Raw genomic sequence first — 57671 nt, forward strand, 5'->3', positions numbered from 1 at the left:
AGGAGGTGCCTGCGTGAAGCCGGAACCGTCAGCAAAGCAGGACGCGCAGACCATGCCCATCACGGCCGTCCCCGCCCCGATCCCCTTTACTCACCCCTGGGAGTACGAGCTCCGCTTCCCCCGCGACCCGCGCGGTCCCGGGATCGCCCGAGCGACTCTGCGTACGATCCTCGCCGCGCACGGCCTCGATGAACTCACCGATCGCGCCGTGCTGTTGGCCTGTGAACTGGCGACCAACTCCATCCGCTACACACCCGGCCCCGCATCCGTCCGGCTGCGCTGGGAGCACCCCGTACTGCGCGTCAGCGTCACGGACCCCAGCCCCGTCTTCCCCGTCCAACTGGCGCCGCCCGGACCCGAGGCCGATGGAGGACGCGGGCTCTTGATCCTCGACCTGGTCGCCGACCACTGGGGCGGCTGCTGTCTGGACGAGACGCTTTTCGGTGAGGGAGGCAAGGTCATCTGGTTCGAGCTGCGCCTCGACCCAGGCCCGCCGACACCGGCCACGGCCACGCTGGTGGCCTGAGCTCCGGGCCAGTATCGCGACCGGCGGAGGCGTCTCCTTCCCCTGGTACACCTAGCGCCGGGTGAGGGGAGTCCGGGGTCTGGGATGTCCCCGGCCAAGCTGGCTCAATGTGCCTACGTTTTGGCGTCGTTGCTGCTGTGAATCCCTTCCTGGTCTCGATCTAGAATGGCCCTCGGCATATCGGCTGTACGGGGGAGGGGCGCTGTGGCGCGCGGGGGAAACGGAGCAGCGGCGTCGCCGGACACGGGGACGTCGTTCGACAGTTTGTACGCGGTGAATCCGCAGCAGGCGTTGGCGATCGAGGCCCAGAAGATGAGGACCTTCAAGAAGAGGGTCGACGATTTGCTGATCGCACTCGACGGGTCGGAGGCCGCTCCCGGCAGGATGGGTGAGGACCGTGTGTCACGCGGCCAGCTGGGGTCCGCGGACTTCGGTGAGGCGCAGTTCTTGTTCGACTCGTACACGATCGTGCATGACGAGCTGGAGAAGCTGTCGAAGGCGCTGGGCGCGCAGATCGAGGGCATGGGCCTGGCGATGCATTCCTCCCAGGTTGGCTACGAGAACGTCGACCAGGACATCCGCGACCGCATGAAGGCGGTCAACGCCGAGGTGGAGTCGTACTACGACCGGGAGCGCGATCCGTTCGTCGGTCAGGGGCCGGCGAAGAAGAAGCAGGACAAGGAAGCCGGCTTCTGATGGGGGAGAAGAAGCCGCAGCTTCAGCACACGGACTTCGAGTCGATGTCGCATCAGCAGCTCGTCGCGCTGATCGCGTCGGCCAGCCCCGCAGGCGCGTCGAACCTGTCGGCGAAGCTGGCCCAAGCCTCCTCGGCGATCACGAAGATCGGCGAGGACCTGAAGGAGTACGTGACGGGCCTGCCCTGGCACGGCGAGGGCGGCGACGCGTTCCGCGAGTGGGGCGGGCAGACGGCGAGCGCGACGCTGCGCCTGGGGGAGTACAGCAAGGGCGCGTCGCGCTGGATGGAGCTGGTCGCGGAGGCGATCACCGAGGCGAAGGCGGCGATGCCACCGGTCTCGGAGACGACGCGGGCGCAGGCGGACCTGCGCAAGGCGGAGTCGGCGTACGGGGTCGCCACGGACCCGGCCAACCGCAACGACCCGGACGCCCGCGGCGCGGCGCAGTCGGCGCAGTCCGACGCGGCGGCGGCACAGGGCCGGATCGACGCAGCGCGATTCGAGGCGGCGCAGCGGCTGCGGAAGCTGGCGCAGACGTACGAGTTCAGCGCACAGCAGGTGAACGCGGCGACGCCACCGACGTTTCCGCCGCCGGCGAAGTACCTGGGGGACGGGTGGCGCTACACAAATTCACACAAATCGGTTCCGGGTGAGGGCGCGGCAGCGACAGCAAGGCCGGTGACTGGTGCGGAATCCCCGACTGCCTCCATCAGCGCTGCACGCCCAGAAGCAGCGGCCGGTGCGCCGCAGCTCGGCCTCAGCGCATCCCCGGCGCAGCCCCCGCGGATAGAGCCGCCAACCCGTATGGAAATCGACAGCGCTCCGGTACTGCCGACGCCGCCGTCGTCTCCGGCCGCGCCCCCGGTCGGTCCGCCGCCGAGCGGCACCCCTGATCCGCGGGGCATGCCGCCCGTGCCGGTTCCTCCTGTGTTCGGCAAGGGTCAGGTCAAGCCTTCTCTTCCGTCTGTGCCTTCCGTGACGGGTCGGCCGGGCCAGGGTGGCGTACGGCCACCGGTCCTGCCCAGCCAGGGGCTGCCGGATTCGGGTAGTCCCGGGCGTCTGCCGCGTGACAGCGGCATCGTCGGCGGACGACCGGTCCCGCCGAGCACGACAGGCCCTGCGCGTGGGATCCCGCGTGGTCTGGTCGTCGGCGGGGAGGGGACGCCGACTGCCCGCGGCCCGGTGGGCCACCAGCCTGCGATGGGGACAGGGAACGGCACTCCACGACCGGGTGCGCCTGCTGGTCGCCGTTACGCCTCCGAGGCTGGCGGCATCGTCGGGGGCAACCCCCAGCAGGCCAGCCGACCGGGGGCGCGCCCCATCACACCGGGTGGTTCTGGGTCTGTGTCCGGGGCCACTCCCCGACAGGGCGTCCTGGGGGCTGCTGCGGGACGGGGAGGAGCGGCAGCCCCGCCCCCGGGCTCGACCGCGTCGGCGGGGCGACGTGACGAGCAGGGTGGTGGCCGGCCCGACTACCTCACCGAGGACGAGGAGACCTGGAGGCAGAACGGACGCCGTATCGTGCCCCCGGTCGTCGAGTGACCATGCACCGAATCCGTAAGAGGTACGAGATGCACGCCTGCAGCAGGCAACCAGCCAGGCTCCGCTACGCCCTGACGGCCGCCATGGGCCTGATCCTGGCGGGCATTGCGACGGTCCCCGCACACGCCGAAACCGTCCGGGACCAGCAATGGCATCTGGACGCGATGCACGCCGAGGAGATGTGGAAGACCAGCATCGGGGAAGGCATCACGGTCGCCGTGATCGACTCGGGCGTCGACAAGAGTGTGGCAGACCTCCGTGGCCAGATCCTGGACGGCGTCGACTACTCCGGTCTTAAGGGTGATGAACACACGGACCAACAGGGGCACGGCACTGGCATGGCTGCGTTGATCGCAGCGACGGGAGCGCGTGGCAAATCCGGCGGATCCTACGGGTTGGCACCTGGAGTCAAGATTCTTCCCATCAAGATGCCGTATGCGGATCCGTGGGCGGTGCGGTCCAAGAGTCGGGCGAAGAAGTACGCGGCGGACATGGCCCAAGCCATCCGTTTCGCAGCTGACTCCGACGCGAAGGTCATCAACATCTCCATGGGCGGCCCGGATGCGGACTATCCGGAGCTGAACGCCGCCGTGAAGCACGCTCTGGCCAAGGGCAAGTTGATCTTTGCGGCGGTCGGGAACAGCGGTGACATCAGTAACGAGAAGGAGTACCCGGCTGCGACCCCGGGTGTCGTCGGCGTAGCCGGCGTGGACAAGAACGCCAAGCCGGTCAAGGACTCGCAGTGGGGCTCGCAAGTCGACATCGCCGCCCCCGGCAAGGACATGGTCAGCGCCTGCGCAGGCGGGACGCAGCTCTGTGACGGAACCGGCACAAGCGCAGCCTCCGCCCTCGCCTCCGCCTCCGCCGCCCTCCTCTGGTCGCAGCACCCCGACTGGACCAACAACCAGGTCCTGCGCGTCCTGTTGCAGACCGCCAGCGGCAACGAGAAGGGCCTCAGCCGCGACGACGTCATCGGCTACGGCGTCGCCCGCCCCCGGATCGCCCTGAAGAATCCGGGCAACCCGGGCCCCGCGGACAAGTACCCGCTTCCCGACTTCACGTACGAGGGCGCCAAGGCCCCGTCCCCGGAGTCCCCCAAGGCCTCGGACGCCGCCGCCCGGCCGTCGACTGCGCCGGTCGCCTCGGACGACGACAGCAGCGCGACTCCGCTCTGGATCGCCGCCGGCATCGGTGCGGCTGTCGTCCTCGGCGCGACGGTCGCGATCCCGGTGATCCGCAACCGCCGCCGCACAGCACCACCGACACCGGCCGCCGCCGCGCCAGACCCGTACGGAGTGGGGCAGCCCTACGACGTGCAGCCGCCACTCCCGCCGAACACCGCACCACACAACCGGAACAGGTCGAACGGGGGCACATGATGGCTTGGGACGAGTGGGAACAGATCAAGACCGAGGCTACTGAGCGGCAGCCGGCACAGATGCAACTGAATCGAGTTGATCAAGGCCCTGGAGCCTCGGGCGGTGCTGCTGATCTGGTGGTGAACAAAGACGACCTCGGAGCAGTCGGGGACGAAGCCTACGTGCTCTACGGTCGGCTCTCTCGGGACGGTGATCATGCCCGTCCTTCAACCTTCAATGCAGCGATCGCCCTGACGAACGGCGGCTTCACCAGCGGGTCGGAGCTGCTGAAGGTGCACGATCGCTGGAACAAGCAGCTGCGGACGCTCCTGGACGCCTGCGCTCGGATCTCCAACCACCTCGACTACACCAAGTCCACCCACGCCAAGAACGATGCAGACATCGCCGGCAATCTGCTCTCTGTGTCGAAGATCAACGAATACTTCAAGTAGTCCGTGGGGGAAACGCCATGCTGACGTTCGACGAAGTCGTCAACGCGCCTGTCGGCAAGCTGAAGGAGGCTGCGGACGACTGGTCGGAAATGGTGACCAAGTTGGAGAAGCTCGCCGACGAAGCCCGGCAGGGCATGAAGGCGAAATCCGACAAGGCTCAATGGCAGGGCGCCAACTCCGACGTCACCAGGCCCTTCATCGCAAAGACAGCCAAGGAGTTCGACGACGCCGCCGCACAGGCCAAGGGCATCAAACTGCTGCTCGAGGACGCGCACACCTCGTTCAAGACAGCCAAGGACGCATTAGTCAGAATCAGGGACGAGGAGGGGCCCGCCGCGGGCATCCATGTGGACGCCAACGGCAAGGTCACACCTCGGCATGATGTGGAGAAGGACGAGGCGGCTCGCCACGACACGGATCGTGCCCTGCACCAGGAAGCCGTGCGAAAGCAGAAGGAAGCCGTCGCCTCCTGGCAGAAGAAGATTGATCAGATCGTCGATGACTGTTCCGACGCCGACGAATCACTGAAGCGCGCCCTCGCGGCAAACGTGACGGATGACCACAACTTCACCGCACCCAAGTACAAGAGCCTCGATCAGGAAGAGGCCGCCCATGCTGCCGCTCTTGCGGCCAAGGGGCGTGATATCACGCAGACCGAGCTCCAGGCGCTCAATGAACTGCTGCACGACAACAGCAAGTCACCGGAGTTCTCGAAGAACTTCTACGAGAAGCTCGGACCGGAGAAGTCGTTGGCCTTCTTCGGGCAGCTCTCCACGGACACCTACGAGTACGGAAAGCTCGACAAGGAGCGCCTGAAGGACGTCCAGGCACTGCAGAAGAATCTCGGCCTCACCCTTGCCACCGCCTCCCACGACAAGACCTTCACCGCCGAGTGGGGTCCGGAACTGCGCAAGCTCGGCACCGAGCGCATCCCGCTGGCCAAGCACGACTACAACGGCCCCTTCGGCTACCAACTGCTCGGCGGCATCATGCGGTACGGGAACTACGACGCGAAGTTCCTCAATCCGATCGCCGAGCACGTGGCGCAGCTGCACGCCAAGGACCCGTACATGTTCGCCGAGAACAAGATGGTGAACGGCCCCTTCAAGAACCCCTTCAACCCGTCCGGCGTCAACGGATCCGGTTACGATCCGACTGTCGCGATGCTGGAGGCTCTTGGGCACAGTCCGGACGCGGCCAAGCACTTCTTCACGGACCCGCCGACGGCCTACAACGAGGACGGGACGGTCAACAGGGGTGCTACTGCCGAACTGGGGAAGGATAAGAACGGGAATGCCTTCACGAATTATCTCGACTTCTTCACGGACAAGGACTGGAAGTCCTTCCGAGACGTTGACACTCTTGCCCCGGATGAGCTAAAGGGTTCCGTCAATGACCTGCCGGACGCCCTCGGACATGCCCTTGAGGCAGGCGCCCTCGGATACGCGTGGGACGATCCGAACCCGACGCCGGTCCGTGACGCAGAGACTGCTGAGGTCATGAATCAGGTGGTCCGGAAGTACGCGAACGACGGCGGCCTGCTGAAGCAACACGAGACCCTCGCCGACAGCGTAGGCAACATGACTGCAGGCTATGTGAACGACATTAACTGGGCGCTTGACAAAGGTGAATCGGGGAGCGTCTTCGCGCCGACCACGAACGCGGAGAGTCACCTCAGCCTGGACAGAGGAACGGCCCGGAGTCTGCTCAGTGTGCTCGGTCAGCACCCCGACGCGTACGCCACCGTCTCCAAGGCCAACGAGATTTATACGACCAGTGTGCTCGAAGCGCAGGTCGACGCGAACGAGAAGATCGACACCGGCCGAGCCCGATCCGCGGTGCACACCGGAGCAGAACTGCAGGGCATGCTCGACAAGTCCCGCGCCGATCAGGTCGAGGCGACCAATCTGAAGACGCACGAGGAATACCAGAAGGAGGTGCAGAAGCGCGCCGGCTGGGTCCAGTTTGGTGCCACGACCGCCCTGGCCGCAGGTGTCGCCTTCCTCCCGGCGACCGCCGCCGTCGGGGCCGCGGCCGTGCTCATCCCGCTGGCCACGGACACGGCGAGCGGTGCGGTCGAGCAGGTCATCGGCCAGGTCGTTGGAGACGTCTCGGACAAGTCGATCGACGAGCACAAGAACAAGATGGAGGACCTCACCCGGGAGGAAAAGACCAGGGTGTACACCGGCGGCGAGGGGATGGCGGAGGGCCCGATGACGAGGTTCCTCCAATACCACGGGATCGACTTCAACAGCAATTTCGGTCAGGACTTGAAAGAATCCATGCGCGTGGGCTACGGCACCGGCAACGACCGCGAGGACCAGCAGGGCGCAGACCCCGAGACAGGCTGACACGCCGCGGGTGAAGAGGAGAAGGTACGTGAGATCCGCAGGGATGAGCAGGGCCATTGCTGTCGGCGTGGCACTGCTGCTGGGGGCCGCGACTGCTGCCTGTGGAGGCGAGGAGCCCGACGATCCGCCGCCCTACGTGGTTGCGTCCGACGTGTGTGACGGCGTGTTCCAGGAGAAGAGGGCCTCCCAAGCAGTCGAGCGCATCCTTGGCCCCGGACCGTACGGGAGCGCTGGCCGTGATGCCGTCAAGCGGGTTGCTGATGCCCTTCGGGACGGATTTGCATCCGGTCGTTCCTGGAGCAGTGCCACCGAGCTGTGCCCGCTTGCGCCGAAGCGGTCGCGGACCCTGGACCAAGGGTCGCTTGCGTTCTCCATCTATGACCCTTCCGATGTGGGGACTGGAAAGCTGCCCGCGGGTGCCAGGTTCTACGCGATGGGTGAAGAGGCTACTGCGGGCCCCCGAATGGCGGAGATCTACTTCACCTGCGTGAACCCCGACCTGGAGGGATCGGCAGACAACCCTCTCAGGATCCAGGGGCGCCTCAGTCTCGGTTCCGCCCTCGAGAAGGACTCCAAAGAGCACCGGGAGACCGGCCTGACCGTTGTCCATGCCGCGTCCCTCGCCGTGGCCGAGGAGCTGAAGTGTGAGGACAACGGAGGGCTGCCTCAGAAGCCGGTGCTGACCGAAGCTCCGTAATCGCACTCATGCCGACGAGCGGTCCCGCCGAAGGCGGACCATGGCCCGTCCGTCGTGTACGCCCACTCCGGCGTATTTCCGTGGTCCTGCGGGACAGGTGATGGCCGCCCCTCCGCGTCACCCCGCAAAGAAGTCGATCAGCGTCGGCGCCAGCACGTGCGGCGCCACCTCGTGCCTCTGGCCCGTCAGGGTCCGGTGCCGGCCGCGGGGGAGCGCCGCCGCGACCGCGCGTGCCGCCTCCCGCATCCCGGCGGGGCTCGCCCCGCCGTCGACGACCAGCACGCGCTCGGTCACCGCCGCCAGCCTCGCCGCCGGAACGCTGCCGTCCCCCATCACCTCGTGGTCGTACGCGAGCGTGGGCGCCAGCGCCTCCATGTCGGCCCAGACCGGCAGCTGCCGCAGCCCCCACAGCGCCTCGGGCGGCATCCCCACGGCGCCCAGGAACTCCGCCAGCGCATCGCCCGGGCGGCCCTCGGCCAGCAGGGCGCGCATCCGGGCCTCGTAGCTCCGGCGCGCCTCCCGCAGCTCGGGGTCCGTCTCGAACGGCGGCTCGTAGACCGACAGCATCGCGATCGGCAGCCCGTCGGACGCCGCCCGCAGCGCCAGTGCGGCGCCCGAGGACGTGCCGTGGACCAGGGCGCACCCGCCCGCCTGCGCGATCACAGCGGCGAGGTCCTCGGCCTCCCGCTCCACCGCGTACGGAGCGGTGTCACCGCTGCTTCCCCGGCCGCGCCGGTCGTAGGTGAACACGGTGAAGCGCTCCGCGAGCAGCTCCGCGAGCGGCGCGTCCGACGCGGCGGTGCACAGCGCCCCGCCGACCAGGACCAACGCCGGTCCCTCGCCACGCTGTTCGTAGACGATGCGCGTACCGTCCGCCGATTCGGTCCTGTTGAGCGTCCTGCTCGAGTTCTCCATGAGAGGGCAGACGGGGCCGCCTGGCACAACTCATCGGTGGCGGCGTAGAAACTTCCGGAGACCTTCCGGGCGCCCGTACGGTTGTCCCATGAACATCTGCGTCTTCCTCTCCGCCGCCGAGCTCGACGAGCGCTACACCCGCCCCGCGCGCGAGTTCGCCGAACTCATCGGCAAGGGCGGCCACACCCTGGTGTGGGGCGGCTCCGACGTCGGGCTGATGAAGGTCGTCGCGGACGGGGTCGAGGAGGCGGGCGGCCGGCTGGTCGGCGTGTCGGTGGAGTTCCTGCAGGCCAAGGCGCGGGCCACGGCCGACGAGATGGTCATCGCCAAGGACCTCGCCGAGCGCAAGGCGCTGCTTCTGGCCAAGTCCGACGCGGTCGTCGTCATGGTCGGCGGCACCGGGACGCTGGACGAGGCAACCGAGATCCTGGAGCTCAAGAAGCACGGCCACCACACGAAGCCCGTGGTCCTGCTGAACGCGGCCGGTTTCTACGACGGGCTGAAGGAGCAGTTCCAGCGGATGGATGACGAGGGCTTCCTGCCGCTTCCCCTGACCGACCTGGTGTTCTTCGCCGAGGACGGAGTGGCCGCCATGGCCTACCTGGAGGAGAGCCTCGGCGTCCGCTAGTGCGAGCATGGCGGACATGGCTACACATCTGATCACCGGCGCGGGATCCGGCATCGGCGCGGCGGTCGCCCGCAGGCTGCACGAGCGGGGCGACCAGCTCGTCCTCCTGGCACGGGACGCGGGCCGCGCCAAGGAGTTCGCGGCGCGCTACCCCGGCGCCCGCACCCTCGTCGCCGACCTGGCCGAGCCCGACCGCATCTCCTGGGCGCTCGGCCACCAGACCCTGCCCGACCGCATCGACTCGCTGCTGCACAGCGCCGGCATCGTCGACCTCGGCCCGGTCGGCGAGCTGACCCCCAAGACGTGGCGCCACCAGCTGAACGTCAACCTGATAGCGCCCGCCGAGCTGACCCGCCTCTTCCTGCCCCAGTTGCGTGTGGCCCGGGGCCATGTCGTCTTCGTCAACTCCGGCGCCGGACTGAACGCCCACGCCGAATGGGGCGCCTACGCGGCCTCCAAGCACGGCCTCAAGGCGCTGGCCGACTCGCTGCGGCACGAGGAGCACGCGGCCGGGGTGCGGGTGACCTCGGTGTACCCGGGCCGCACCGCGAGCCCGATGCAGGCCAAGGTCCACGCCCAGGAGGGCAAGGAGTACGACCCGGAGCGCTGGATCGACCCCGAGTCGGTCGCCACGACGATCCTCACGGCCCTCGACCTGCCGCGCGACGCCGAGATCAACGACCTGACCGTGCGGCCGGGCCGCTGAGGGGACCGGGCCCGCGCCGGAGCCGCACGGGCCACGTACGCTTCCCGCGTGAGCGAGAAACAGGACTTCACGTGGGGAGCGGCGACCGGCATCGGGTCCATGCCCGGCTCGGACGCCCGCGAGAGCGCGCGGACCGTGACCGGGTCCTTCGAGGACTTCCCGCACCTCGCCGAGCTGCCCGCCCGCGGGCCCGGCGCCGACATGATCGGACGGACCATCGGGCTGCTCGTCGAGATGTACGCCCATGTCGAGCCCAGCGGCTGGCGGGTCAGCGACCGCCCCGGCCGCGACACCCGCCGCGCGCACTCCTGGCTGGGCGAGGACCTGGACGCGCTGGAGGAGTTCACGCAGGGGTACGAAGGCCCGCTCAAGGTGCAGGCGGTCGGCCCCTGGACGCTCGCCGCGTCCCTCGAACTCCGCGGCGGCGAGGCGGCGCTGGGCGACCCCGGCGCCTGCCGGGACCTCACCGCGTCGCTCGCCGAGGGACTGCGCGGCCACCTGGCCGACGTCCGCCGCAGGGTGCCCGGCGCGCAGGTCGTGCTCCAGCTCGACGAGCCGTCCCTGACGGCCGTGCTGCGCGGGCGGATCCGCACGGCGAGCGGCTACCGCACCCACCGCGCCGTGGACCGCCAGGTCGTCGAGAGCGCGCTGCGCGACGTGGTCGCGGTCACGGACGGTCCGGTGGTTGTGCACTCGTGTGCCCCCGAGGTGCCGTTCGCGCTGCTGCGCCGCGCCGGGGCGCACGGGATCTCGTTCGATTTCGGCCTGCTCACCGAGCGTGAGGAGGAGGCGATCGGCGAGACCGTCGAAGGCGGTACCAAGCTCTTCGCGGGCGTCGTGCCCTCCACCGACACCGCATCGGCCGGATTGTCGGTGGGCGCCGATATCGTCAAGGGTGTACGGACACTGTGGCGCAGGCTGGGGCTGAATCCGGGGAGTCTCTCCGAGTCGGTCGTGATCACCCCCTCCTGCGGCCTCGCAGGCGCGTCCCCCGCCTACGCACGGGCGGCGCTCGCCCACTGCGTCCGGGCCGCGAGATCACTCGCGGACAACCCTGAGTAGCGGGTGCACGGCAGACGGAAGGACGAAACGGTGGCTGGCGAACAGCAGACGGCACTGCCCGCCGACGTGCGGGAGCAGCATGCCCAACTCGCCGAGCAGATCGAGGAGCACCGCTTCCGGTACTACGTGAAGGACGCCCCGATCGTCTCCGACGCCGAGTTCGACAGGCTCATGCGCGCGCTGGAGGCGATCGAGGAGGAGTACCCGGCACTGCGCACCCCCGAGTCGCCGACCCAGAAGGTCTCCGGGGACTACGAGACCGAGCTCACCAAGGTCGAGCACCGCGAGCGCATGCTCTCCCTGGACAACGCCTTCGACGACGCCGGGCTGGCCGCCTGGGCCGAGCGCGTCGCCCGCGACGTCGGCGCGCCCGGCTACCACTTCCTGTGCGAGCTCAAGGTCGACGGCCTCGCGGTCAACCTCACGTACGAGAAGGGCCGCCTCACCCGCGCGGCGACCCGGGGCGACGGCCGCATCGGCGAGGACATCACACCGAACGTGCGCACCATCGCCGAGATCCCTGAGCGGCTGCGCGGCGACCGCATCCCCGACCTCGTGGAGATCCGCGGCGAGGTCTACTTCCCGATGGAGAAGTTCCAGGAGCTCAACGAGCGCCGTGTGGCGGCGGGCGAGCAGCCGTACGCCAACCCGCGCAACTCCGCCTCGGGTTCGCTGCGCCAGAAGGACCCCAGGGTCACCGCCAAGCTGCCGCTCCACATGGTGGTGCACGGCATCGGGGCCCGCGAGGGCTTCGACATCGACCGGCTGTCCGAGGCGTACGGTCTGCTGCGCGAATGGGGACTGCCCGTCGCCCGGCACAACAAGGTCGTGGGCTCCCTCGACGAGGTGCGGGAGTTCATCGCCTACTTCGGCGAGCACCGCCACTCCGTGGAGCACGAGATCGACGGCGTCGTGGTCAAGCTCGACGAGATCCGGCTCCAGGGCAGGCTCGGCTCGACCGCACGCGCCCCGCGCTGGGCCATCGCCTGGAAGTACGCGCCGGAGGAGGTCAACACCAAGCTGGTCAACATCCGCGTGGGCGTGGGCCGCACCGGCCGGGTCACGCCGTACGCGCAGGTGGAGCCGGTCACGGTCGCCGGCTCCGAGGTCGAGTTCGCGACCCTGCACAACCAGGACGTGGTCAAGGCCAAGGGCGTCCTCATCGGCGACACCGTGGTGCTGCGCAAGGCGGGCGATGTCATCCCGGAGATCCTCGGGCCCGTCGTGGACCTGCGGGACGGCACCGAGCGCGAGTTCGTCATGCCGGCCGAGTGCCCCGAGTGCGGGACGCCGCTGCGGGCGATGAAGGAGGGCGACGTCGACATCCGCTGTCCCAACGCCCGTTCCTGCCCGGCCCAGTTGCGCGAGCGCCTCTTCTACCTCGCCGGCCGCGAGTGCCTGGACATCGAGGCCTTCGGCAAGGTGGCCGCCGCCGCGCTGACGCGTCCGCTGGAGCCTGCCGACCCGCCGCTGAAGGACGAGGGCGACCTGTTCGACCTCACGGTGGAGCAACTGCTGCCCATCAAGGCGTACGTCCTCGACCAGGACAGCGGACTGCCCAAGCGCGATCCGAAGACGGGAGAGGACAAGGTCGTCACCGTCTTCGCGACCAAGGAGGGCGGCCCGAGGAAGAACGCCCTCGCGATGCTGGAGAACATCGAGGCCGCCAAGCGGCGCCCGTTCGCCCGCTTCCTCAACGGGCTGTCCATCCGCCATGTCGGTCCGGTCGCCGCCGCCGCCCTGGCCCGCGAGTTCCCGTCCATCGAGCGGATCGAGCAGGCCACCGAGGCCGAGCTCGCGGCGACCGAGGGAGTGGGACCGATCATCGCCGCCTCCCTCAAGGAGTGGTTCGCGGAGGACTGGCACCGCGAGATCCTGCGCAAGTGGCGTGCGGCGGGCGTCCCGCTGGAGGCGGAGACGACCGGCGAGGACGAAGGCCCGCGCCCACTGGAGGGGTTGACTGTCGTCGTCACCGGCACTCTGGAGCACCACACGAGGGATGGCGCAAAAGAGGCGCTCCAGAGCCTCGGTGCGAAAGTGGCCGGTTCCGTTTCCAAGAAGACCAGCTTCGTGGTGGTCGGTGACAACCCCGGGTCGAAGTACGACAAGGCCGTGCAGTTGAAGGTGCCCGTGCTGGACGAAGCGGGCTTCGCGGTCCTGCTGGAGCAGGGCCCGGATGCGGCCCGTGAGGCCGCTGTGACCGAAGAGGCATGACACGCAGGGAAATGGGCGGTTCATCCCGGGGGCGCACGGGGAGCCCGGAAGGGCGCGCGGGGCCGGAAAGCGACGCGTGGAGCGCCGGTGGAACGGCCAGTACAGGTCACCCGTTCAGCGCATACCAGATGGTTAAGGATGGTCAGGTCGCATTCGGGCAAGAGCTGTAGAGCGCTGCCCGTCCGAGCCTCCTGCGGCCTACTGTTGAGATGTGCGCCTGTCGTGCACGGCTGCGTGGTGGGATTTCAGTCGTGGTGGCATGACAACGGGAGCCATCGCCCGGCCCCGTCCTGTTCGATCAGGCCCGGCAGGATCGACGGGGCAGGACCGCATCGGCACCGCCGGCTGTGAGAGGGACGGGAATGAAACCGACCGAGAGCGCCGCCCCGGCCCCACGGCCGCGTGCATTCGCGGCCCTGGTGGGCCGGACCCCCGGGCTGCCCGCGGCCGTCGTCGCGGGCGCCGCACTCGTGCTCGTGACCGGAGTCGTCACCACCGTACGCGAAGGACACGCCCTGTTCCCCGGTTCCACCGAGGGCTGGTCCCTCGCGCTGCTCACCGGGATCATCGTCGGCCATCTCGTCGCACTCGGCCGCGAACGCTGGTGGGGCGGCACCGGCTCGGGCGCCGCACTCACCCTGGCCGTCCTGCTGCTGTTCGGCTGGGTGCCCGCCGGGCTCGTCAGCCTCTCGGTCGTCGCCCTCGTCGGTGCCGCGTGCCGGGGCAGATGGCGCCAGGGCCTGTTGCACGGCGCCGTCGACATCCTGGGGATCGGTGCCGCGGCGCTCGCGCTCGCCGCCTTCGGAGTCGTTCCCAGCGTCGAGAAGCCGTGGGATCCGCTGCGCTGGGAAGTCGAGGCGGCGCCCGAGGTCATGCTCGCCGCCACCGCGTATCTGGCCGTCACCCGGCTCCTGTTGTGGTACGTCCTCGCCCCGCAGGGCGGCGGACTGCCCACCGTCGCCCGCACCGCCCTGCTCCGGCAGGGCCTGGTCGCCCTCGCCCTCGTCGGCATCGCCCCGCTCATCAGCGTCGTGACCGTGGCCATGCCCGTGCTCCTGCCGCTGTTCGCCGTACCGCTGATCGCGCTGGACTCCACCCTGTGGATCGCCAGGGCCCGGGCCGAGGAGCAACTGCGGGACCCGCTCACCGGGCTGCCCAACCGTCAGTGGCTGCTGGAGCGCACCTGGTCCGCGCTGGAGGACGCCGAGAGCTCCGGCGCGCGCTCCGCCCTCGTCCTCATCGACCTCGACCGCTTCCGGGCGGTCAACGACACCCTCGGCCATCTCGCGGGCGACAGGCTGTTGCTCCAGATCGCCGAGAGGCTGCGGCTCGCGCTGCCGCGCGGGGCCGAGGCGGCGCGGCTCGGCGGCGACGAGTTCGCCGTCCTGCTGCCCACGGCCGACTCCACGACCAGCGCGCAGCGCGTCGCCCGTCACCTCGTCGCCGAGCTGTCCTCTCCGCTCGACCTGGACGGGCTCACCCTCGTGCTGGAGGCGAGCGCCGGACTCGCCGTCTTCCCCGACCACGCCCTCGACGCCGAGGGACTGCTGCGCCGCGCGGACGTCGCGATGTACCAGGCGAAGCGGGACCGCACGGGCGTAGAGGTGTACGAGTCGAAGCGCGACAGCAACACTCCCGACCGGCTCGGCCTCCTCGGCGATCTGCGCCGGGCGCTGGACGCGGGCGAGGTCGAGCTGCACTACCAGCCCAAGGTCCGTTTCGACGGGCACGTCTCGGGGCTGGAGGCCCTGGTGCGCTGGGTGCATCCGGAGCGGGGGCGGGTCCCGCCGGACGAGTTCATCGCCATCGCCGAGTCCTCCGGCCTGATGCCCCACCTGACGGAGTACGTCCTGGAGACGGCCCTCGCGCAGGTCGCGCAGTGGCGGGCGCAGGGGCTCACGGTCCCGGTCGCCGTCAACGTCTCCCCCCGCGACGTCCACACCCCCGGCTTCGCCGGCGCGGTCGCCGCGCGGCTCGCGCGGCACGGGGTCCCGCCGGGGGCGCTCCAGCTGGAGATTACGGAGCACGTGCTCCTGGAGGACCCGCAGCGGGCCGCCGACACGCTGGCCGGGCTCGCCGACCACGGCGTGAAGATGTCCCTCGACGACTTCGGCACGGGCTACTCCTCGCTGGTGCACCTGCGCCGGCTCCCGGTCAGCGAGCTGAAGATCGACCGGTCCTTCGTGGCGCGGCTCGCCGTGGACACCGAGGACGCGGAGATCGTCCGGTGCACCGTGGACCTCGCCCACTCGCTCGGCCTGCTCGTCGTCGCGGAGGGCGTCGAGGACGACGAGACGTGGGAGCGGCTGCGGGACCTGGGCTGCGACGCGGTGCAGGGGTGGCTGGTGGCGGCGGCGATGCCGCCCCAGGAGACGACGGCGTGGCTGCTGGCCAGGGGGGAGCGGGGCTGGCACCGCCCGGCGCTCCCGGCGGGCGAACGCCCCCCGTCGCCGAACGGCGCGAACCGCACACCGGGCCACGCGGTCCCGTAGGCCGGGACCGCACGACGTGGCGGTCTCGCGCCCCCGGAGGCCGGCCCGGCAGGGTGCCGCTCCGTGGGCTCAGGTGCGCCGGCGGGCGCGGGGCGGGAAGACCGGGGCCGGGTCGCGCGGCGTGGCCCGGACGGCCGGCCCCTGCCCCGCACCTCGGGCGCGCGCGTCGGCGGCGGCGTGATGCGGACCCGGGAGCCGGGACCGGCCCCTGGAGGCAAACCGTTTCACGGTCACCCCGCCCCGCCCCATAGGATTGGGCCAAAACCATCACACTCACCCCTGAGGATCGCTGCATGCCTGGCATCACGCGCGAGGAGGTCGCCCACCTCGCCCGGCTGGCGCGTCTCGAGCTGAAGGACGAAGAGCTCGATCACTTCGCCGGACAGCTCGACGACATCATCGGCGCGGTCGCCCGCGTCTCCGAGGTCGCCGACCAAGACGTACCCCCGACCTCCCACCCGCTGCCGCTGACCAACGTCATGCGCGCGGACGAGGTCCGTCCGTCGCTCACCCCCGAGCAGGCGCTCTCCGGCGCCCCGGCCCAGGAGCAGCAGCGTTTCAAGGTGCCGCAGATCCTGGGGGAGGACTAATCACATGACGGACATCATTAGGCTCACCGCCGCCGAGACCGCCGAGAAGATCGCCGCGGGCGAGCTCACGGCCGTCGAGGTCACCGAGGCCCACCTGGCCCGTATCGACGCCGTCGACGAGAAGGTCAACGCCTTCCTGTACGTCGACCGCGAGGGCGCCCTCGCGCAGGCCCGCGCCGTCGACGAGAAGCGGGCGAGGGGCGAGAAGCTCGGCCCGCTCGCCGGCGTGCCGCTCGCGCTCAAGGACATCTTCACCACCGAGGGCATCCCGACCACCGTCGGGTCCAAGATCCTCGAGGGCTGGATCCCGCCGTACGACGCGACCCTGACCAAGAAGCTCAAGGCCGCCGACGTCGTCATCCTCGGCAAGACCAACATGGACGAGTTCGCCATGGGGTCCTCGACCGAGAACAGCGCGTACGGCCCGACGGGCAACCCCTGGGACCTGACCCGTATCCCGGGCGGCTCCGGGGGCGGTTCGGCCGCCGCGCTGGCCGCCTTCCAGGCCCCGCTCGCCATCGGCACGGACACCGGCGGATCGATCCGTCAGCCCGCCGCCGTCACCGCGACCGTCGGCGTCAAGCCGACCTACGGCGGCGTTTCCCGCTACGGGATGGTGGCCTTCTCCTCGTCCCTCGACCAGGGCGGCCCCTGTGCCCGTACGGTCCTGGACGCGGCCCTGCTGCACGAGGTCATCGCCGGTCACGACCCGCTCGACTCGACGTCCATCGACGCCCCGGTCCCGCCGGTCGTCGAGGCCGCCCGCAACGGCTCCGTCCAGGGCATGCGCGTCGGCATCGTCAAGCAGTTCCGCGGCGAGGGCTACCAGGCCGGTGTCGTGCAGCGCTTCGACGAGTCCGTCGAGCTGCTGAAGGAGCTCGGGGCCGAGATCGTCGAGCTGGACTGCCCGTCCTTCGACCTGGCACTCGCCGCGTACTACCTGATCGCGCCGTCCGAGTGCTCCTCGAACCTCGCCCGCTTCGACGCGATGCGCTACGGCCTGCGCGTCGGCGACGACGGCACGAAGTCCGCGGAGGACGTCACCGCGCTCACCCGCGAGGCCGGCTTCGGCCCCGAGGTCAAGCGCCGCATCATGCTCGGCACGTACGCGCTCAGCTCCGGCTACTACGACGCGTACTACGGCTCCGCGCAGAAGGTCCGCACGCTCATCACGCGCGACTTCGAGAAGGCGTTCGAGAACGTCGACGTCATCGTCTCCCCGACGACGCCGACCACGGCCTTCCCGATCGGCGAGCGCGCCGACGACCCGATGGCGATGTACCTCGCGGACCTGTGCACCATTCCGACCAACCTGGCCGGCAATGCGGCGATGTCCCTGCCGTGCGGTCTCGCGCCCGAGGACGGCCTGCCCGTCGGCCTGCAGATCATCGCCCCCGCCATGAAGGACGACCGGCTGTACAAGGTCGGTGCCGCCGTCGAGGCAGCCTTCGTGGAACGCTGGGGTCACCCGCTGCTCGAGGAGGCTCCGTCGCTATGAGTGCCATGGCAAAGAAGGCCAAGAACTTCAAGAAGTCCAAGACCGGGCTGTACGTGTCGCTGGGCACCACCGCCTTCGGTGCGATCAGCGTCGCCAAGCAGGCCAAGCTGGCCCGCGAGGACGGTGACCTCCTGCGGCTCGTCGACGCCGCCGTGTCCGCCGCCGCCATCGTCACCGGTCTGGCCATCCTCTACCGCGAGCTGAAGCGGCTCGGCGACGACGACGTTCTGCTGGGCTGAGAGGGAAAGTTTCATCGTGACCGTCACTGAACTGGTGTCGTACGAGGACGCCCTCGCGTCCTACGACCCCGTCATGGGCCTGGAGGTCCATGTCGAGCTCGGCACCAAGACCAAGATGTTCTGCGGGTGCTCCACGGAGCTGGGCGCCGAGCCCAACTCGCAGACCTGCCCTACCTGCCTCGGCATGCCCGGCTCCCTCCCGGTCGTCAACGCGACCGCCGTCGAGTCGGCCGTCAAGATCGGTCTCGCGCTGAACTGCGAGATCGCCGAGTGGTGCCGCTTCGCCCGGAAGAACTACTTCTATCCGGACATGCCGAAGAACTTCCAGACCTCCCAGTACGACGAGCCGATCGCCTTCAACGGCTACCTGGACGTCCAGCTGGAGGACGGCGAGGTCTTCCGCGTCGAGATCGAGCGCGCGCACATGGAGGAGGACACCGGCAAGTCGACGCACGTCGGCGGCGCCACGGGCCGTATCCACGGCGCGTCCCACTCCCTGCTCGACTACAACCGCGCCGGCATCCCGCTGATCGAGATCGTCACCAAGCCGATCGTCGGCGCCGGTGAGCGCGCCCCCGAGGTCGCCAAGGCGTACGTCGCCGAGCTGCGCGAGCTCATCAGGGCGCTGGACGTCTCCGAGGCCCGCATGGAGATGGGCCAGATGCGGTGCGACGTGAACCTCTCGCTGATGCCGAAGGGTTCGTCCGCGTTCGGTACGCGCTCCGAGACGAAGAACGTCAACTCGCTGCGCAGCGTCGAGCGTGCGGCCCGGTACGAGATCCAGCGGCACGCCGCGGTGCTCTCGTCCGGCGGCACGATCGTCCAGGAGACCCGCCACTTCCACGAGGACGACGGCTCCACCACGTCGGGCCGTGTGAAGGAGGAGGCGGAGGACTACCGCTACTTCCCCGAGCCGGACCTCGTGCCGGTGGCCCCGGCCCGCGAGTGGGTCGAGGAACTGCGTGCCGGGCTCCCCGAGCTGCCGCGCGTGCGCCGCAACCGGCTGCGCGAGGAGTGGGGCATCTCCGAGCACGACATGCAGTCCATCCTCAACGCGGGCGCTGTCGACCTGATCGTCGCCACGACCGACGCGGGGGCCGACGCGGCGGCGGCGCGCAAGTGGTGGATGGGCGAGCTGGCGCGCAACGCCAACGAGCAGGGTGTGGACCTGTCCTCCCTCCCCATCACGCCGGCGCAGGTCGCCCGCGTGACGGCGCTCGTCGCGGCCGGTGACCTCAACGACAAGCTGGCCCGCCAGGTCATCGAGGGCGTCCTCGCCGGCGAGGGTGACCCGGACCAGGTCGTCGAGAAGCGCGGTCTGAAGGTCGTCTCGGACGAGGGCGCGCTCGGCGCGGCCGTCGACGAGGCGATCGCGGGCAACGCGGCGATCGCGGACAAGATCCGCGGCGGCAAGGTCGCGGCGGTGGGCGCGCTGGTGGGCGCGGTCATGAAGACGACCCGCGGCCAGGCGGACGCGGCGCGCGTCAAGGAGCTGATCCTGGAGAAGCTGGGCGTCGAGGGCTGACGCCCCCGTCCGGTCGGAGGGCGGCACGCACGACGTGCCGCCCTCCCGCACGTCCGGAGCCAACCCGCGGCATGGGCCCGGCCGTTGGGCCGGGTCCGGTGGCGAGCCACCTGCGCCCCGGTGGTCGTGGCACCGCCCTGGGGCGATGTCCTCCAGCGCCGGGCGGGCTGGGACATAGGTCCTCGGTCGGGCTGTGGACCCGGCCCGGGAAGTGCAGCGCCCCGCCGGGGCACCGGCCACGCCGGCGTGGGGGGGAGGGCGGCCCGTCCGGCCCGCGGCCCGTCCGGCGGCCCCAAGGGCCTTGGCCGTGGTCACGGGACGGGCGCGGACCGCGCGCCCCCGTGGGAGCCGTGCCGCACGGGTGAGCGGCCGGGCCGGGCCGTGACCCGTTGATTGCGCGCCGCGTTGCTCATGGCATGACCACCGCACACCGCGTACTCGCCGCCCTCGCCCTCGCCACCGGCGCCTCCGCGTTCGCCGCACCCGCCGCGAGCGCCGCTCCCCTCGACGGCCCGACGACCCTCTCGGTGATGGACGAACTCGACGCTCTCTCCACCGACTCGGTCGCACCCGAGCACCGCCAGGAGCTGCCCGCCCCCTCCGAGCAGCTCACCGGGCTCAACCGCCTCGCCGGCGTGCCGAACGACCTCCAGCCGCTGACGGGCCGGCTCGACCCGGGCACCGGTCTTCTCGGCGCCTGAGGGCAGCGGGGCGTCAGTGACGTATGCCGAGGCCGGGCAGCCACATCTCGCCCCGGTCCTTGCAACTGACGTCCCGGGCCCGCAGCTCCTCCGGCTCCGTCGTGCCGCGGGCCCGCAGCTCGGCCACCACCAAGTGGGCGAGCGCGGCCGCGTGTTCCCGCTCCGGCTCGGTGAACTCCGTCTGCCACCAGCCCCGGTCGCGTGACTGCCAGCCGCGGGCCAGCATCAGCCGGGCCCGCTCCTCGTCGTCCTCCCCGTCGCGGTCGTCGACCGACGCGTACAGCCCGTCCTCGATGCTGTACGACACGAGGATCCTGCGGCCGCGGTCGGCGGAACTGGTCACGCAGAAGCTGGCCCAGTCGGTGCCCACCTGCACGGGCAGCTGCTCCACCCATGCCGCGAGGAGCAGTTCGAGCCCGGTCCGGACGTGCTCCAGGGTCGGGGCTATCCGGCCTCCGGGCCGCGCGAGGGGGCGCTCGCCCGGGCCGCTGCGGTCCAACTGCCATACGTACGGCAGCAAGTCGGGCCCGTGCGGCTCGTCGCCCGACCAGGCCCCGCCCCACTCGAAGGCGCGGTGTTCCTCGTCCTCCAGGGCCTCCGTCTCGTGGACCGACAGCCCCACCTGGCGGTGGTCACCCGCCAGGAGCACCAGCCGGTGGCTGTCCCGCCAGCGGACGCTGGGCCCCTGTGACGACCCGCCGTAGAGCGTCGGCTGGCCTATCCGGGCCGTGATCGCCTCGTACACCCCGTGGAACGCCTCCCGGCGCTCGGCGAGCAGGGCGCCGGGGCCGTGCACGAGCACCGGGACGGGGGCGCGGCCCAGATGAGGGCCGGGCGCGTCGTGGAGCATGCGGGCGAACTCCGCCGCGTCCGCGGGCGTCAGTGCCGTCTGATCGATCCCCCTGTAGTCCATGTCGGCCATGGTGCCAGGGCCCACCGACAATTCCGGCGGTCTTGCCGACCGAGGCCGATTTTTGCCGCAGGCCGGTCCCCGGGCACCCGGGCGGTTCCTCCCGGACCGGATCCCGCCGGCCGGATCCCGCTTGGACTCCCGGCGCGGCTTCTTGGACGTTCACCACGGGGTCGTCACCAGGCCTTCTCCTCGACATCCCCTCTCACTACCGTCCCGGCCGTAACCATTCAATGGATCGCAGCAGAACCATTGGTCGTCGACGAAGAGGTCGGGCATGTCACCGGAAATCTCACGCAGAAGGATGCTCGCGCTCGGGGGAGGAGCCGTCGGCGCCGCCGCCGTCGGCTCGTTGCTGCCGCCGTCCCTCCAGGCCGCACTGGCCGCCGAACCGCCCACGGGCGGCCTGCGCGCTGTGAAGCACGTGGTGATCCTGATGCAGGAGAACCGTTCCTTCGACCACTACTTCGGCACCCTGCGCGGCGTTCGCGGCTTCGGCGACCGCAACGCCGTCCGACTGCCCTCCGGCAAGCCGGTCTTCGAGCAGCCGGGACCGATGGGCACGGTCCTGCCCTTCCCCGTCCGCGACGCGGCCGAGGCCCAGAAGAAGGACCTCCAGTACATCGGCGACCTCGACCACTCGTGGACCGGCGGCGCGAAGGCCTGGCGGAGCGGCTGGATGGACGGCTGGATCACGGCCAAGACCGCGGCCACCATGGCGTACTACGACCGCCGCGACCTGCCGCTGCACTACGAACTCGCGGACACGTTCACCATCTGCGACGCCTACCACTCCTCCACCCACACCTCGACGAGCCCCAACCGCAACCACCTGTGGAGCGGCTGGACCGGTTACGAGGCCGACGGCCGCCGCGCCGTGACGAACGCCGCGTACGCCGAGGGCACCCACCCCGGCTACCCGTGGCCGACGTACGCGGAACGGCTGGAGAAGGCGGGCCGCACCTGGAAGACGTACACGGAGTGGGAGAACTTCACCGACAACAACATCGAGTTCTTCACCACGTTCAAGAAGATCGCGCGCAAGGCGCTGGCGAAGGCCGGTGACTTCACGTACATGGAGGCCTTCTACGCGAAGGTGCGCGGGACCGCGGACGCCGCCGAGCGCGAACGGCTGCTCGCGGCGCTCGAGGAGGGCGTCAAGACCCTCACCGACGCCGAGCGCTCCCTCTTCGAGCGCGGCCTGCGCCGGGTGGAGACGGGCCGGCTCGCCGACGCCTTCCGGGCCGACGTCGCCGCGGGCACGCTGCCCGAGGTCTCCTACCTCGTGCCGTCCGCCGTCGACTCCGAGCACCCCGGCTCGTCCTCGCCGATCGCCTCCGCGTCGCTCGTCTACAAGGTGCTCGACGCGCTCGCCTCGCACCCCGAGGTGTGGCGGCACACCGTCCTCCTGATCAACTACGACGAGAACGACGGCTTCTTCGACCATGTCCCGCCGCCCGTGCCGCCGGCCGGCACCACCGAGGAGCGCTGGCAGGGGCTGCCCACGGGTCTCGGCATCCGGGTGCCGATGCTCGTCGTCTCGCCCTGGTCGGTCGGCGGCTACGTCTGCTCCGAGGTCTTCGACCACACGTCGGTGATCAGGCTGCTGGAGAAGTGGACCGGCATCGAGGAGCCCAACATCACACGCTGGCGGCGCACGGTCACCGGCGACCTCACCTCGGCGTTCGACTTCGGGCGCGGCAGGCCGCAGCCGGAGGTCGAGCAGCCGGGACCGGTCCCGCCCTTCACGGGGCGCTGGCGTCCGGTGCCGCCGGCGGAGCAGCACATGCCGGTCCAGGAGCCCGGCACCCGCCCGGCGCGCCCGCTGCCCTACCAGCCCGACGCGCACGGGACGACGGACGGCAGGACGGTCACGGTGGCGCTGCGCAACACCGGGCGCGCGAGCGCGCACTTCGCGCTCTACCCGTACGCCGGCGAGTTCGACGTCCCGCAGCACGCGGATGTGAAGGGGGAGGCGCAGTGGAGCGTGCCGCTCACCGGTGACCACTACCGCTTCACCGTGACCGGTCCCAACGGCTTCCGCCGGGAGTTCGCCGGGCGGGCCCGGGGAGCCGCCGAGGTCACCTCGCACATCGACCACCACGACCGCGATGTGCACCTCACGCTCCGCAACCGCGGCAGCGAGCCCGTCACCTTCACCGTCCGCCCGCTCGGCTACGTCGACGAGGCCGACCTGCGCACGTGGACCCGCAGCGTCACGGTCAAGGCGGGCCGCAGCCGCACGGTGGTGCACTCCGCCGCCGACGCGCACGGCTGGTACGACATCGAGGTGACCGCAGACGGCGACGAGGGCTTTTGCCGCAGGCTGATGGGTCACATCGAGAACGGGCGCGCCAGCGTCTCCGGCTGACCCACTGCGGCCTCGGGCCGCCCATCGCGCGGTACGCGCACGCGGTGCGCGGAGGCGGGAAGGAAAGATCATCCCGCTTCCGCGCACCTGTGTGAGCTCCTGCTGCTCGCCTTCCGCTCCCTCGGCATTCCGCTCAAGGCCGCCGCGATGAACGTCGCCGCCGTCGCCTCCGCCTTCGGTGTCGTCGTCGCGATCTTCCAATGGGGTCGGGGCAGCGAACTGCTCGGCGGGGCGAACCGGTGGCTGCCCCGCTGGATGGACCGCCGGCTGCCCCGCATCAGCATGGAAAAGCCGGAGTGCCGCGACGCCGCGCGTGCGAAGATCCCCGTGCAGCACGCGGGCGATCAAGGCGAGCTCGTGCCCCAACTCCCGGAGGAGCACAGTGTTCGCGGTAAGCCTGGGCGATGACGGAGCCGAACTGCGCCCCCTGGAGCCGTGGCAGGCCGAGGAGTTCTTCGCGCACATAGAGCGGGGCCGCGAGTTCATCGGCCGGTACGTCGGACTGCCCGACGCCGCCGAGGACCTGGCGTCCGCCCGCGCGTTCCTCCAGTCCTACGCGGACAAGGCGGCGGCCGACGCCGGGCGCATCTACGGCATCTGGCTGGACGGCACCCTCGTCGGCGGCGTGCTCTTTCGCACCTTCGACCCGGCCATGGGCAGTTGCGAGGCGGGCTGCTGGCTGGAGCCGTCGGCGGCGGGCCGCGGGCTCGTCACCCGCGCGGTGCGGGTGATCATCGACTGGGCGGTCGAGCAGCGCGGCATGCACCGCGTCGAATGGCAGGTCTCCTCCGCCAACAAGCCCAGCATCGCCGTCGCCCAGCGGCTGGGGATGACGTACGAGGGCGCGCTGCGCGAGAGTTACGCCTACCGCGGCACCCGGCACGACATGGAGAGCTGGTCGATCCTGGCGCCGGAATGGCGTGAGCGGCGGGCTTCCGCCGCGTAGCGGCCGAGCGACCTTCCGGCGGGCCTCGTGAGGGCGGTCCGCCCCGTACCCGCGCCACGCCGTGTGACCACCCCGCCCTGCGTCGCGCCACGCCGTGTGATGCCGAGCCCCCGTGGCGCCGCAAAAGCGCTGGCCGCCGCAGACGGCCGACTGCTCCAATGCGCGCATGGATCACACAGCCGTGCTCGCGCTCTTCGACCGCCAGATGCGCTGCCGTACCACCCCGCCCGGTGCCGCCGGGCCCCTGACCGAACGCTCCGGCCGCGTCGTCCGGCAGGTCGGTGCCGACGGCGACTGGAGCGGCGTCCTCTGGTCGGACCTGACGGCGGACACGGCGGACGCCGACATCGCGGAACAGGTGCGGTACTTCACCGGGCGCGGCCTCGCCTTCGAATGGAAGCTCTACAGCCACGACGCACCGCGCGACCTCGCCGGCCGGCTCCTCGCGGCCGGTTTCAGGCCCGAGCCCGAGGAGACCGTGCTCGTCGCCGAGACGTCAGGGCTGCCCGCCGTCCCCGAACTGCCGGACGGCGTACGGCTGGAGGCGGTCACCGGACCCGCGGGCGTCGAGCTGACGATGCGGGTCCACGACAGGGCGTTCGGCACGGACGGCACCCGGCTGCGGCAGCAGCTCCTCGCCCAGCTCGCCCAGACACCGGACACGGTCCTCATGACCGTCGCGATGGCGGGCGACCTGCCGGTCTGCGCGGCCCGGATCGAGTTCACGCCCGGCACCGACTTCGCCGGTCTGTGGGGCGGCGGGACCCGCCCCGAGTGGCGCGGCCGCGGCATCTACCGCGCCCTGGTCGCCCACCGGGCCGCGGCCGCGGCGCGCCGGGGCGTCCGGTACCTGCAGGTCGACGCGTCCGACCACAGCCGCCCCATCCTCGAACGTCTCGGCTTCGCCGCCCTGGCGACGACGACGCCGTACGTGTACGAGCCGTAGGCCCCGGCCGCTGAGGGGTGCTCGGCGGCCGGGCCCGGGGGCATCTCGGACACGCCCGCCGTGCCGCCGCTCACGTCGAGGGCAACGGCAGAAGCCGTGAACCACCCACTCCGGCCGGGGGTGAAGCACGGCCATGGCGCACCGCCTGCGGTTGTTCACTGGTCTTCCGGACGAGACGGCGCCTCGTCGGCAGGGGACGGCGGTCCCTGCGGAACCCGGATCGTGACGCGCCCCGACGCCAGGTCTATGGGGCCGCTGCCCGGGTCGCTGTCCCCGACGTCGGCCCGGGTCAGCGCCAGGCGCTGCCGCTCCTCGTCGGCATGTCTGCGGCCCGGGGCGAAGAACTCGTCGAAGGTGTGGAACACGGACCGGCCGCCTCCTATCCCACCTCCAGTCGGAGGATCCTGTCGTCACCCGGCTCGGGTGTGCCCCGGGTGTCCGTCTCGCTGGTGACGAGCCAGACCTGGTCCCCGCCCGCCGACAGCACGGTGCGCAGACGGCCGTACTCCTCCTCGAGGAACGGCTGGGGCTCGGCGGAAGGTTCCGCGCCGGACAGGGGGATCCGCCACAGCCGCTCGCCCCGCAGACCGGCCATCCAGATAGACCCCTCGGCATAGGCGATACCGCTCGGCGAGGCGTCCGCCGTCCGCCACTGCGCCACCGGGTCGACGAATCCCGCCTTGCCCGCCTTGCCCTCCGCCGCGGGCCAGCCGTAGTTCTTCCCCGGCTCGACCAGATTGAGCTCGTCCCAGGTGTTCTGCCCGAACTCGGCCGCCCACAGCCGCTTCTCGGAGTCCCAGGCGAGGCCCTGCACATTGCGGTGCCCGTACGAGTAGACCACCGAGTCGGCCTCCGGATTGCCGTGGACCGGCTGACCGTCCGGGGTCATCCGCAGGATCTTGCCGCCCAGCGACTCCTTGTCCTGCGCGAGACCCGTCTCACCCGTCTCGCCCGTGCCCGCGTAGAGCATCTTGTCCGGGCCGAAGGCGATCCGCCCGCCGTTGTGGATGACCCCCTTGGGGATGCCGCGGAGCACCGTGTCCGGCGCGCCCAGCTGCTGGCCGGGGGGCTTTTGCTCGTCGTACAGCATGCGGGCGATGCGGTTGTCGGACGCGGTGGTGAAGTAGGCGTAGACCTGCTGGTCCGAGGCGAACGACGGGGAGACCGCGAGGCCCAGCAGACCGCCCTCCCCACCGGGGGCGACGCCCGGCACGGAACCGATCTCGGTCTGCTTGCCCCCGTCCGCCGACACGCGGGTGATCGTGCCCTCGTCGCGCGAGGCCACCAGCAGATCCCCGCCGGGCAGGGCCGCCACGCCCCAAGGGGACTGCAGCCCTTCCGTCAGCGTCGAGACCACCTTCACCGAACCCTTCGCCGGAGGTCCGGAGGGGGCGGGAGAGGCGCTGGGCGAGCCGCCGGTGGGGGAGCCGGTCCGGTCCGACGACGGCCCGGCACTGCCCGCCGGATGCCTCCCGTCGCCGGAGGAGCACCCGGCCGTGAGAAAGAGCACGGCGGCGGCCACGACGGCCGTCAATGCAGGACGGTGCACGGTGGTGATCCCTTCGACGGCTGCTTGCGCTGCCCGGCGAGCCGGGTGAACTGCCTGACTACTGTTCTTACACCGCGGCCCGCCCGAAGGTTCCCGATCTTCGCCAGAACGTTCGCCGGAACGTTCGCGCGACCCGCCACGGAAGCGGCCGTGCATCCCCGGACGCCGCCGCCCCGCCCGGCGCCCGCGGACGCCGCCTCCCGCATCCCGTCCTCAGTCCCAGGACCCCTGCGCCGGCGGGAGCGACGCGATCTCGGTGAGGTCCCGCGGCGTCAGCTCCAGATCCGCGGCGCCCGCGTTCTCCACCGCCCACTCGGGCCGCTTCGTCCCCGGCAGCGGCACCACGTGCCGCCCCTGCCCGAGCACCCATGCCAGCGCCACCCGCGCCGGCGTCGTCCCCGGCCCGTGCCGCTCCGCGATCCGCCGCAGTCCCGCAACCACCGGCTGGTTGGCGGCCATCATCTCCGCCGTGAACCGCGGATGGCGCGCCCGCACGTCATCCGCCTCGAAGCCCTGCCCGGGCGTCAGCGTCCCCGTGAGGAACCCGTTCCCCAGCGGCATCGCCGCAAGGAACCCGATCCCGCGCGCCTCGCACCACGGCAGCAGCCGCTCCAGCGCCTCCGGCGACCACACCGAGAGCTCCGCCTCCACCGCACTCACCGGGAACACCTGTTGGACCCGCTCCAGCTGCCGGATCGTTTGCGCATGCACGTCCGCGCCGGAGCGCCGTCCGGCGCGCGCTCCGACGGCACACAGCCCGAGCGCCCGCACCTTGCCCGCCGACACCAGCTCGGCCATCGCGCCCCAGGTCTCCTCGACGGGCACCTCGGGGTCGGCCCGGTGCAGTTGGTAGAGGTCGATCACATCGGTCTGCAGGCGGCGCAGCGACGCGTCGCAGGCGCGTTTCACGTACCCGGGGCGGCCGTTGGCGACGATGTGCTGGTCCCCGACGAGGAGCCCCGCCTTGGTCGACACGAAGGCCTCCGCACGCCGCTCCTTCAGCGCCCTGCCGATCAGCAGTTCGTTGGTGAACGGGCCGTACATGTCGGCGGTGTCGAGCAGGGTCGAACCGGCGTCCAGCGCGGCGTGGACGGCGCGCAGCGAGCGCTCCCCGCGTTGCTCGGAACTCGTGTAGGCCCAGCTCATCGGCATGCAGCCGAGCCCGACGGCGCCCACTTCGAGGGCCGCCGCACCGATTGTCCTGCGCTCCAACTCCCCGTACCTTCCCGTTGGGCCCCCTGGCCGTCGTCAAAACTAACCAATGGCCCGCGGAGCCCTTCGCATAGCCTCCTGACCATGACTGCTGATGTGTGGCTGCCCATCCCGGCCGACGAGATCGACGGCCTGCCCGCGGAGTCGGGCCTGTCCTACCGATTCTGGGACGGCGAAGCGGACTTCCCGGCCGACCCCGCCGACTGCGTGTACTACGTCGTCCCGTACATGAAGGGCATGGAGGTCGCCATACGGCCCCTGCCCGCGATGCGGTCCGTGCGTGTCGTGCAGACCCTCTCCGCCGGTATCGACCATGTGGAGCCGGGCCTTCCGTTGCTGCCCGAGGGCGTACGCCTGTGCAACGCCCGGGGCGTGCACGAGGCGTCGACCGCCGAGCTGACGCTCGCGCTGATCCTCGCCTCGCTCCGCGGCATCCCCGGCTTCGTACGCGGGCAGGATGCCGAGGAGTGGCGGGCCGGCTTCTATCCGGCGCTCGCCGACAAGTCGGTGCTCATCGTCGGTTACGGCTCCATCGGCGCGGCCATCGAGGACCGGCTCGCGCCCTTCGAATGCGCGCGGGTGGCGCGCGTCGCGCGCTCCGCCCGGGCAACGGAGCGCGGGGAAGTGCGCGCACTCGCCGATCTAGCGGAACTGCTGCCCGACGCGGACGTCGTGATCGTCTCCACGCCGCTCACGGAGCGGACGAAGGGCCTGGTGGGGGCCGACTTCCTGGCCCGGATGAAGGACGGCGCGCTGCTGGTGAACGTCGCGCGCGGCCCCGTCGTCGACACAAAGGCCCTGCTCGCGGAGGTGGAGAGCGGGCGGCTCACCGCGGCACTCGATGTCACCGACCCCGAGCCGCTGCCCGCGGGCCATCCGCTGTGGCACGCGCCGGGCGTACTGATCAGTCCCCATGTCGGCGGCTCGACCTCGGCGTTCATGCCCCGTGCCAAGAGGCTGCTCGCCGATCAGCTCACCCGGTTCGCCGCCGGGGAGCCTCTGCGCAACGTAGTGAAGACGACCGGCGCCTGAGGGTTGCCAGTCGGGATCATAATCACGCTTTGAAGTCACTCGAATGCGTGGCGTGCCCTCATCATCGCAGGTCGTCACGGAGAGTAGAGGGACTATGTCCCTGAGTGACGATATTGGTGTATCGTCCCGACCTGGGGGCTGCACCGGACGCGGGGAGCGGTGCTGTGGCGCGAGCTGACTGCCGATCAGACCTGAGGGGGGCAACGGGCGATGCAGGGCCGATGGACCGACCATCCGACGCGGCAGGGCCGCCGACGGCGACTGCTGTGCGCTGCGGTGCGCAGGACCGACCGGGCGCCGCGCATGCCGATGTGCCGGCCGCGGTCGGCACATCCACCGCTCACCCACCCGGCGCGGCCGCAGCCGCCGACCACGCACCCGAGGGCGGTCCGGTGAGCGCGCCCGGGGCGATGATGGCCCGGGGCCCCGTCCCGGCCGGCGCCGCCGCGCTGCTTCCGCAACTGACCCTGGCCGCCGTCTGCGCCGCCTACGGCGTCGGCGCGGCCCTGGGCTGGGGATCGCGCCATGTGGCGTTGATCATGGGCGACTTCGGGCTCAGCGCCGCCGCGCTCGTCGCCGCCGTCTCGTGCCTGGTCTACGCGCGCACACCCGAGTGCCGCTTCCGGTCCGCCTGGCTGCTCTTCTCGATCTCGTCCCTCATGGCGTCGGCGGGGAACGGCGTATGGGGCTGGTACGAGGTGGTGCTCGGGCGCGAGGTGCCGAGCCCCTCCCTCGCCGACCTGTTCTTCCTCTGCTTCGCGCCCCCGGCCATCGTCGGACTCCTGGTGCTCGCCAAGCGCCCGGCGACCAGGGCCGGATGGGTGTGCCTCGTACTCGACGCGTGGCTGATCGGCGGCTCGCTGCTCACCCTGTCGTGGAGCCTCGCCCTCGCCCACACCGCGCACGCCCAGGGCGAGAGCGTGGCCCCGGCCGCACTGGCCCTCGCGTACCCGCTGCTGGACATCGTGCTGGTCAGCATGGTGCTCGCGCTCCATTTCCGGCGTTCGCCGGCCAGCCGGTCCGCCGTCAACACGGCGATCGCCGGCCTCGCGCTGACCGTGCTGTGCGACGCGCTGTTCACCTCGCCGCTGCTGCGGGAGAGCTACCGGTCGGGCCAACTGCTCGACGCGGGCTGGTTCGCCGGCTCGCTCCTGCTGGCGTACGCGCCCTGGGGCGCACGCCGCTCCACCGAGACAGGGGGGCCGCCGCGCGGACCCCGGCAGACCGGCAGACCCCTCGCGAGTTCGCTGACCGCCCTCACGCCGTACCTCGCCGCGGCGGTGTGCACGCTCGGGATCCTGTACAGCGTCACCGAGGACCGCCGGGTCGACCGCGTCGTCGTGATCACCGGCTGCACGGTCGTGCTCGCTCTCGTCGTACGCCAGGGGATCATGCTCCTGGACAACATCGCGCTCACCCACGAACTGGCCCAGAAGGAGAACCACTTCCGTTCCCTGGTCCAGGGCTCCAGCGACGTCATCATGATCGCCGCTCCCACCGGCGTCCTGCGCTACGTCTCGCCCGCGGCCACCAAGGTCTACGGGCGCGACGCCGCGGAGCTCGTCGGCTCCGAGCTGGCCTCGCTGATCCACCCCGACGACCTCGGCCGCGTGGTCCACGAGCTGCGCCGGTTCCTCGCCGTCGCGCCCGCCGACGAGCCGACGACCCGCATCGAGTGCCGCTTCCGGTCGGGCGCGGGTGCCTGGCTCAACGTGGAGTCCACGGTCAGCCGCCACCAGGGCGGCCTGATCCTCAACAGCCGTGACGTCACGGAGCGGGTCCGCCTGCAGGCCCAGCTCCAGCACAACGCCGAACACGACCCGCTGACCGATCTGCCCAACCGCGCCCTTTTCACCGAGCGGGTCCGCCGCGCCCTCAGCGGGCGCAGGGCAGGCGATCCGGGTACGGCCGTGCTCTTCATCGATCTCGACGGTTTCAAGGGCGTCAACGACCGTCTCGGCCACCAGGCGGGCGACGAGCTGCTGATCCAGGCGGCCCGGAGGCTGGCCGATTCCGTACGGGCGGGGGACACGGCCGCCCGGCTCGGCGGCGACGAGTTCGCGGCCCTCATCATCGGCGACGGCACCCACGACGGGACCGCACGCGAGCTCCAGGTCCACGAGATCGCCGACCGGCTGCGGCTCATGCTCTCCCAGCCGTACCGCGTCGACGGCACCGAGGTTCGGGTGGCCGCCTCCATCGGGGTGGCCTTCGCCGAGCCGGCCATGAGCCCCACCGACCTCATGCGCAACGCCGACCTCGCCATGTACCGGGCCAAGGCCGCCGGGAAGAACCGCGTCGAGCTGTACGCGCCCCAGATGCAGGCCGACGTGGTGCGCCGGACCGAGCTGGCCGCCCGCCTGCACAGCGCGCTGCACGACGGGGAGTTCGCCCTCCTGCACCAGCCCGTGGTGAGCCTGACCACCGGCCGGATCGCCGCCGTGTCCGCGCAGGCCCGATGGCGGTCCGCGCAGGGCATCCTGTTCACCCCGGCCGAATTCCTGCGGGTCGCCGACGACGGCCACCGCAGCGCCGAGCTCGGCCGCTGGCTCCTCGAAGAGGCCGTGGAACAGGCGGCCGAGCGGGGCAGGCTCGGGCATCCCACCCCGGTCTCCGTACGGCTGTCGGCCCGGCTCCTGCTGGACAGGTCCCTGCCGCTCGGCTCGATCGAGGCGCTGCTCACCCGCCACCAGCTGCCGTCCGGAGCGCTGATCATCGAGCTCGCGGACAGCGACCCGCGGATCTCGTTCGACGAGCTGGAGCAGCGGCTGGTCGCCCTGCGCAGACTCGGCGTACGGATCGCCCTGGACGGATTCGGCAGCGGCTACGCGGCCATCAACGCCCTGCGCCGGCTGCCTGTCGACGTGCTCAAGCTCGACCGGGGCCTGGTCGAGGGCGTCGTCGAGTCCGCGCGTCTGCACAAGATCACCAGCGGGCTGCTCCACATCGCCCGCGATCTCGGCATGCAGTCCGTGGCGGACGGCGTCGACGTACCGGAGCAGGTTCTCGCGCTGCGGGCCATGGGCTGCACGCACGGCCAGGGAATGGCCTTCTCGGGACCGCTGGACGAGTACCGGCTGCGTCGTGCCCTGGTCAGGGAGGAGTACCCGGTCCCGACGGGGATGGCTCTGCCGGTGCTGACCGGTGGAATTCCGCCGGCGCGAAATGGCTCAAATGCTGAGACGCGCGTCCCACCCACTTGACAGTGATGGCGCGGCGGGGAGAGGGTCAGTGCCATGCGCACCCGAATTCTCGTACTTGGAAAGCGCGTCGGCTGAGCAGAGCCGCACCGATCAGGCTCTGCGGACACCTCCCGACGCGCTCCCCTCGCTTGCCTCACGGCACGAGGGGTTTTTTGTTGCACCGGCACGTACAAAACCCTCGCAAAAACCCTCAGCATCGAGAAGAGAAGCCGATGACCGAGCAGGCCACCGGGGCCCACCATCCTCAGCCGCGGGCCCGTAGCGGCGGACAGCCCTCCGCCACCGTCGAACACGTCACGGGTGCGCAGTCCCTCATCCGCTCTCTCGAGGAAGTAGGGGCCGAGACGGTCTTCGGCATTCCGGGCGGCGCCATCCTCCCGGCGTACGACCCGATGATGGACTCCTCCAAGGTCCGTCACGTCCTGGTCCGCCACGAGCAGGGCGCCGGTCACGCGGCCACCGGATACGCGCAGGCCACCGGCAAGGTCGGCGTCTGCATGGCCACCTCGGGTCCGGGCGCCACCAACCTGGTCACCCCGATCGCCGACGCGCACATGGACTCCGTGCCGCTCGTCGCGATCACCGGCCAGGTCTCCTCCAAGGCGATCGGCACGGACGCCTTCCAGGAGGCGGACATCTGCGGCATCACGATGCCGATCACCAAGCACAACTTCCTGGTGACCAAGGCCGAGGACATCCCGCGCACCATCGCCGAGGCGTTCCACATCGCCTCGACCGGCCGCCCGGGCCCCGTCCTCGTCGACATCGCCAAGGACGCCCTCCAGGCGCGCACCACCTTCAGCTGGCCGCCGCAGACCGACCTGCCCGGCTACCGCCCGGTCACCAAGCCGCACGCCAAGCAGATCCGCGAGGCCGCCAAGCTCATCACCGCCGCCAAGCGCCCGGTGCTGTACGTCGGCGGCGGCGTCATCAAGGCCGGCGCGACCGCCGAGCTGAAGGTCCTCGCCGAGCTCACCGGAGCCCCCGTCACCACCACCCTGATGGCGCTGGGCGCGTTCCCCGACAGCCACCCCCTGCACGTGGGAATGCCGGGCATGCACGGTGCGGTGACCGCCGTCACCGCGCTGCAGAAGGCCGACCTGATCGTCGCCCTCGGAGCCCGCTTCGACGACCGTGTCACCGGCAAGCTGGACAGCTTCGCCCCGTACGCCAAGGTCGTCCACGCCGACATCGACCCGGCCGAGATCGGCAAGAACCGCACCGCCGACGTCCCGATCGTCGGCGACGCCCGCGAGGTCATCGCCGACCTGGTCCAGGCCGTCCAGGCCGAGCACAGCGAGGGCAACACCGGCGACTACACCGCCTGGTGGAAGGACCTCAACCGCTGGCGCGAGACCTACCCGCTGGGCTACGAGCAGCCCGACGACGGCAGCCTCGCCCCCCAGCAGGTCATCCAGCGCATCGGCGAACTCGCGCCCGAGGGCACGATCTTCGCCGCCGGCGTCGGACAGCACCAGATGTGGGCCGCCCACTTCATCGACTACGAGCAGCCCGCCACCTGGCTCAACTCGGGCGGCGCCGGAACGATGGGCTACGCGGTCCCGGCCGCGATGGGCGCCAAGGCCGGACAGCCGGACCGCACGGTCTGGGCGATCGACGGCGACGGCTGCTTCCAGATGACCAACCAGGAGCTCACCACCTGCGCCCTGAACAACATCCCGATCAAGGTCGCCATCATCAACAACGGCGCCCTCGGGATGGTCCGCCAGTGGCAGACCCTGTTCTACAACCAGCGCTACTCCAACACCGTGCTGCACTCGGGCCCCGAGGCCACCGGCACGGAGAAGAGCGCCGGCACCCGCGTCCCGGACTTCGTCAAGCTGTCCGAGGCCATGGGCTGCTACGCGATCCGCTGCGAGTCCCCGGACGACCTGGACAAGGTCATCGCCGAGGCCAACGCGATCAACGACCGCCCGGTCGTCGTCGACTTCATCGTCCACGAGGACGCCCAGGTGTGGCCGATGGTCGCCGCCGGCACCTCCAACGACGAGGTCATGGCCGCCCGTGGCGTCCGCCCCGACTTCGGCGACAACGAAGACGACTGAGAGCCGTAGGAAGAGGTACGACGCACATGTCCAAGCACACGCTCTCCGTCCTGGTGGAGAACACCCCCGGCATCCTGGCCAGGATCGCCGCCCTGTTCTCCCGCCGCGGCTTCAACATCGACTCGCTCGCCGTCGGTGTCACCGAGCACCCCGACATCTCCCGCATCACGATCGTGGTCAATGTCGAGGACCTGCCGCTGGAGCAGGTGACCAAGCAGCTCAACAAGCTCGTCAACGTCCTGAAGATCGTCGAGCTCGAGCCCGGCGGTGCCATCCAGCGCGAGCTCGTGCTCGTGAAGGTCCGCGCGGACAACGAGACCCGCTCGCAGATCGTCGAGATCGTCCAGCTGTTCCGCGCCAAGACCGTCGACGTCTCGCCGGAGGCCGTCACCATCGAGGCCACCGGTTCGAGTGACAAGCTGGAGGCGATGCTCAAGATGCTGGAGCAGTTCGGCATCAAGGAGCTCGTCCAGTCCGGCACGATCGCCATAGGGCGCGGCGCCCGGTCCATCACGGACCGTTCGCTGCGCGCCCTGGACCGTTCCGCCTGACGCACCTTCTCGCCTGGCGAGACCCGCAGACCTCCCCATCCCCTCCCGCCGTACGGTGGGACGCAACACCAGCACTCCAAGGAGAATCCCAGTGGCCGAGCTGTTCTACGACGACGACGCCGACCTGTCCATCATCCAGAACCGCAAGGTCGCTGTGATCGGCTACGGCAGCCAGGGCCACGCCCACGCGCTGTCGCTGCGTGACTCGGGTGTCGACGTCCGCGTCGGTCTGCACGAGGGCTCCAAGTCCAAGGCGAAGGCCGAGGAGCAGGGCCTGCGCGTGGTGACGCCCGCCGAGGCCGCCGCCGAGGCCGACGTCATCATGATCCTCGTCCCGGACCCGATCCAGGCCCAGGTCTACGAGGAGTCCATCGCTCCGAACCTGAAGGACGGCGACGCCCTGTTCTTCGGCCACGGCCTCAACGTCCGCTACGGCTTCATCAAGCCGCCGGCCGGTGTCGACGTCGCCATGGTCGCCCCCAAGGGCCCGGGCCACCTGGTCCGCCGCCAGTACGAGGAGGGCCGCGGCGTTCCCTGCATCGCCGCCGTCGAGCAGGACGCCACCGGCAAGGCCTTCGAGCTGGCGCTGTCGTACGCCAAGGGCATCGGCGGCACCCGCGCGGGCGTCATCAAGACGACCTTCAAGGAAGAGACCGAGACCGACCTGTTCGGCGAGCAGGCCGTCCTCTGCGGTGGCACCGCGGCGCTGGTCAAGGCGGGCTTCGAGACCCTGACCGAGGCCGGCTACCAGCCGGAGATCGCCTACTTCGAGTGCCTCCACGAGCTGAAGCTGATCGTGGACCTCATGTACGAGGGCGGCCTGGAGAAGATGCGCTGGTCGGTCTCCGAGACCGCCGAGTGGGGCGACTACGTCACCGGCCCGCGCATCATCACGGACGCCACCAAGGCCGAGATGAAGAAGGTCCTCGCCGAGATCCAGGACGGCACGTTCGCCAAGAACTGGATGGACGAGTACCACGGCGGTCTGAAGAAGTACAACGAGTACAAGACGCAGGACGAGAACCACCTGCTGGAGACGACCGGCAAGGAGCTGCGCAAGCTCATGAGCTGGGTCGACAACGACGAGGCGTGACCGTATGGGCGAGGGGGCCGGGCTCCGGCCCCCTCGCCTCCGCCACTTCGTCCAGCCACGGACGGGTGATCCTTCCACCGAGGCGCAAGACCCACCCTGGTGCACCACTACACTCATCACTACATACGCGTCAGGCCCACAGTGTCGTGCGTCTTCCACGCGGCTAGCCCCCTCCACCGCTGCGGCCGTCGGGACGGCCGTCTGCACCGGACATGTGAGGACTCACGTGAGCTCGAAACCTGTCGTACTCATCGCTGAAGAGCTGTCGCCCGCGACCGTCGACGCGCTCGGTCCGGACTTCGAGATCCGGCACTGCAACGGCGCCGACCGCGCGGAGCTCATCCCCGCCGTCGCCGATGTCGACGCGATCCTGGTCCGCTCGGCCACCAAGGTCGACGCCGAGGCCATCGCCGCCGCCAGGAAGCTGCGGGTCGTCGCCCGCGCCGGCGTGGGCCTGGACAACGTGGACGTCTCCGCCGCCACCAAGGCCGGCGTGATGGTCGTCAACGCCCCGACGTCCAACATCGTCACGGCCGCCGAGCTCGCCTGCGGTCTGATCGTCGCCACCGCGCGCAACATCCCCCAGGCCAACACCGCCCTGAAGAACGGCGAGTGGAAGCGCTCGAAGTACACGGGCGTCGAGCTCAGCGAGAAGACCCTCGGCGTCGTCGGCCTCGGCCGCATCGGCGTGCTGGTCGCCCAGCGCATGTCCGCCTTCGGCATGAAGATCGTCGCGTACGACCCCTACGTGCAGGCCGCGCGCGCGGCGCAGATGGGCGTCAAGCTCCTCACGCTCGACGAGCTGCTCGAGGTCTCCGACTTCATCACCGTCCACCTCCCCAAGACGCCCGAGACGCTCGGCCTGATCGGCAACGAGGCCCTGCACAAGGTCAAGCCGACGGTCCGGATCGTCAACGCGGCCCGCGGCGGCATCGTCGACGAGGAGGCGCTGTACTCGGCGCTGAAGGAGGGCCGGGTCGCCGGAGCGGGCCTCGACGTGTACGCCAAGGAGCCGTGCACCGACTCCCCGCTGTTCGAGCTCGACCAGGTCGTCTGCACCCCGCACCTCGGCGCGTCCACGGACGAGGCGCAGGAGAAGGCCGGCATCGCCGTCGCCCGTTCCGTGCGCCTCGCGCTCGCCGGTGAGCTCGTGCCGGACGCGGTCAACGTGCAGGGCGGTGTCATCGCCGAGGACGTGCGCCCGGGCCTGCCGCTCGCCGAGAAGCTCGGCCGCATCTTCACCGCGCTCGCGGGCGAGGTCGCGGTCCGTCTCGACGTCGAGGTCTACGGCGAGATCACCCAGCACGACGTCAAGGTGCTCGAACTGTCCGCGCTCAAGGGCGTGTTCGAGGACGTCGTCGACGAGACCGTGTCGTACGTCAACGCCCCGCTGTTCGCGCAGGAGCGCGGTGTCGAGGTCCGCCTGACGACGAGCTCCGAGTCCCCGGACCACCGCAACGTCGTCACCGTGCGCGGCACGCTCTCCGACGGCGAGGAGGTCGCGGTCTCCGGCACGCTGGCCGGCCCCAAGCACCTGCAGAAGATCGTCGCCGTCGGCGACTACGACGTGGACCTCGCGCTCGCGGACCACATGGTCGTCCTGCGGTACGAGGACCGTCCGGGCGTCGTCGGCACGGTCGGCCGCATCCTCGGCGAGGCGGGTCTGAACATCGCGGGCATGCAGGTCTCCCGCGCGGAGGAGGGCGGCGAGGCGCTCGTCGTCCTGACCGTGGACGACACCGTGCCGCAGGCCGTCCTCTCGGAGATCGCGGAGGAGATCGGCGCGACGTCGGCCCGTTCCGTGAACCTCACGGACTGACGCGTCCGCGCAACGTATGGGAAAGGGCCTGGGGGTTTCTCCCCGGGCCCTTTCGCGTACCCGCCGCTCCCGGGAACCGGGGCCTCGGCCCCGAACCCCGCGCCTCAGTGAAATCAGCCCGTCCGGCGTCCGAGGACACCGCGCGAAGCGCGGTGCGGGGTCCGGGACTTGCCCCGGTTTCGGGTAGGGGCGGGGTGGGGGAACAGCCCCCGGGCTACCGCGTCAGCGCCTCCGCCCGCGCCGCCGGCCCGCCGGGCAGCACGCGGCAGACGCGCCCGCGCAGCAGCACGACGGCCAGCACCGCCGCGGCGATCATCAGGGTGCCGCCCGCCACCGCCGTGACGTGCATCCCGTGCACGAACGCCTCCCGGGCCGCCTCCAGGAGCGACTGCCCGGGCCCGGCGGGCAGTCGGCCGGCGACCACGCTCGCGCCGCCGAGGGTCTCGCGGGCCGTGGCCAGTGCATCGCCCGTCAGCCCGGCAGGGGCCGTGTCGGCGAGCTCCCGGCGGTAGACCGCCGTTCCCACGCTGCCGAGGAGCGCCATGCCCAGCGCCCCGCCGAACTCCTGCCCTGTCTCCAGCAACGACGCCGCCGAGCCCGCCTTCTCCGGGGGCGCCGCGCCCAGTGCCATGTCGGAGACCACCGCCATCACCGTGACGATGCCGCAGCCCATGACGGCCGCGGCGGTCAGCAGAACCGCCAGTGAGTCGGTGCCGGTGAGCAGCAGGACCGCGAAGCCCGCCGCGCCGGTCGAGAACCCGGCGACGACGACCGGGGCGCGCCCGGCACGCTGGGCGGCGGCGCCGGCGGCCGGTGCGGCGACACCGACGGCGAGCGACGGCACGACGCTCCACAGCGCCGCCTCCATCGCGCCCATGCCGAGGACCGACTGCAGGTACTGGGTGGTGAAGTACGTCGCGCCCATCATGGCGAACATGGCGACGGTGTTGAGCACGATCCCCGACCCGAAGCCGCGCTCCCGGAACAGCACCCTGCTGATCATGGCGTCGTCACGGCCGCGCTGACGCCGCACGAAGACGTATCCGACGGCGAGGCCGGCCGTGACGGACAGGGCCGCGAGGGGGCTGTAGCCCTCGGCGGCGACCTCCTTGAGCCCGTAGACCACGGGCAGGACCGCGCCCATCGAGAGGGGCACGCTCAGCAGGTCGAACCGGCCGGGTGCCGGGTCCCTGAACTCCGGTACGAGCACCGGCACCAGGATCAGCAGGAGCACCATCGCGGGCACGTTGACCAGGAACACCGAGCCCCACCAGAAGTGGTCCAGCAGCACGCCGCCGAGGACCGAGCCGAGCGCGATGCCGCCGGCCATGGCGCCGGACCAGATGCCGATCGCCTTCGTGCGCTGGCCGTCGTCGCGGAACATGTTGCGCACCAGCGCCATCGTGGACGGCATCAGCGTCGCTCCGCCGATGCCGAGCAGTGCCCGCGCGGCGATGAGCATCTCGGCGCTCTGCGCGTACGCCGCGCCGACCGAGGCGACGCCGAAGGCCGTGGCCCCGATCAGCAGGAGCCTGCGGCGGCCGATGCGGTCGCCGAGCGAGCCCATGGTGATCAGGAGCCCGGCGAGGGCGAAGGCGTAGATGTCGAAGATCCACAGCTGCTGGGTGCTGCTCGGGTCGAGCCCGCGGCTGATCGCGGGGATGGCGAAGTAGAGGACGGAGACGTCCATCGAGACCAGCAGAAGCGGCAGCAGCAGGACCACGAAGGCCGTCCATTCGCGGCGGCCGGCACGGAGCGGTGAGGCGGTGGGATGCGTCATGCCTGGCAATGTACGCACGTATTAAACGTCTGTCTAGAACGACTGTTTAATACGTGCGTACGGTACGTCTGTATGGGACGTTTGTATGGATCGGGCGGTAGGGTGCCGGCATGGGACATCGAGAGGACCTGCTCGAAGGCGCCAAGCGCTGCCTGCTGGAGAAGGGCTTCGTGCGCACCACGGCGCGGGACATCGTCAAGGAGTCGGGGACCAACCTGGCGTCGATCGGGTACCACTACGGCTCGAAGGACGCCCTCCTCGCGCAGGCGTACGTCGCCCTGGTCGAAGGCGTCTCCGACGACTTCGACGCGGGGGAGCGTGCCACGACCGGGACGCGGCCGGGGTCGCTGGAGCGGTTCCAGGAGGTCTGGTCGAACGTGATCGGCACCATGCGGGGGCCTGACTCGCTGTGGCGGCTCAGCATGGAGATCGTGGTCATGGGCGACCAGTTGCCCGGGGTGCGCGACCACCTGGCCAGGGCCCAGCGCGAAGGCGCCCGCGGGATCATCCCGATGCTGATGGGCGGCGAGGAGTCCGACGTGGCCGAGGAGGACGTGGACACGCTCGGCAAGTTCTACATGACGCTGATGATGGGCCTGATCGCCCAGTGGACGTTCGACCCGCAGACGGCCACCCGCGCCGACGAACTCACCGAAGGGCTGCGGCGTGTGATGGACGCGGCCCGGAAGTCCTAGGGCCTCTCGTTTGGATCATGCCGGGCTCGCGGGCCCTGGCACGCACGCTCGCCGCGTTGTCGTCGGTCGCCATGGCTCCGCCATTGTCTCCCTCCTCCGCCTTGCGATCGCACGCACCAGACCCTCCCCCTACGCCCTGCGGGCGTGGGGGGACCCCCACTCACTGACGATCCGGCCTGATCCAAACGAAAGACCCTAGGCCCGGCCGCTCACAGCCGCGCGCCCTTCAGCGCCATGTGCAGCAGCAGCCGGTGCTCGCCGTCGTCCAGGTCCAGGCCGGTCAAGGCCTCCACGCGCGACAGGCGGTAGTAGAGCGTCTGCCGGTGGATGCCGAGGGCCGCGGCCGTGCGGCCCGCCTGGCCCGCACAGTCGAGGAACACCTCGGCGGTCCGGGCCAGTTCGGCGTGGGCGGGAGCGAACAGTTCCCGCACGGCCGGGTCGTCCGCCGCTCCCTCGGGCAGGGCCGTCAGCATCCGGTACGGGCCGAGGTCCGACCACCGGGCGACCGGGCCGAGCCCGGGCTCGGCCAGCACCGCCCGGGCGGCGGACGCGGCCTCCCGCCACGCCCCGTCGAGCTCGCCGAGCCCGCGCCGCGCCGCGGCCACACCGGCCGCGACGCCGGTTCCCGCCTCCGCCCCCGCCGGGCTGCGGCCCGAGGGCGGTCCCGCCGCCTCACGCAGCCGTGCGGCGACCGTCAGTGCGGGGGCCGCGTTGTCCGCCGAACGCAGCCGCACCAGCGCGGCGACGGCCCGGACGGCCGCCGGTCTCTCGCCCTCGCGGGGAGTCGCACCCGAGGCGGCACCCGCCCGCAGCGGCACCGTGCACAGCGCCGCGGCCCCGGGCAGTGCGCGGACCGACGGCGCGTCGTCCGCGGGCCACGGGGTCACGCACACCACGGCGTGCGTCCCGTCGGCGTCCGCGCCGAGAGCCGTGCGCAGCGCGGCCACCGCCATGTCGTACTGCCAGCCGCGCTCGGCGGCCAGCACCGCCCGCAGCTCACGCGACAGGTCGGCGCCCGCGCGCTCCTCGTCGGCCATGAGCGTGCCGATCCGCTCGGTCACCTCCATGGCCGCGGCGAGTTGTTCCACGGTCGGGCCCGGGTCGGCGTCGAGCAGCCACACGTACCCGAGGACGACGCCCCGGTGCCGCACCGGCAGGCAGAGGCGGTCACGGAAGACGCCCGCGTCCGGGGCGGCGGGGATGCGGACCGGTCCCGTCGCGCGGGCGATGCCGAAGCCCTCGAACCAGGCGCGCACCGCAGGCGTGGACTTCCTGGTCAGGATCGACCGAGTGCGCACCGGGTCGAGCGTGGTCTCGTCGAAGGCGCTGTCGCTGTCGTGGGCGCCGAAGGCGATCAGCCCGAAGTCCCGGTTCTCCAGCGTCGCCGGCACGGCGAGCAGCGCGGAGATCTCGTCGACCAGGTCCTGGTAATCGCCTTTCATTCCGCCATTCTCGCACCCTTCAGACATATGTCTGAGATCCGGGACACGGATGCGTGACAGCTGTCGATGGCCCCCGAACAGAGCGATCCTTAAGTTTCACGGTGGTTCTTCGTGCCGTTCCCGACACGTCCGCAAAGCGGTCGGCCTCGGCCCACTTCAACACCTGTTCCGTGGAGGTGCCCCGTGCTGGGTCCCGTGATCCTCGCCGCGTCGCGCAGCGACAAGATGCGCCGTTTCGTGTCGGCCGCCCCAGGGACGAAGCAGGTCGTCGCCCGGTTCATCGCCGGTGAGACCGTCGACCAGGTCATCCCGGTGGTCCGGGACGCCGCCGCGAAGGGCCTCGAGGTCACCCTCGACGTCGTCGGTGAGGACATCACCACCCCGGAGCAGGCGGCCGCCGCGCGCGACGCCTACCTGGAGCTCGTCGAGCACCTCGAGCCGCTGGACCTCGGCCCCCGTGCCGAGATGTCCGTCAAGCTGTCGATGTTCGGCCAGTCCCTGGAGGGAGGCCACGAGCTGGCCCTCGCCAACGTCCGTCCGGTCGTCGAGGCGGCCGCCGCGATCGGCACCACGGTCACGCTGGACGCGGAGGACCACACCACCCTCGACTCGATGTTCGCCGTCCACGAGGAGCTGCGGAAGGACTTCCCGCAGACCGGCTGCGTGATCCAGGCGTACCTCTTCCGCACCGAGGAGGACGCCCGGCGCCTGGCCGCGAACGGCAGCCGTGTCCGTCTGGTGAAGGGCGCGTACAAGGAGCCCGCCTCCGTCGCGATCCAGGACAAGGCCGAGATCGACAAGGCGTACGTCCGCATCCTCAGGATCCTGATGGAGGGCGACGGCTACCCGATGATCGGGTCGCACGACCCGCGTCTGATCGCGATCGGTCAGGAGCTCGCACGCAGCGCCGGGCGGAAACTGGACGAGTACGAGTTCCAGATGCTGTACGGGATCCGCACCGACGAGCACGTCCGCCTCGCCGCCGAAGGACACCGGATGCGCGTCTACACCGCATACGGCACCGACTGGTACGGCTACTTCATGCGCCGCCTTGCGGAGAAGCCCGCCAACCTCCTGTTCTTCGTGCGCTCGATGATCACCAAGAACTGAACCGGGCACAGACCCCCAGAACCGATTCCAGGGCCGAGCCCCTCCCCACCCTCGCAAAGGAGTCACGGAACTCATGGACGCTGTCACCCAGGTCCCCGCACCGGTCAACGAGCCGGTGCACGGCTACGCCCCCGGTTCCGCCGAGCGCGCCCGCCTCGAGGCCAAGCTCAAGGAGCTGGCCGAGAACCCGATCGAGCTGCCGATGACCATCGGCGGCGTCAAGCGGATGGGCGGCGGCGAGCGGGTCGACGTCGTGCAGCCGCACAACCACAAGGCCGTCATCGGCACTTTCGCCAGTGCCACCCAGCAGGACGCGCAGGACGCGATCGACGCCGCGCTCGCCGCCGCCCCGGCCTGGCGCGCGATGTCCTTCGACGACCGCGCCGCGATCATCCTGCGCGCCGCCGAGCTGCTGGCCGGCCCCTGGCGCGAGACCCTGGCCGCCTCCACCATGCTCGGCCAGTCCAAGACCGCCCAGCAGGCCGAGATCGACACCCCCTGCGAGCTCGTCGACTTCTGGCGCTTCAACGTCAAGTACGCCCGCGACCTGCTCGCCGAGCAGCCCCCGGCCAACTCGCCGGGCGTGTGGAACCGCCTCGACCACCGCCCGCTCGAGGGCTTCGTCTACGCGATCACGCCGTTCAACTTCACGGCCATCGCGGGCAACCTGCCGACGGCGCCCGCGCTGATGGGCAACGTCGTCGTCTGGAAGCCGTCCCCGACCCAGACCCACGCCGCCGTGCTGCTGATGCAGCTGCTGGAGGAGGCCGGTCTGCCGAAGGGCGTCATCAACCTGGTGACGGGCGACGGCATCGCGGTCTCCGAGGTGGCGCTGAACCACCCGATGCTCGCCGGTATCCACTTCACCGGCTCGACCAGGACCTTCCAGCACCTGTGGAAGACGGTCGGCAACAACATCGAGAAGTACCGCTCCTACCCGCGCATCGTCGGCGAGACGGGCGGCAAGGACTTCGTCGTCGCGCACCCGAGCGCCGACCGCGCGGTGCTGAAGACCGCGCTGACCCGCGGCTCGTTCGAGTTCCAGGGCCAGAAGTGTTCCGCTTCCTCGCGTGCCTACATCCCGGCCTCCATCTGGAACTCCGGCTTCAAGGAAGAGTTCGCCGCCGAGGTCGACGGCATCAAGATGGGTGACGTCACCGACCTGACGAACTTCATCGGCGCCGTGATCGACGAGCGTGCCTTCGCCAAGAACAAGGCCGCGATCGACCGCGCCAAGTCCGACCCGGCCTGCACGATCGTCGCGGGCGGCAGCTACGACGACTCGGTCGGCTACTTCGTCCGTCCGACGGTCATCGCGTGCACGGACCCCGAGAACGAGGTCTTCACGACCGAGTACTTCGGCCCCATCCTCGCCGTCCACGTCTACGAGGACGACCGGTACGACGCCATGCTGGAGCAGATGGAGTCGGTGTCGGACTACGCGCTGACCGGCGCGGTCATCGCGAACGACCGCGCCGCCGCCGCGCACACGATGGAGAAGCTGCGGTACGCCGCGGGCAACTTCTACATCAACGACAAGTCGACCGGCGCCGTCGTCGGCCAGCAGCCCTTCGGCGGCGGCCGCGCCTCCGGCACCAACGACAAGGCCGGGGCCCCGCAGAACCTGATGCGCTGGACGCTGACCCGCGCGATCAAGGAGACGCTGGTCCCGCCGACCGACTACTCCTACCCGCACATGGGCTGACGCCCGGCGCCCCTAGGACACCGCCCCCCTCCTGGCCCCCCGAGCCAGGACGGGGGCGGTTCTCATGTCCTCACGCTCCTGGTCAGGAAGTCGTCCGGGTCCGAAGCCGAGGTGGTCGGGGGCGACGAGCCGGTAGCGGTCCCCGAGCAGCGGGAACAGGTCGCGAGGGGGTGGCCGGACGGGCGGGAACCGCCGCCTCGTGAGGGCGTGCTGTACGAGACTGGGGGTCATGACCGACCGAGTGACGGACCTGCCCGACCTGCTGCACACCGCGCACACGTATCAGCTCCCGCCGGCCGTGCTCGGCGAGATCAGGGCGATGCTGGACACCGCGTTCGACGGCGACTTCGGCGACGAGGACTGGGCGCACGGCCTCGGCGGCATGCACGCCTTCGTCCGCGACCGGCACGGCATCGCCGCGCACGGGAGCCTGATCATGCGCAGGGCGCTGCACGCGGGCCGTTCGTACCGCGTCGGCTACGTCGAGGCCGTCGCGGTCCGGGCCGACCGCCGACGGCAAGGGCTCGGCGGGCAGGTGATGGCGGCACTGGAGGCCGTGATCGACGGGGCGTACGACCTGGGCGCGCTGTCCGCCTCGGACGACGGCGCCGGGCTCTACCGGGCCCGCGGCTGGCGGCTGTGGCGGGGGCGGATCGAGACGCTCGGCCCCGCCGGACCCGAGCACCTCCCGGACGAGGAGGACTCCGCCTACCTCCGCCCGGCAGGCGCCGCCCCGCTGCCCGAACCGGCCGCGGGCGCGCTCGTCTTCGACTGGCGGGACGGCGACGTGCTCTGACAGCGGCCGCACGCTACGGCGGCGTGCTCCGACGGTGTCTCCCCGCTACGGCGCCGTGGCCGCCATGCCCGACCGGCCGACGAGCATCTTCCCCGTGTTCTCGCCGCGCAGCATCCCGAGAAACGCCTCCACGATCCGCTCGAAGCCCTCGACCACCGTCACGTCGGCGGTGACGGCGCCGCTCCGCAGGTGCGGGACGAGGAAGTCCTCGAACTCGCCCTGCAGCAAGGTGTGTTTGCGCACCAGGACACCTTCCAGGCGCAGCGCCTTGCCCACCACGTCGAAGAGGTTGCGGGGCGCGGGCGGCGGCTCGGCCGTGTTGTACTGCGCGATCGCGCCGACCCACGCGATCCGGCCCGACTCGCGCAACGAGGCGATCGCGCCCTCCAGGTGGCCGCCTCCCACGTTGTCCACGTACGCGTCGATGCCGGTCGGCGCCGCCTTCGCCAGCAACTCGGCCACCGGTCCGTCGTGGTAGTCGAACGCCGCGTCGTATCCGACCCGTTCGGTCAGGTACCTGACCTTCTCCGCGGACCCCGCACTCCCTACGATCCGGCCGGCGCCGAGCAGTCGGGCGATGCGGCCCGCCGCCGTGCCGACCCCGCCCGCGGCGGCCGAGACGAACAGGTCCTCGCCCGCCTGCAGACGCAGCGTGCGGGTCAGCGCCGCGTACGCGGTCAGCCCCGTGCCGCCCAGGATGCTCAAGTACGCGAAGAGCGGGACGCCTTGGTGCTCCCGGAGCCTGCGGGCGCCGTCGGCGCCGGCCGTCACCAGTGCGTGGGTGCGCCATCCCGCCCGGTGGAAGACGAGGTCGCCCTCGGCCAGGCCGTCGTCCCGGGACGCCATGACCCGGCCTATGGTCCGCCCCTCCAGCGGGCTGTTCAGCGCCCATCCGCCGTCCATCTCCTCGCGGTGGTACGGGTCCACGGACCAGTACAGGTTCTCGACCAGTGCCTGACCGGGCCCCGGGGAGGGCACGGGCGCCTCGGTGAAGGCGAAATCGGACGCGGCGGGGAAGCCGGTCGGACGGGCGATCTGGTGCACGGCGAGCGCGGTGTGAGTCGTCATGATCGTGACGGTAGTCAGGATCGCCCCGGCCCGGCAGGGGGCGCTTCGGCCGTCGCCCCGGTCGTCGGTCATGAGGATCCCCCTCCCATGGGGGAAGGCGGTGGCATCTCAGATAGTAGGAAGTCCGAGTAATTGTGGAGACAGGAGAGCGTGGCTGGCCTAACTTTGTAGGAGCCGAACGTCTCGCTCGATCCAGCGAATGGCGGCCGGAGTCCGTGCCCGAGGCAGGCAACCCCTGCGGCACCGCTCCCCGCCCCTTCCGGCGCCTTCGAAATCTCTTCTGATTCCAAGGAGTCGATCATCATGCCCGCTGAGACCGTCCGCCGCGTCCGTCACTCCTCCCGCATGAGCGAAGCGGACCGCAAGAACGCCGCCGCCGCCCTGCAGCGCGCCCTTGACCGCCGCGACAACGGCGGCTCGACCGGTCACTGATCCGCCGAGGACCCCGTGCCGACACGCGCGTCCACATGGCGGACGCGGCGTGTCAATGAATGGGACGGGGAGTAGGGTGCCGACATGTCTCGCAGCATCAATCTCGCAGTAGTCCCCGGTGACGGCATCGGCCAGGAGGTCGTGGCGCAGGGCCTGAAAGTCCTTGCCGCCGTCCTCCCGCAGGATGTGAAGCTGGAGACCAAGGAGTACGACCTCGGCGCCAGCCGCTGGCACCGCACGGGGGAGACCCTCCCCGACGCGGAGCTCGACTCCCTCAAGGGCCACGACGCGATCCTTCTCGGCGCCATCGGCGACCCGTCGGTGCCGTCCGGCGTGCTGGAGCGCGGCCTGCTGCTGAAGCTGCGGTTCGCCTTCGACCACTACGTCAACCTGCGCCCGTCGAAGCTCTTCCCGAACACCGCGACCCCGCTCGCCGGCCGTCCGGATATCGACTTCGTCGTCGTCCGCGAAGGCACCGAGGGCCCGTACACGGGCAACGGCGGCTCCCTGCGCACCGGCACGGAGCACGAGGTCGCGACCGAGGTCAGCCTCAACACGGCGTTCGGCGTGGAGCGCGTCGTCCGCGACGCCTACGAGCGGGCCAAGGCCCGCCCCCGCAAGAAGCTGACGCTCGTCCACAAGAACAACGTCCTCGTGTACGCGGGCCACATGTGGAAGAACATCTTCGACAAGGTCGGCCAGGAGTACCCCGAGGTCACGACCGACTACCTGCACGTCGACGCCGCGACGATCTTCTTCGTCACCCAGCCGGAGCGCTTCGACGTCATCGTCACCGACAACCTCTTCGGCGACATCATCACCGACCTCGCCGCTGCCGTGACCGGTGGCATCGGCCTGGCGGCCTCCGGCAACATCAACCCGACGGGCGCGTTCCCGTCGATGTTCGAGCCCGTCCACGGCTCGGCGCCCGACATCGCGGGCACCGGCAAGGCGGACCCGACGGCCGCCATCCTGTCCGTCGCCCTGCTCCTGCGACACCTGGGCTACGAGACCGAGGCCGTCCGGATCGAGGACGCGGTCGCCGCCGACCTGGCGGAGCGCACCCCCGAGGCCGTCCGCACGACGGACCAGATCGGCGACGCGCTCGCGGTACGAGTAGCGAGCTGACCCGCCGGACCGACTTTCCGGGGGTGTCCCCCGGACCCCCCAGAAGCCGCCGGGTCGCTTTCCCACAGCGCCCGGCGGCTTTTCCTGTGCGGCCACCGGGTGTCACCATCGAACCCTGGGCCGCACCCACGCCTCCCTGACCGGTCACCCGCGCGCGATAATCGGGCGTGGGCCGTGTCGGCCGGCAATGCTCGGACGTCCAAGCAGTCGGCGTGAAGCGCGGTCCGCCACTGACAACCGGTGAAGGACACTGCACTCATGACGACGCCCACGATCGAGCTCAAGCCCTCCTCGCATCCGCTGTCCGACGCGGAGCGTGAGGCGATCCTGGCCAACCCCGGATTCGGCCGGCACTTCACCGATCACATGGTGACGATCAAGTGGACCGAGGGCCGCGGCTGGCACGACGCCGAGCTCGTCCCGTACGCGCCGCTGTCGATCGACCCGGCCAACATGACCCTGCACTACGCGCAGGAGATCTTCGAGGGGCTCAAGGCCTACCGCCGCCCGGACGGCTCGGTCGTCACCTTCCGCCCCGAGGCCAACGCCCGGCGCTTCCAGGCATCGGCCCGCCGTCTGGCCATGCCCGAGCTGCCCGTGGACCTGTTCATCGCCGCCTGCGACGCGCTCGTCGAGCAGGACAAGGCGTGGGTGCCCGCGCACGGCGGCGAGGAGTCGCTCTACCTGCGTCCCTTCATGATCGCGACTGAGGTCGGGCTCGGCGTGCGCCCGGCCAACGAGTACCTCTTCCTCGTCATCGCCTCGCCCGCCGGCGCGTACTTCCCCGGCGGCGTCAAGCCCGTCTCGATCTGGCTCTCCGAGAACCGCGTCCGCGCCGTCCCCGGCGGCATGGGCGACGCGAAGACGGGCGGCAACTACGCGGCTTCCCTGCTCGCCCAGGCCGAGGCGGCCGCCAAGGGCTGCGACCAGGTCGCCTACCTCGACGCCGTCGAGCACAAGTGGGTCGAGGAACTGGGCGGAATGAACCTGTACTTCGTGTACGGCGACCGCATCGTCACGCCCGAGCTCACCGGTTCGCTGCTCGCGGGCATCACGCGTGACTCGCTCCTCCAGCTGGCCAAGGACCTCGGCTACACCTCGGAGGAGGGCCGCGTCTCGATCGACCAGTGGCGGGCCGACACCGAGAACGGCACCCTCACGGAGGTCTTCGCCTGCGGCACCGCCGCGGTCATCACCCCGGTCGGCCGGGTGAAGTCCGCGGGCGGCGAGTGGACGCAGTCCGGCGGCGAGCCGGGCGAGGTCACGATGAAGCTCCGCGAGGCGCTGCTGGACATCCAGACCGGCAGGGCCGAGGACGTCCACGGCTGGACCCACCAGCTCGGCTGAACCGGCTCAGGCCCCGGGCCCCGCACCCTGCACCGCAGGCTGCGGGGCCTGCTGAGTACGGGCGCCGAGTGCCGCGTAGGAGACCCCGCCCACCAGTCCGGACAGGATGAAGCTGCAGTCGACGCCGCCGGTCAGGGCCAGCAGCGGGCCCTCGTAGACGGGGGTGGACACGGCCGCCAGACCCACGACCGCACCCAGCGCCCAGGACGCCGTGGCGCGCGGGTGCCAGCCGGCGCGGAACCAGTACGCGCCGCCGCGCGCACGGCGGTTGTAGACCTGCAGTGCCTCCGCGTCGTACGCGCCGCCCAGGCGGACGTGGGCCATCAGTGTGATGACCGCCCAGGGCGTGCCGATCGCCGTCAGCAGCAGCACGAACGACGTCATCGCGGACTGCGCGTCCCACACGAAGTGGCCGGCGAAGACGAATCCGGTCGCCACGACGGCGACGACGAGCGTGGCCCGGGTGCGCGTCGCCTTCGGCAGGATCGCGTCGAGGTCGAGGCCCATCGAGTACAGCATCAGGCCGGCGTTGCCGACCGAACCGGCCGCCGCGGCGACCAGCAGCGGGATCACGTACCAGGCGGGGGAGGCGGCGACCAGCGGGCCGGCGTAGTCCAGCCCGGCGCGGGCGGCCAGCGCCGTGTACGTGCCGAAGAGCTGCGGCACGAGGAGGCCGGCCGTCAGACCCAGACAGGTCGCCCGCAGGACCTGACGCGGGCTGTGCCGCTCGGGCGAGATGTAGCGGGTGTAGTCGCCGAGCAGCGTGATGAAGGCGATGGGACCGCTCAGACCTGCGGCGACGGCGGACAGCAGCCAGGTCGGCCAGAACGAGCCGAGCAGGTACGGGGTGTCCGGCGGGGCGGCGGTGGTCAGATCGGGCGCGTACGCGATGAGGCCGAGCAGCAGCAGCACCGTCATACCGACCGCGAGAATCCGGCTCAGCCGCAGCAGCAGCCGGTAGCCGTAGACCGCACCGACCACCGTGCAGGCGGCGAGCAGCGCGTAGACCACGGAGTGCGCGACGCCGCCGGTGGGCACGCCCGCGATGCGGGCCAGCGTGCCGAGCATCACGTCCCCGCCGATCCACAGGGTCAGTGCCGTGTAGCCGAGCGAGAGCAGCAGGCCGACGACCGAGCCGACGAGACGGCCGCGCACGCCGAAGGCCGCACCGCTGGATGTCGACAGATTGGTCGCGGTCCGCAGGGAGATGAGCGCGAGCGGGGCGGTGACGGCGACGCCCACGACGGTGCCCGCCACCACGGAGGTGACCGCGGGCCACAGGCCGAGGCCGAAGGAGACCGGCAGCCAGCCGAACACGATCACCCCCAGGCAGAGGTTGGACCCCAGCAGGATCGATAGGAGATCCCTGGGAGTGCTGGTGCGCTCCGACTCGGGAATCGTGTCGACTCCGCGCTGCTCCACCGGCATGAGGTGCCCCTGTCGCTCGATGTTTGAGTGGTGCTCTAATTGAGTGGTGCTCAATGTGAGCGATACCGAGGTGTAAGTCAATGGTTCCGTTCGATGGCATGGGCTTGTTAGAGTGACACTCAAATCTGGAGGTGTGGTGACGTGAGACTGACCCCGACCGAGCGCGACCGGCTGCTGCTGTTCGGCGCCGCCGAACTGGCGCGGGCCCGCCGCGCCCGCGGGCTGCGGCTCAACGTTCCGGAGGCGACCGCGCTCATCGCCGACACCGTCTGCGAGGCCGCCCGCGACGGGCGCCGGCTCGCGGAGGCGATCGAGGCGGCCCGCTCGGTGCTCGGCCCCGACGACGTCCTCCCCGGCGTCGCGGACGTCGTCACCGAGGTCCACGTCGAGGCCGTCTTCGAGGACGGCTCACGCCTCGCCGTCGTCTCCGACCCCATCGGGGGCGGCGGGTCCGGAGCGGACGCGCCCGGTGCGCTGCTGCCCGGCCCGGCGTACGACGAGCCCGAGCCGGCACTGCGGCTGACCGTCCGCAACACCGCGACCGTGCCCGTCAGCGTCACCTCGCACTTCCACTTCTTCGAGGCGAACCCGCGCCTGCGGTTCGACCGGGCCGCCGCCTACGGCATGCGGCTCGCCGTCCCCGCCGGCTCGTCGGTCCGCTTCGACCCGGGCGGCGAGGCCGAAGTGGGGCTGGTGCCCATCGGCGGCGACCGCATCGCCATCGGCTTCGCGGGCCTGGTCGACGGCCCGCTGGACGCGCCCGGCGCGAAGGAGGAGGCCCTGCGGCGCGCGGCGGCCTGCGGCTACCTGGGATCGGAGGCCCACTGATGGACCCCTACGAATACGCGTCCGTGCACGGGCCGCGCGCCGGGGACCGGGTCGTCCTCGGCGATTCGGGACTGGTCGTGCGCGTCGAGTCGGACGCCCAGAAGCCCGGCGACGAGTTCCTGGCCGGCTTCGGCAAGACCGCCCGCGACGGGCTGCACCTCAAGGCTGCGGCCGTACGCGAGACCTGCGACGTCGTGGTGAGCAACGTGCTCGTGATCGACGCCGTGCAGGGCATCCGCAAGGTCTCCATCGGCATCCGCGAGGGCCGGATCCACGCGATCGGCCGGGCCGGCAACCCGGACACCCTCGACGGCGTGGACGTCGTCGTCGGCACCGGCACGTCGATCGTCTCCGGCGAGGGGCTGATCGCGACCGCGGGCGCCGTCGACACCCACGTCCACCTGCTCTCCCCGCGGATCATGGAGGCCTCGCTCGCCTCCGGCGTCACGACCGTCATCGGCCAGGAGTTCGGCCCGGTGTGGGGCGTGGGCGTCAACTCTCCATGGGCGCTGAAGCACGCGTTCAACGCCTTCGACGCCTGGCCCGTCAACATCGGCTTCCTCGGCCGTGGTTCCTCCTCCGATCCCGCCCCGCTCGTCGAGGCTCTCGCGGAGGGCGGCGCGTCCGGTTTCAAGGTCCACGAGGACATGGGCGCCCACACCCGGGCGCTCGACACCGCCCTGCGCGTGGCGGAGGAGCACGACGTCCAGGTCGCCCTGCACAGCGACGGCCTGAACGAGTGCCTGTCCGTCGAGGACACGCTGCGCGTCCTGGAGGGCCGTACGATCCACGCCTTCCACATCGAGGGATGCGGCGGCGGGCACGTGCCCAACGTCCTCAAGATGGCGGGCGTGCCGAACGTCATCGGCTCCTCCACCAACCCCACCCTGCCCTTCGGCCGGGACGCGGTCGCCGAGCACTACGGCATGATCGTCTCCGTCCACGACCTGAAGACCGACCTGCCCGGCGACGCGGCGATGGCCCGCGACCGGATCCGGGCCGGGACGATGGGCGCGGAGGACGTCCTGCACGACCTCGGCGCGATCGGCATCACGTCGTCCGACGCGCAGGGCATGGGCCGTGCGGGCGAGACCGTGCGCCGCACCTTCGCCATGGCCGGGAAGATGAAGGCCGAGCTGGGGCCCATGGAGGGCGACGGCGCGCACGACGACAACGCGCGCGTCCTGCGCTACATGGCCAAGCTGACCATCAACCCCGCGATCGCCCACGGCCTCGCGCACGAGATCGGCTCCATCGAGGTCGGCAAGATGGCCGACATCGTGCTGTGGCGGCCGGAGTTCTTCGGCGCGAAGCCGCAGCTCGTGCTGAAGTCGGGCTTCCCCGCCTACGGCGTCGTCGGCGACCCCAATGCCGCCACCGACACGTGCGAACCGCTCGTGCTCGGGCCCCAGTTCGGCGCGTACGGGGCCACCCCCGCCGACATCTCGGTCGCGTTCGTCGCCCAGGCGGCCGTCGACCTCGGCGCCGACCGCATGCCGACCCGCCGGCGCCGCGTCGCCGTGCGCGGCACCCGCGGTATCGGCCCCGGCGACCTGCTCCTCAACTCCCGTGTCGGAGACGTCTGTGTGGACGGCAGGACCGGGCTGGTCACGCTCGACGGTGACCCGATCCGCTCCGAGCCCGCGGAGTCCGTCTCCCTCAACCGCCTCTACTTCCTTTAGGACGTGACGTGACCTTCCGCATGCCGGCCGAATGGGCCCCGCACGAGCGCACCTGGATGGCCTGGCCCGGCCCCAACCCCACGTTCGCCGACGACGGCGAGCTGGCCGAGGCCCGCGCCGCCTGGGCCGCGGTGGCCCGCGCCGTACGCCGCTTCGAACCGGTCACCGTGATCGCGGGCACCGGCCACTCGGCCTCGGCCCGTGACCTGCTCAGCCCGGACATCGAGGTCGTCGAACGGGACCTGGACGACGCGTGGATGCGCGACATCGGCCCCACCTTCGTCACCGACGGAAGCCGACTGGCCGCGGTGGACTGGGTGTTCAACGGCTGGGGCGCGGCGGACTGGGCCCGGTGGGAGCACGACTCCAAGATCGCCCGTCATGTCGCCGACCTCGCGGACGTACCCGTCCACGCCTCCCCACTGGTCAACGAGGGCGGCGCGATCCACGTCGACGGCGAGGGCACGGTCCTCCTCACGGACACCGTCCAGCTCGGGCCCGAGCGCAACCCCGGCTGGACCCGGCAGCAGGTGGAGAACGAGATCCACGCCCGTCTCGGCACGACGAAGGCGATCTGGCTGCCGCGCGGCCTCACCGGCGACTACGGCATGTACGGCACCCGCGGCCACGTCGACATCGTCGCCGCGTTCGCCGGTCCCGGTGTCGTCGTCACCCACACCCAGCCCGACCCGGCCCACCCCGACCACGAGATCTGCAAGGCGAACGTCGAGCTCCTGAAGTCGCAGACCGACGCCAGGGGCCGCCGGATCGAGGTCGTCGAGGTCCCGGCGCCGACGGTGCTGCGCGACGAGGACGGCGAGTGGGTCGACTACTCGTACATCAATCACTACGTCTGCAACGGCGGCGTGGTGCTGTGCGCCTTCGACGACCCGCGGGACGAGATCGCGGCGGGCATCTTCCGCCGGCTCTACCCGGACCGTACGGTCACGCTCGTGGACGCGCGGACGATCTTCGCGGGCGGCGGCGGCATCCACTGCATCACGCAGCAGCAGCCGCAGGTATGCGTCTGACCTGCGACCTGCGGTTTTGACCTGCGGAAACGCGGATTTAGTTAGCCCTAGTTGGTTGGAGCTAGCTCACGTTCACCTTGATCATCTCCCATTCGTCTCCCATTCCTCCAGTCGGACTGAGGGTGGCAAGCTTTGGGGACCAGGGCGGGGGTGTACCTGGGGAGGTGCGACCGCCCCCGCCCTGGCCGTTCTGCTCAACGAGCAAGTCCCGCATGAGGCGCGACAACTCGTTGTCTAGGTAGACCGCCCGCCCTCCGGGGGTGCTCGAAGGGCGGGCGGCCGTCGGCGACGCGAGCCGGTCATCGGCGCGTCGGTCGGTGACCAGCTCGGTACTCATTGAAGCGGCTTCTGGCATATGCCGAAAGGTTCAGAGCCCAAGTGGTTCGAACTTGTGTTCCTATTCACCTGGTGTTTTCAAGATCGAAATTAGCCTCAAAGTAGCTGCTGACTTAAGATCACCGACGGTCGAGCGTTTGTCGAGTGCTCGCCGACCAACCGCAATGGATCTCTACCGCCCGTCAAGCGCTAGGTCGGCGCATCGCGGGGGCCCGCGTAGACGCCAGCCTCACCCAGGAGAAGCTCGCCGAGCGGGCCGGCATCGACCGCTCCACCATTCAGCGGATCGAGCTGGGTCAGAACGATGCACGATTCAGCCACCTTCTCCTCATCGCTTCCGCCCTGGAGCTGCCGCTTCGCGAGCTCATTCCCGAAGGCTGTGAGGCTGCCGGTCGGGGGGATTGACCGGCAGCTCACCCAGATCGCATGCCCGGACTGATGGTCGCTACACCGAGCGGGATCGAGGGGGAGGGGTGAGCCGTTCACACCCGGTGTGAACCGGCCGACTAAGCTCCGCTCGTGGCGATCGAACTGAACGACGAGCTGCTTGAGCTGGAGCGTGCGGCGTGGGCCGAGATCCAGGCCGGCACGCTGTCGGTGGGTACGGCGGAGGCGGTGCTGGCTGCGGTGGCTGCGCACGCTGAGGCGACGGGACAGGACCGGCTGGCGGTGGAGATGGAGCTGAAGCGGCGCGTCAGGCACCCGGAGGGCTAGGGCTACGGCCGCCAGTCGTCCCGGTAGTCGGGGTGGTCGGCGTAGACCTCGGCGAGGTTGCGGAGGACGTCGCGGGCGAACTCCTTGGACTCCTCGTGGTGCCACCCGACGATGATGCCTTCACAGTCTTCAATGATCCGCCGCTTGGCGTCGACTTCGGCGACGACGCGGGCCGGATGAATGTCCTGGAGGTAGGCATCGAAGGCCTCGTGGCGGTCGATCCAGGACTTGTAGCCCTCGGCGTCACCCGAGCAAAGCACGGTCCCGTCAGTCCCGACTAGCGCGTCGGACTCGGGGTCGTCGAAGGTTTTCCACTGCCACGGACCGTCCGGCAGTGCACGCACCCGCGCCTCCACCTCGTCGAGGCGGGCCCGCAGGAACTTCACCAGGTCGTCAGTCACGGCCCCTCCTGAATGCGTCCCGCCCGTCGGGCGCTGTCCCCGGTGGGGTCCGACGGGCGGCTTCGAGTGCGCCGCAGCCATCGGCGCGAATGGGATGCCCCAGTGTCTCAGGTGCCGCTGACAGTGCCGGGCTGCTGCGGCCAGGCCGCCAGCTCCTTGCCGTCTATCTGGTCGGTGAGGGTGACGCGGACCCCGCTTCTGCTGCCACGCTCGCCGATCCAGCTCAGGAACTTGCGGTCCGCGGTTGCCCGGTCCGCCCACCATCCGCGCATCACTGGCCGGCCGTCGACGGTGAGGACGAGGTGGTAGCGCTGCAGGTCAGGGTCGGGCATGCCCCCAGGATGGCAGGCGGGACCGACAGCCGTAGACTCGAACACATGTCCGAGCCTGTGTCTGAGCTGTCCCGTCTCCAGAAGCTGCGCATCGTGGAGCAGTACCAGGCCTACCAGCTCGAGCGCACCCGGGCCACGATCAGCGAGCTGGAGGCCGCGGAAGCAGCGGCGCTGAAGCGGGAGCGCGCCGCCCGCGAAGGGAACTCGTGGAAAGTCGAGCCGTCCCGGGCAAAGGCCGACGACTACGCGATCCTCCACCGCGGCGGCTGCCACATGTACAAGCACCCCATGGGCTGGCTCAGCCGCGACGAAGCGCTCATCGCGCTCGAGCTACCCGACATCAAGCCCTGCGAAATCTGCCGGCCCGAAACCGGGCTTGGGGTGCCCGGGTAGGAGGCTGGGTAAGACACCCCTCGGTCTCGCAAGGAGGTCTGAGGATGGCAGGCAACTGCCCGAAGTGCGGCGCGCCGCTCACCGGCGCGGGCTCGTGTCCGCAGCAATGCGGCGGGGCCAATACGCCCGATCCCCCGACGACGATAGGTTCCGAGGATGGACGAGAAGGCAGCGACAGCGACCCGCGGCCCGGAGATCACGCGCACTGAGTGCAAGCGCTGCGGCACCCAGATCCGTGGCGTCAACGGCCGCTACGCCTGCTCGAAGTGCGGCTGGGTCAACCACTGGTCCGAGGGGCACAACGAGCTGCCCACCGCGCAGGAGGACGCCGACTACCCCGGCCAGTAGCAGCACGAACGCCCGCCGTCCCGAGAAGGGGTGGCGGGGCCGTTTCGTGCGTTCGGGGGGCGCGTCAAGGCCATGTGCAGGATCTGCATGCGGCTCCTCCAGATGCGATCGTCCGCCACCCGAGTGACCCTGGTGAACGTCCCTGCCCCCACACACCAGGGAGACACGTGATGATCAAGATGCTGCATGACAAGGGCTTCCGCAGCGAGCACGCCTACACCGCAGCCTTCATGTCCATCGGCCTGTCCATCGCCACCTGGGCCCTATCCCTCAACGCCGAGCCCGGCGCCGGCATCGCCCGTGCCGACCGGTGGGGCATCTTCATCGGCGAATGGGCACCCACATTCTTCGGCCTCGGGCTGGCGCTCTCCCACTACGAGCAGCAGGACGGCACCCTCACCGCCAGCGTGCGCGACATCCGCGCGGCGAAGGAGCGGCAGCAGGAAGCCATGTAGGACAAACGCCCGCCCTCGGTGAGGGGCGGGCGCGCCCCGCCTCCGTGTGGAGGCGGGGCGCAGGCTTATGCTCGGCTCGTCAGGACGCCTTGCGCTTGTCCCAGAGGTCAGCGATGAGGTCGAGCCCATTCGAGGTGGCGTAGGCGGTCGGGAACGTCCAGCCGTTCGCCATCTCCATCTTCACGACGAAGAGGCCGGAGTCCTGGTGCGGCTTGCGCGGAAGGTTCCGAGCACCGCCCCGCTGAGACACCTGCCGCCGGAACACGTTGATCTCGACGAGCCAGGCGGTGAGGACCTTCACGTCGACGCCGAAGAGGTCGGCAGTCTCGCG

Annotated in this window: 53 protein-coding genes and 1 pseudogene (1 of these 54 cut by a window edge); 42 read left to right on the forward strand and 12 right to left on the reverse strand. The window is 70.7% G+C overall.

Features of this window, described 5'->3' with window-relative positions; translation table 11 throughout:
* Positions 1 to 13: 13 nt before the first annotated feature.
* From HW130_RS02635 to HW130_RS02665, 7 genes are all read left to right on the forward strand, one after another.
* Entirely contained in the window at positions 14 to 526 is a 513-nt protein-coding gene (locus HW130_RS02635; RefSeq protein WP_309140298.1) for an ATP-binding protein, read from the forward strand.
* Between the two features lie 204 nt (positions 527 to 730).
* Positions 731 to 1222, forward strand: a complete 492-nt coding sequence (locus HW130_RS02640; protein ID WP_177147705.1) for a hypothetical protein — start codon at positions 731 to 733, stop codon at positions 1220 to 1222.
* Positions 1222 to 2763, forward strand: coding sequence for a hypothetical protein (locus HW130_RS02645; RefSeq protein ID WP_256355791.1), 1542 nt, complete (start codon positions 1222 to 1224; stop codon positions 2761 to 2763). Before HW130_RS02640 ends, HW130_RS02645 begins: the two co-directional genes overlap by 1 nt.
* A 29-nt stretch (positions 2764 to 2792) precedes the next feature.
* A complete protein-coding gene (gene mycP, locus HW130_RS02650) occupies positions 2793 to 4142 on the forward strand; it encodes a type VII secretion-associated serine protease mycosin (protein ID WP_177147857.1) in 1350 nt (449 codons plus the stop codon).
* A complete protein-coding gene (locus tag HW130_RS02655; protein WP_177147858.1) occupies positions 4142 to 4573 on the forward strand; it encodes a hypothetical protein in 432 nt (143 codons plus the stop codon). The genes mycP and HW130_RS02655 overlap by 1 nt, the downstream gene beginning before the upstream one ends.
* Before the next feature lie 17 nt (positions 4574 to 4590).
* On the forward strand, positions 4591 to 6924 hold the full coding sequence (locus tag HW130_RS02660; protein WP_177147706.1) for a hypothetical protein: 2334 nt from the start codon (positions 4591 to 4593) through the stop codon (positions 6922 to 6924).
* Positions 6925 to 6952: 28 nt separating this feature from the next.
* Complete coding sequence (locus HW130_RS02665; RefSeq protein ID WP_177147707.1) at positions 6953 to 7621, forward strand: hypothetical protein; 669 nt, start codon at positions 6953 to 6955, stop codon at positions 7619 to 7621.
* A 117-nt stretch (positions 7622 to 7738) separates the two neighbouring features.
* Here the strand turns inward: HW130_RS02665 and HW130_RS02670 are convergent, their stop codons facing one another.
* Positions 7739 to 8536 (reverse strand): alpha/beta fold hydrolase, encoded by a 798-nt coding sequence (locus tag HW130_RS02670; protein WP_177147708.1) that lies wholly within the window; start codon positions 8534 to 8536, stop codon positions 7739 to 7741.
* 88 nt (positions 8537 to 8624) lie between these two features.
* Between HW130_RS02670 and HW130_RS02675 the strand changes: the two genes are divergently transcribed.
* The 10 genes from HW130_RS02675 to HW130_RS02720 all read left to right on the forward strand — a co-directional run bounded on the left by HW130_RS02675 (position 8625) and on the right by HW130_RS02720 (position 20191).
* Complete coding sequence (locus HW130_RS02675) at positions 8625 to 9164, forward strand: TIGR00730 family Rossman fold protein (RefSeq protein WP_177147709.1); 540 nt, start codon at positions 8625 to 8627, stop codon at positions 9162 to 9164.
* A gap of 7 nt (positions 9165 to 9171) precedes the next feature.
* The gene (locus HW130_RS02680) at positions 9172 to 9870 is read left to right on the forward strand and encodes an SDR family oxidoreductase (RefSeq protein ID WP_177147710.1); all 699 of its coding nucleotides are present in this window, start codon (positions 9172 to 9174) and stop codon (positions 9868 to 9870) included.
* A gap of 48 nt (positions 9871 to 9918) precedes the next feature.
* Complete coding sequence (locus HW130_RS02685; RefSeq protein ID WP_177147711.1) at positions 9919 to 10932, forward strand: methionine synthase; 1014 nt, start codon at positions 9919 to 9921, stop codon at positions 10930 to 10932.
* Positions 10933 to 10962: 30 nt separating this feature from the next.
* The gene (gene ligA, locus HW130_RS02690) at positions 10963 to 13146 is read left to right on the forward strand and encodes an NAD-dependent DNA ligase LigA (RefSeq protein ID WP_177147712.1); all 2184 of its coding nucleotides are present in this window, start codon (positions 10963 to 10965) and stop codon (positions 13144 to 13146) included.
* A gap of 362 nt (positions 13147 to 13508) precedes the next feature.
* Positions 13509 to 15638, forward strand: coding sequence for a bifunctional diguanylate cyclase/phosphodiesterase (locus tag HW130_RS02695; protein ID WP_177147713.1), 2130 nt, complete (start codon positions 13509 to 13511; stop codon positions 15636 to 15638).
* Positions 15639 to 15931: 293 nt separating this feature from the next.
* On the forward strand, positions 15932 to 16228 hold the full coding sequence (gene gatC / locus HW130_RS02700) for an Asp-tRNA(Asn)/Glu-tRNA(Gln) amidotransferase subunit GatC (protein WP_016642027.1): 297 nt from the start codon (positions 15932 to 15934) through the stop codon (positions 16226 to 16228).
* A 4-nt stretch (positions 16229 to 16232) separates the two neighbouring features.
* Positions 16233 to 17726 (forward strand): Asp-tRNA(Asn)/Glu-tRNA(Gln) amidotransferase subunit GatA, encoded by a 1494-nt coding sequence (gene gatA, locus HW130_RS02705; RefSeq protein ID WP_177147714.1) that lies wholly within the window; start codon positions 16233 to 16235, stop codon positions 17724 to 17726.
* The gene (locus HW130_RS02710; protein WP_177147715.1) at positions 17723 to 17965 is read left to right on the forward strand and encodes a hypothetical protein; all 243 of its coding nucleotides are present in this window, start codon (positions 17723 to 17725) and stop codon (positions 17963 to 17965) included. Before gatA ends, HW130_RS02710 begins: the two co-directional genes overlap by 4 nt.
* A 16-nt stretch (positions 17966 to 17981) precedes the next feature.
* Positions 17982 to 19490, forward strand: a complete 1509-nt coding sequence (gene gatB, locus HW130_RS02715; RefSeq protein ID WP_177147716.1) for an Asp-tRNA(Asn)/Glu-tRNA(Gln) amidotransferase subunit GatB — start codon at positions 17982 to 17984, stop codon at positions 19488 to 19490.
* A gap of 416 nt (positions 19491 to 19906) precedes the next feature.
* On the forward strand, positions 19907 to 20191 hold the full coding sequence (locus tag HW130_RS02720; protein ID WP_177147717.1) for a hypothetical protein: 285 nt from the start codon (positions 19907 to 19909) through the stop codon (positions 20189 to 20191).
* A gap of 13 nt (positions 20192 to 20204) precedes the next feature.
* Here HW130_RS02720 and HW130_RS02725 read toward each other — a convergent pair whose 3' ends face one another.
* Positions 20205 to 21104 carry a hypothetical protein gene (locus tag HW130_RS02725; protein ID WP_177147718.1) on the reverse strand — a complete coding sequence of 300 codons (900 nt, stop codon included), beginning with the start codon at positions 21102 to 21104 and terminating at the stop codon, positions 20205 to 20207.
* Between the two features lie 274 nt (positions 21105 to 21378).
* Here HW130_RS02725 and HW130_RS02730 point away from each other — a divergent pair, with 274 nt between their 5' ends.
* The 4 genes and pseudogenes from HW130_RS02730 to HW130_RS02745 all read left to right on the forward strand — a co-directional run bounded on the left by HW130_RS02730 (position 21379) and on the right by HW130_RS02745 (position 25364).
* Positions 21379 to 23472 (forward strand): phosphocholine-specific phospholipase C, encoded by a 2094-nt coding sequence (locus HW130_RS02730; RefSeq protein WP_177147719.1) that lies wholly within the window; start codon positions 21379 to 21381, stop codon positions 23470 to 23472.
* 90 nt (positions 23473 to 23562) lie between these two features.
* Positions 23563 to 23880: pseudogene (locus tag HW130_RS02735) on the forward strand (hypothetical protein); the annotation flags it as partial.
* Complete coding sequence (locus HW130_RS02740; protein WP_177147720.1) at positions 23855 to 24418, forward strand: GNAT family N-acetyltransferase; 564 nt, start codon at positions 23855 to 23857, stop codon at positions 24416 to 24418. The pseudogene HW130_RS02735 and the gene HW130_RS02740, both read left to right, overlap by 26 nt.
* 166 nt (positions 24419 to 24584) lie before the next feature.
* The gene (locus tag HW130_RS02745) at positions 24585 to 25364 is read left to right on the forward strand and encodes a GNAT family N-acetyltransferase (RefSeq protein WP_177147721.1); all 780 of its coding nucleotides are present in this window, start codon (positions 24585 to 24587) and stop codon (positions 25362 to 25364) included.
* Positions 25365 to 25519: 155 nt separating this feature from the next.
* Here the strand turns inward: HW130_RS02745 and HW130_RS02750 are convergent, their stop codons facing one another.
* The 3 genes from HW130_RS02750 to HW130_RS02760 form a co-directional block, all read right to left on the reverse strand.
* Positions 25520 to 25729, reverse strand: coding sequence for a DUF6191 domain-containing protein (locus HW130_RS02750; RefSeq protein ID WP_177147722.1), 210 nt, complete (start codon positions 25727 to 25729; stop codon positions 25520 to 25522).
* Between the two features lie 14 nt (positions 25730 to 25743).
* Positions 25744 to 26898, reverse strand: coding sequence for a sorbosone dehydrogenase family protein (locus HW130_RS02755; RefSeq protein ID WP_256355819.1), 1155 nt, complete (start codon positions 26896 to 26898; stop codon positions 25744 to 25746).
* Positions 26899 to 27126: 228 nt separating this feature from the next.
* Entirely contained in the window at positions 27127 to 28125 is a 999-nt protein-coding gene (locus HW130_RS02760) for an aldo/keto reductase (protein ID WP_177147724.1), read from the reverse strand.
* Between the two features lie 84 nt (positions 28126 to 28209).
* On the opposite strand from HW130_RS02760, the gene HW130_RS02765 reads away from it, so the two are divergent.
* The 6 genes from HW130_RS02765 to serA all read left to right on the forward strand — a co-directional run bounded on the left by HW130_RS02765 (position 28210) and on the right by serA (position 37889).
* Positions 28210 to 29157, forward strand: coding sequence for a 2-hydroxyacid dehydrogenase (locus HW130_RS02765; protein WP_218183036.1), 948 nt, complete (start codon positions 28210 to 28212; stop codon positions 29155 to 29157).
* A 392-nt stretch (positions 29158 to 29549) separates the two neighbouring features.
* Positions 29550 to 32360, forward strand: coding sequence for an EAL domain-containing protein (locus HW130_RS02770; RefSeq protein ID WP_177147860.1), 2811 nt, complete (start codon positions 29550 to 29552; stop codon positions 32358 to 32360).
* A gap of 212 nt (positions 32361 to 32572) precedes the next feature.
* On the forward strand, positions 32573 to 34426 hold the full coding sequence (locus tag HW130_RS02775) for an acetolactate synthase large subunit (protein WP_177147725.1): 1854 nt from the start codon (positions 32573 to 32575) through the stop codon (positions 34424 to 34426).
* A gap of 26 nt (positions 34427 to 34452) precedes the next feature.
* The gene (gene ilvN, locus HW130_RS02780; protein ID WP_005311534.1) at positions 34453 to 34977 is read left to right on the forward strand and encodes an acetolactate synthase small subunit; all 525 of its coding nucleotides are present in this window, start codon (positions 34453 to 34455) and stop codon (positions 34975 to 34977) included.
* Between the two features lie 91 nt (positions 34978 to 35068).
* Complete coding sequence (ilvC, locus tag HW130_RS02785) at positions 35069 to 36070, forward strand: ketol-acid reductoisomerase (protein WP_177147726.1); 1002 nt, start codon at positions 35069 to 35071, stop codon at positions 36068 to 36070.
* Between the two features lie 226 nt (positions 36071 to 36296).
* Positions 36297 to 37889, forward strand: coding sequence for a phosphoglycerate dehydrogenase (gene serA / locus HW130_RS02790; protein ID WP_177147727.1), 1593 nt, complete (start codon positions 36297 to 36299; stop codon positions 37887 to 37889).
* Between the two features lie 214 nt (positions 37890 to 38103).
* Here the strand turns inward: serA and HW130_RS02795 are convergent, their stop codons facing one another.
* Positions 38104 to 39669 (reverse strand): MFS transporter, encoded by a 1566-nt coding sequence (locus tag HW130_RS02795; RefSeq protein ID WP_177147728.1) that lies wholly within the window; start codon positions 39667 to 39669, stop codon positions 38104 to 38106.
* A 110-nt stretch (positions 39670 to 39779) separates the two neighbouring features.
* Between HW130_RS02795 and HW130_RS02800 the strand changes: the two genes are divergently transcribed.
* Positions 39780 to 40364, forward strand: coding sequence for a TetR/AcrR family transcriptional regulator (locus tag HW130_RS02800; protein ID WP_177147729.1), 585 nt, complete (start codon positions 39780 to 39782; stop codon positions 40362 to 40364).
* A gap of 209 nt (positions 40365 to 40573) precedes the next feature.
* Here HW130_RS02800 and HW130_RS02805 read toward each other — a convergent pair whose 3' ends face one another.
* Entirely contained in the window at positions 40574 to 41806 is a 1233-nt protein-coding gene (locus HW130_RS02805; RefSeq protein ID WP_177147730.1) for a CdaR family transcriptional regulator, read from the reverse strand.
* A 183-nt stretch (positions 41807 to 41989) separates the two neighbouring features.
* Between HW130_RS02805 and HW130_RS02810 the strand changes: the two genes are divergently transcribed.
* From HW130_RS02810 to HW130_RS02820, 3 genes are all read left to right on the forward strand, one after another.
* Entirely contained in the window at positions 41990 to 42916 is a 927-nt protein-coding gene (locus tag HW130_RS02810; protein ID WP_177147731.1) for a proline dehydrogenase family protein, read from the forward strand.
* A gap of 73 nt (positions 42917 to 42989) precedes the next feature.
* On the forward strand, positions 42990 to 44621 hold the full coding sequence (gene pruA, locus HW130_RS02815) for an L-glutamate gamma-semialdehyde dehydrogenase (protein ID WP_177147732.1): 1632 nt from the start codon (positions 42990 to 42992) through the stop codon (positions 44619 to 44621).
* 229 nt (positions 44622 to 44850) lie between these two features.
* Positions 44851 to 45417, forward strand: a complete 567-nt coding sequence (locus HW130_RS02820) for a GNAT family N-acetyltransferase (protein WP_177147733.1) — start codon at positions 44851 to 44853, stop codon at positions 45415 to 45417.
* A gap of 45 nt (positions 45418 to 45462) precedes the next feature.
* On the opposite strand, the gene HW130_RS02825 is transcribed toward HW130_RS02820, so the two are convergent.
* Entirely contained in the window at positions 45463 to 46488 is a 1026-nt protein-coding gene (locus HW130_RS02825) for an NADP-dependent oxidoreductase (RefSeq protein ID WP_375256502.1), read from the reverse strand.
* Between the two features lie 300 nt (positions 46489 to 46788).
* Between HW130_RS02825 and HW130_RS35590 the strand changes: the two genes are divergently transcribed.
* The 3 genes from HW130_RS35590 (at position 46789) to HW130_RS02835 (ending at position 49392) form a co-directional block, all read left to right on the forward strand.
* Positions 46789 to 46917, forward strand: a complete 129-nt coding sequence (locus HW130_RS35590; protein WP_256355792.1) for a hypothetical protein — start codon at positions 46789 to 46791, stop codon at positions 46915 to 46917.
* Positions 46918 to 47001: 84 nt separating this feature from the next.
* The gene (locus HW130_RS02830) at positions 47002 to 48045 is read left to right on the forward strand and encodes a 3-isopropylmalate dehydrogenase (protein WP_177147735.1); all 1044 of its coding nucleotides are present in this window, start codon (positions 47002 to 47004) and stop codon (positions 48043 to 48045) included.
* A gap of 258 nt (positions 48046 to 48303) precedes the next feature.
* On the forward strand, positions 48304 to 49392 hold the full coding sequence (locus HW130_RS02835) for a branched-chain amino acid aminotransferase (RefSeq protein WP_177147736.1): 1089 nt from the start codon (positions 48304 to 48306) through the stop codon (positions 49390 to 49392).
* Positions 49393 to 49398: 6 nt separating this feature from the next.
* Here HW130_RS02835 and HW130_RS02840 read toward each other — a convergent pair whose 3' ends face one another.
* On the reverse strand, positions 49399 to 50820 hold the full coding sequence (locus tag HW130_RS02840; protein ID WP_177147737.1) for a cytosine permease: 1422 nt from the start codon (positions 50818 to 50820) through the stop codon (positions 49399 to 49401).
* A gap of 141 nt (positions 50821 to 50961) precedes the next feature.
* Here HW130_RS02840 and ureA point away from each other — a divergent pair, with 141 nt between their 5' ends.
* The 5 genes from ureA to HW130_RS02865 all read left to right on the forward strand — a co-directional run bounded on the left by ureA (position 50962) and on the right by HW130_RS02865 (position 55411).
* Positions 50962 to 51648 (forward strand): urease subunit gamma, encoded by a 687-nt coding sequence (gene ureA / locus HW130_RS02845; RefSeq protein WP_177147738.1) that lies wholly within the window; start codon positions 50962 to 50964, stop codon positions 51646 to 51648.
* Positions 51648 to 53330 (forward strand): urease subunit alpha, encoded by a 1683-nt coding sequence (locus tag HW130_RS02850; protein WP_177147739.1) that lies wholly within the window; start codon positions 51648 to 51650, stop codon positions 53328 to 53330. The genes ureA and HW130_RS02850 overlap by 1 nt, the downstream gene beginning before the upstream one ends.
* Before the next feature lie 8 nt (positions 53331 to 53338).
* Positions 53339 to 54361, forward strand: coding sequence for an agmatine/peptidylarginine deiminase (locus HW130_RS02855; RefSeq protein WP_177147740.1), 1023 nt, complete (start codon positions 53339 to 53341; stop codon positions 54359 to 54361).
* A gap of 480 nt (positions 54362 to 54841) precedes the next feature.
* On the forward strand, positions 54842 to 55102 hold the full coding sequence (locus HW130_RS02860; protein WP_177147741.1) for a helix-turn-helix domain-containing protein: 261 nt from the start codon (positions 54842 to 54844) through the stop codon (positions 55100 to 55102).
* Positions 55103 to 55216: 114 nt separating this feature from the next.
* Positions 55217 to 55411, forward strand: a complete 195-nt coding sequence (locus HW130_RS02865) for a hypothetical protein (protein WP_177147742.1) — start codon at positions 55217 to 55219, stop codon at positions 55409 to 55411.
* Between the two features lie 2 nt (positions 55412 to 55413).
* Here HW130_RS02865 and HW130_RS02870 read toward each other — a convergent pair whose 3' ends face one another.
* Together HW130_RS02870 and HW130_RS02875 are read right to left on the reverse strand one after the other, a co-directional pair.
* Entirely contained in the window at positions 55414 to 55812 is a 399-nt protein-coding gene (locus HW130_RS02870; protein ID WP_177147743.1) for a DUF6221 family protein, read from the reverse strand.
* A gap of 107 nt (positions 55813 to 55919) precedes the next feature.
* Positions 55920 to 56144 (reverse strand): hypothetical protein, encoded by a 225-nt coding sequence (locus HW130_RS02875; protein WP_177147744.1) that lies wholly within the window; start codon positions 56142 to 56144, stop codon positions 55920 to 55922.
* A 45-nt stretch (positions 56145 to 56189) separates the two neighbouring features.
* Here HW130_RS02875 and HW130_RS02880 point away from each other — a divergent pair, with 45 nt between their 5' ends.
* From HW130_RS02880 to HW130_RS02890, 3 genes are all read left to right on the forward strand, one after another.
* On the forward strand, positions 56190 to 56537 hold the full coding sequence (locus tag HW130_RS02880) for a DUF6233 domain-containing protein (protein ID WP_177147745.1): 348 nt from the start codon (positions 56190 to 56192) through the stop codon (positions 56535 to 56537).
* 156 nt (positions 56538 to 56693) lie between these two features.
* Entirely contained in the window at positions 56694 to 56885 is a 192-nt protein-coding gene (locus HW130_RS02885) for a hypothetical protein (RefSeq protein WP_177147746.1), read from the forward strand.
* Positions 56886 to 57055: 170 nt separating this feature from the next.
* Positions 57056 to 57340 carry a hypothetical protein gene (locus HW130_RS02890; protein WP_218183037.1) on the forward strand — a complete coding sequence of 95 codons (285 nt, stop codon included), beginning with the start codon at positions 57056 to 57058 and terminating at the stop codon, positions 57338 to 57340.
* Between the two features lie 79 nt (positions 57341 to 57419).
* Here the strand turns inward: HW130_RS02890 and HW130_RS36635 are convergent, their stop codons facing one another.
* Positions 57420 to 57671 carry the end of a phage antirepressor KilAC domain-containing protein gene (locus HW130_RS36635; RefSeq protein WP_177147748.1) on the reverse strand. It continues 513 nt past the right edge of the window, so only the last 252 of its 765 coding nucleotides appear in the window; the start codon falls outside the window, past its right edge; the stop codon is at positions 57420 to 57422.

The sequence above is a fragment of the Streptomyces sp. PKU-EA00015 genome, from assembly GCF_013387495.1.
Taxonomy (GTDB): domain Bacteria; phylum Actinomycetota; class Actinomycetes; order Streptomycetales; family Streptomycetaceae; genus Streptomyces.

Excerpts from the sequence above, each read along its gene's own strand:
- HW130_RS02645 (WP_256355791.1), top strand. The coding sequence starts at position 1,222 with ATGGGGGAGAAGAAGCCGCAGCTTCAGCACACGGACTTCGAGTCGATG.
- mycP (WP_177147857.1), top strand. The coding sequence starts at position 2,793 with ATGCACGCCTGCAGCAGGCAACCAGCCAGGCTCCGCTACGCCCTGACG.
- HW130_RS02655 (WP_177147858.1), top strand. The coding sequence starts at position 4,142 with ATGGCTTGGGACGAGTGGGAACAGATCAAGACCGAGGCTACTGAGCGG.
- HW130_RS02660 (WP_177147706.1), top strand. The coding sequence starts at position 4,591 with ATGCTGACGTTCGACGAAGTCGTCAACGCGCCTGTCGGCAAGCTGAAG.
- HW130_RS02670 (WP_177147708.1), bottom strand. The coding sequence starts at position 8,536 with ATGGAGAACTCGAGCAGGACGCTCAACAGGACCGAATCGGCGGACGGT.
- HW130_RS02675 (WP_177147709.1), top strand. The coding sequence starts at position 8,625 with ATGAACATCTGCGTCTTCCTCTCCGCCGCCGAGCTCGACGAGCGCTAC.
- HW130_RS02680 (WP_177147710.1), top strand. The coding sequence starts at position 9,172 with ATGGCGGACATGGCTACACATCTGATCACCGGCGCGGGATCCGGCATC.
- HW130_RS02695 (WP_177147713.1), top strand. The coding sequence starts at position 13,509 with ATGAAACCGACCGAGAGCGCCGCCCCGGCCCCACGGCCGCGTGCATTC.
- gatC (WP_016642027.1), top strand. The coding sequence starts at position 15,932 with ATGCCTGGCATCACGCGCGAGGAGGTCGCCCACCTCGCCCGGCTGGCG.
- gatA (WP_177147714.1), top strand. The coding sequence starts at position 16,233 with ATGACGGACATCATTAGGCTCACCGCCGCCGAGACCGCCGAGAAGATC.
- HW130_RS02710 (WP_177147715.1), top strand. The coding sequence starts at position 17,723 with ATGAGTGCCATGGCAAAGAAGGCCAAGAACTTCAAGAAGTCCAAGACC.
- HW130_RS02720 (WP_177147717.1), top strand. The coding sequence starts at position 19,907 with ATGACCACCGCACACCGCGTACTCGCCGCCCTCGCCCTCGCCACCGGC.
- HW130_RS02725 (WP_177147718.1), bottom strand. The coding sequence starts at position 21,104 with ATGGACTACAGGGGGATCGATCAGACGGCACTGACGCCCGCGGACGCG.
- HW130_RS02730 (WP_177147719.1), top strand. The coding sequence starts at position 21,379 with ATGTCACCGGAAATCTCACGCAGAAGGATGCTCGCGCTCGGGGGAGGA.
- HW130_RS02745 (WP_177147721.1), top strand. The coding sequence starts at position 24,585 with ATGGATCACACAGCCGTGCTCGCGCTCTTCGACCGCCAGATGCGCTGC.
- HW130_RS02765 (WP_218183036.1), top strand. The coding sequence starts at position 28,210 with ATGACTGCTGATGTGTGGCTGCCCATCCCGGCCGACGAGATCGACGGC.
- HW130_RS02775 (WP_177147725.1), top strand. The coding sequence starts at position 32,573 with ATGACCGAGCAGGCCACCGGGGCCCACCATCCTCAGCCGCGGGCCCGT.
- ilvN (WP_005311534.1), top strand. The coding sequence starts at position 34,453 with ATGTCCAAGCACACGCTCTCCGTCCTGGTGGAGAACACCCCCGGCATC.
- HW130_RS02795 (WP_177147728.1), bottom strand. The coding sequence starts at position 39,669 with ATGACGCATCCCACCGCCTCACCGCTCCGTGCCGGCCGCCGCGAATGG.
- HW130_RS02800 (WP_177147729.1), top strand. The coding sequence starts at position 39,780 with ATGGGACATCGAGAGGACCTGCTCGAAGGCGCCAAGCGCTGCCTGCTG.
- HW130_RS02805 (WP_177147730.1), bottom strand. The coding sequence starts at position 41,806 with ATGAAAGGCGATTACCAGGACCTGGTCGACGAGATCTCCGCGCTGCTC.
- pruA (WP_177147732.1), top strand. The coding sequence starts at position 42,990 with ATGGACGCTGTCACCCAGGTCCCCGCACCGGTCAACGAGCCGGTGCAC.
- HW130_RS02820 (WP_177147733.1), top strand. The coding sequence starts at position 44,851 with ATGACCGACCGAGTGACGGACCTGCCCGACCTGCTGCACACCGCGCAC.
- HW130_RS35590 (WP_256355792.1), top strand. The coding sequence starts at position 46,789 with ATGCCCGCTGAGACCGTCCGCCGCGTCCGTCACTCCTCCCGCATGAGC.
- HW130_RS02830 (WP_177147735.1), top strand. The coding sequence starts at position 47,002 with ATGTCTCGCAGCATCAATCTCGCAGTAGTCCCCGGTGACGGCATCGGC.
- HW130_RS02835 (WP_177147736.1), top strand. The coding sequence starts at position 48,304 with ATGACGACGCCCACGATCGAGCTCAAGCCCTCCTCGCATCCGCTGTCC.
- HW130_RS02840 (WP_177147737.1), bottom strand. The coding sequence starts at position 50,820 with ATGCCGGTGGAGCAGCGCGGAGTCGACACGATTCCCGAGTCGGAGCGC.
- HW130_RS02850 (WP_177147739.1), top strand. The coding sequence starts at position 51,648 with ATGGACCCCTACGAATACGCGTCCGTGCACGGGCCGCGCGCCGGGGAC.
- HW130_RS02875 (WP_177147744.1), bottom strand. The coding sequence starts at position 56,144 with ATGCCCGACCCTGACCTGCAGCGCTACCACCTCGTCCTCACCGTCGAC.
- HW130_RS02880 (WP_177147745.1), top strand. The coding sequence starts at position 56,190 with ATGTCCGAGCCTGTGTCTGAGCTGTCCCGTCTCCAGAAGCTGCGCATC.
- HW130_RS02885 (WP_177147746.1), top strand. The coding sequence starts at position 56,694 with ATGGACGAGAAGGCAGCGACAGCGACCCGCGGCCCGGAGATCACGCGC.
- HW130_RS02890 (WP_218183037.1), top strand. The coding sequence starts at position 57,056 with ATGATCAAGATGCTGCATGACAAGGGCTTCCGCAGCGAGCACGCCTAC.